This window comes from Streptomyces sp. NPDC056296 (assembly GCF_042268605.1).
GTDB lineage: Bacteria > Actinomycetota > Actinomycetes > Streptomycetales > Streptomycetaceae > Streptomyces.
Genome location: NZ_JBHJRX010000042.1, coordinates 1 through 56156 on the forward strand (window position 1 = coordinate 1; position 56156 = coordinate 56156).

The following is a 56156-nucleotide window of genomic DNA, read 5'->3' on the forward strand; positions in this document are numbered from 1 at the left end:
GTCGGCCAGCCGGCGGTGAGTACGGCGGTGCGGGCGATGTCGTAGGTCTGCTCGCCGACCTGGCTCACGCATCCCCAGACAACGTCGTCGACGAGGCCCGGGTCCACGCCGGCCCGGCGCACCAGGCTGTCGAGGACGTGCGCCGACAGGACCGCCGGGTGCACCCCCGACAGCCCCCCGCCGCGCCTGCCGACCGGTGTGCGCACGGCCTCGACGATCACTGCGTCCCGCATGTCCTGCTCCCTCGGTGTGTGTTCCGTACGCGCCGGCCCGGGCCCGGCACGTCGGTGTGTGTGGTGGCCCCGTATCGGCTCCTCGTTCAGCGGGGTGCCATGCGGATGGCCCCGTCGAGGCGGATCACCTCGCCGTTGAGCATGGGGTTGGCGACGATGTGCGCGACGAGCGCGCCGTATTCGTCCGGGTCGCCGAGCCGGCTCGGGTGCGGGACCTGGGCGCCCAGAGACGCCCTCGCGGCCTCGGGGAGACCGGCCAGCATCGGCGTGTCGAACAGGCCCGGGGCGATCGACATCACGCGGATGCGGTGCTGGGCGAGGTCTCTGGCGAGGGGCAGTGTCATGGCGGCGATGCCTCCCTTGCCCGCCGCGTAGGCGGCCTGGCCGATCTGGCCGTCGTAGGCCGCCGCGCTGGCCGTGTTGATGACGACACCCCGTTCCTCTCCCTGCGGGTCGGCTCGGAGCATGCGTTCGGCGCCGAGCCGCAGGACGTTGAAGGAGCCGACGAGGTTCACGTCGACGGCCCGTCGGAAGTCCGCGAGGGGCGTGGCCTCGCCGCGTTTCGTCAGCACGCGGGCGGCAGGGGCGATGCCCGCACAGTTGACCACGACCCGCACGGGACCGAGTCTGTCCGCCGCGTCGAGGGCGGCACCGACGGCCGCCTCGTCGGTGACGTCGGCGGCGGCGAACACCGCCGATCCGCCGAGACCGGCGGCGGCCTCCTCACCCAGGCCCCCGGGCAGGTCGAGCACCACCACCCGGGCACCCAGCCCGGCCAGGCGGCGAGCCGCGGCCAGCCCGAGTCCACTCGCTCCCCCCGCGACGACCGCTGACGCACCGTCCATGTCCATCGTGTACCTCCTTATCTGTCGGTTACTGACTTCGGCTCTTCAAGGTGACGTGGGTTCGTCGAGGGTCAGGCCGGTACCGGCTATGAAACCGTCGAGGTTGTCGGACCGGTACTGAAGGCGCTTGAGCCGGTTGCGGACGGGGTTTCGAGCCGGTCCAGGGCGACGACGGCGAGGTTGGCCAGGCTGCGCTTGACGTGCGCCCAAACCCACTCAACGGGGTGGAGATCGGGCAAGTAGGCGGGCAGGAGGAACACCGTCAGCCATCGGCGACCGAGTCCCAGTCGGCCCCTTCGAGCAGCGGCGCGATAGCGCGACGAGTCGCGGCGATCGGCCGCCAGTCGGGCGTGGCGTCCGGCCGGGCGAGCTCCATTACACCGGTGACCCGCATGCGGTCGCTGCGGGGCGCGAGCGCTGATCGGGCGGCAGGAAGGCACAGCGGTCGGTGCAGCGGCACGGTGAAGCTGTAGCCCCGCCCGCCAAACTGCGGAATCCGCACCCCGTGCGCGGTCGCCAGCTCTGGCAGCCAGGCCCCGGCGGCGAGGATCACTGCGTCCGCGTCACGCTGGTCGTCTGCGCACTCCACGCGAAGGTGTCCGGCACGCCGGTCGACCCCGGTCACGGTGACGTGTTCGCTGGTCTTGCCGCCACGAGCCCGGACCCGCTCCGCCAGCGCGCCGGTATAGGCGACCGGGTCGAGACACCGCTGCCCCCGCACCCGCACTGCCGAGACCACCCTGCCGGACAGGTTGGGTTCGGCGGTGCGTGCCTGGTCACCGGTCAGCAACTCGACCTCGACCGGCTGTCCGGCGGCCGCGACCCCGTCGAGCTCGTGCAGCAGTCCCGCCGACTGCCCCGCCTGGGCGAATGCGGCCAGCACCGCCGTGTCATGGGTGGCGGCATCCACTCCCGCCGCGCGCTGCGCGTCGAACGCTTCGAAGATCCGACCGTTGAGCTGCCGGAACCCGGCCATCGCTCGTTCCCAGTCACGGCCCGTGCAGTGGCGCACCGAGAAAACAAGAACCGGGCCAGTTGAGCGTCCGCGCGCATCGGCAGCCGCACCGGTGAGCGCCGATTCAGCACCGCGCTCAGGATGTAGCGCAGGATCGATGGCTCCAACAACGGCACCGTGAACGAGGGCGCGACGTATCCCGCGTTATCCCACGACGCTCCGTTCCCGACCGATCCCCGGTCGAGCACTGCCACCTCGACGCCACACTCCTGCAACGACAAGGCACACGACAGTCCCACCATGCCCGCACCCACCACCACGACCCGTTCAGGTGCCATCACGCTGCTACGTTCCACCGCTTGCCCATGGCCGAGAACTCTAGGCGCGACATGACCTTTAGCGTTTGTCGGTGAGCGAGAACACCAGAGCAAGACTTCGTGCCGCAGTACAAACCTGTCATCGCTCCAGACAGCGCCGGGTTCGGGTGACCTCATTGGCCACGCCCAGCGCAACCCGGACCAGCATGCGCAGCTCATCACGTCTGCACTCCTCACGAACTCTCGTGACGAGTCCGACGAGCTCGTTGACGATGATCGAGATGCGATGCGTGGTGCCACGCAGTAGCCAGCATAGGAACGGGAGACGGCGTGCAACCGTGCGAGCACAGTCATCTCGTTCTCCAGCGCGCGGGCGAGCTCTTCGTTGAGCCATCCGGCTCCCGAGGTCCGGCCCTCTCGATCAGCAGCGCCGCTGCGTCGGCGAAGTGCGCGTACACCGTGGGAACGGTCACGCCGGCCATCTCGGCGATGTCGTCCATGCTGACGTCGTAGTAGCCGAACTCCCGGAAGAGCCTGGTCGCGGTGTTCATGATCGCGATGCTGGGTGGGGGCGGGTGGCCAGTGCAGGCAGGGGATGCCGAAGACCGACAGGACCAGCGGCGCCCCCCGCCTGGTGCTTCGTCAGTCCGGCGTGCGTGCGGGTCGGTGTCCGGCTCGGCGGCGGCACGCGCATCCGAGTTCTGCTCGACCGCAGATACGCTCTCCGGCCCGACCTGATCGTCTGTCGCGTCGCACGGGCGTGCCGGCCAGGTCGCTACGACAAACGATCTCCGGCAGCGCTCGCGTCAGCCGGCGAGGACTCCGGCCTCGACGAACCGGCTGAGCTCCTCCACGTACTCGCTCCACCGGTGATCGGCGCCGTCGGCAAACCGGGGCTGTTCGAGCCGGGAGACGGCGGCGTCGATGAACTCCACGACAGCACCCGGGTCGACCTGCCGGAAACGCCCCTGACACATCCCCTCGACCAGGATCTGGTGGATCATGGACGCGCCGTAGTGCCTGTGCGCGAGGATGAGCTCGATCATCTCCGGCAGGGCCCGTGCGTCGTGCCGGAACTGTGCGCTGGTGGCCTGCAGCGCGGTCGCCTCCAATGTCAGCACGAGGTGCAGGCGGACCAGCGGGTCCTCATGTTCGGCCAGCTCCTCGCGCACGCGCCTCCCCAGCCGCCGCATGCGCCGGTCGACGACGACCAGCAGCAAGTCGTGCCGGGTGGGGGCGATCGTGTAGAACGCGCGCAGCGAACACCTCAACCGTCGCGCCAGGTCGGCGAGGGTGAAGGCCGCGAAGCCCTCGGTGACGATCAACGTCTCGAGATTGTCGAGCAACGTGCGGGAACGGGTGGTCAGCGCCTCGGCGGGTGGTCCCAGCCGTGGGGGTGGGCTGGGCGGCAGTTGCGTTACTGCCCCGGTCGGTGCCGCTTTGGTCATGTCCTTCTCCTGTGGTGGCTGCGGCCCCGTGCGCTGGGGTCCTCGGCTCCGCGCGTTTCCCTGTAGGGCCCGGGACGGCTTGACAGTGGTACGCAACGGCGATATATCTTACCGCACTGTGGTGGTAAGCAATGATTTTAAATATTACCGCTACGGGATGTTGCACCTACAGGTCGGAGGGCCGATGTCGAGTCGAGAGACGAGTACCGATTACGAGCGTATTCGGTGCGAGACGGCCGCTACTGGGGTGGCGCGGGTGACGCTGGCCCGTGCGGGAAAGCGCAACGCGCAGGACTACCAGATGCTGTACGAGCTCGATGCCGCGCTCAAGGCGGCCATGCTGGACGACGACGTCAAGGTCGTCATCGTGGCGGCGGACGGGCCGGACTTCTCGTCCGGGCACGATCTCGCGAGCTGCGCGTCGATCACGGATTACGATAGCGTCACGGCGACGGGGGGATTCGAGCAACCCGGCGCGCACGGTCACATGGCGACTGAGGAAGACGCCTATCTCGGTCTGTGCTGGCGGTGGCGCAACCTCCCGAAGCCGACAATCGTCCAGGTACAGGGCCGCGTCATCGCAGGCGGCCTGATGCTGGTCTGGCCGTTCGACCTGATCGTCGCCAGCGAGGACGCGTCGTTCACCGACCCGACCGTCGCCTTCGGGGTCAACGGACACGAGTTCTTCGTCCACGCATGGGAGCTCGGAGCGCGCAAGGCAAAGGAAATGCTGTTCCGGAGCAGCTACATCACCGCCCAGGAAGCAGCTGACGTCGGCATGGTGAATCACGTCGTGCCGCGCGACGACCTGGAAAGTTTCACGCTCGGCATCGCCGAGGAGATCGCCCAGCGCCCTGCAATGGGGTTGAAGCTCGCCAAACAGGCGGTGAACAACAGCCTGGACGCCCAGGGCCAGTGGAACGCGCTGCAGTCGGCGTTCGCGCTGCACCAGATCGGACATTCCCACGCGCGGCTGGTCCACGACGGGAGCCTGCTCGACCCGAACGGCGCGGCGGTGATCCGGGACGTGGCGAAGCGGATGCCGTCGCAGTGATGACGGCGACGGTCTCCAGCTCGGCACGACCGTCCGGGCGTACGTCGAGAAGGGCGAGCAGCTCCTCGTCATCGAGGCGATGAAGATGCTGGTACCGATTCCCGCACCGGCGGCCGGACAGGTCCGGGAGCTGAAGGTGACCGAAGGGTCCGCCGTCCGGTTCACCGAGCCCGTGCTCGTCATCGACGTCGCGGCCCCGCCGGCGCCCGACGCGGCAGACATCTGATCAGGAGGACAACGTGGATTCGGATTCACTCGCAGGCCGCACCGCATTTATCACCGGAGGTGCGCACGGTATCGGGCGGGCGATCGCGGCATCTTTGGCCCGCCGCGGGGTGTCCGTAGCGGTGGCCGACGTCGACGAGACCGCGGCGTGCCAGGCCGCCGACGAGTTGTCGACGACGACGAGCGCTCGCCCGTTCGCGCTCGACGTCCGTGACCGGGCCGCCTACGCGACCGTGGCCGACGCCGTCGAGGAGTCGCTCGGTCCCGTGTCGATCCTGGTCAACAACGCCGGGATCATCGATTCGGTCTCACCCTCGCGGATGGACCACACCATGTGGGACCACGTCATGGGGATCAACGCGGGCGGGGTGTACAACGGCATTCAGGCGTTCGTGCCCCGGATGATCCGACGCCGCACCGGTGGTCACGTGGTGAACACCGCCTCGGCGGCAGGCCTGTTCGTCGGCAGCTCGGCGCTGTACATGTCCGGCTTCCTCTACCACGCCTCGAAGTACGCCGTTGTCGGACTGAGCGAATCGTTGCGGGTCGAGCTCGCGCACCACGGCATCGGTGTGAGTGTGCTCTGCCCCGGTCCGGTGGCCACCGACATAGTGAAGAACGCGCAACGGGCGCACCCCGCGGAGGCACCGCAGCACTCGACGAAGATCGCGTCCATACTCGACGCGGCCCACGACTCGCTCCGCGAGCGGGGCGTCGACCCTGGCGTCGTCGGCGAACTGGTCGTGGACGCGATCGTCCACGACCGCCCCTACATCTTGACCGGCGCTGAGATGGACCAACAGATCCGCGAACGCACCGAGTCCCTGCTGGAGGCCGTTCCGTCCGATCCGCTCGTCGAGGGACCGGCCGGTGTGTCCGGCGCGGGCGGAGTGCGCCGATGACCACCAACCGCCCTGGTTCCGGGGCCGCGAAGAGCACCGGCATCGCTTTCGAGGGCATCGACGGCGTCGCGGTCGTGACGCTCGACCGCCCGGAGCGGCGCAACGCCGTGGACCGCGCCATGGTGCATGAGCTGATCGCCGCCATCGACCGGGCCGAAGCCGACGCGGAGCTCGGCGCGATCGTCATCACCGGAGCCGGCACGAGCTTCTGCGCCGGTGCCGACCTCTCGGCCGGTGTCCGGACCTTCGCCGACGACCTGCCCGACGCCACCGCGGAGGACTTCCGGGACTTCGCCGGCCAGGCCACCCTGCGCCTGTTCGAGTGCACCAAACCCGTGATCGGGGCCGTCAACGGTGCCGCCGTCGGATTCGGGGCGAGCCTGGTCTGCGCGATGGACATCCGCCTCGCCGCCGACACCGCGACGTTCGGGTTCGCCTACGCCCGCCGCGGCATGGTCCCCGAGGGCGCCTCGGGATGGTTCCTGCCCCGCCTGGTCGGGGCCGGTCGAGCCCTGGAGTGGACGCTGACCGGCCGGCTCGTCGGCGCCGCCGAGGCGCGCGACGCCGGCTTGGTCAACGCCGTCCACCCGGCCGCCGACGTTGTCACGGCCGCGATCGACCTGGCTGGAGAGATCATCCGCAACAGCGCACCGGTCTCCCTGGCGATCTCTCGCGAGCTGCTCTGGAAAGGCCTCGTCGCCGATCACCCCCGCCAAGTCCACGAGGCCGACTCCCGCGCCACGTTCGAACGCGGCCGCAGCCCCGACGTTGCCGAGGGCATCGATTCCTTCTTGCAGAAGCGAGTTCCGCACTTCCCGCAGACCCTCGAAGAGCTACCGCCACTGCACTGGCCCGACGACTGCGCGGTCCACGACCCCGCGCTTCGGACGGGGCCGCACCGTAGAGAGATAGATGCCACGTGACCGAGATGCTTTCCCTCAACGAAACGGTGCGTCTGCGCGCACAGTACGAGCCGGAGCGGACCTTCGTCCGGGAGGTGGCCGTCCGGTCGCTCGGTCCCGGACCTGCGACGCGGAGGCGAGTGACTGGGCCGAGCTGTTCGCCGGACCGCGACGAGCCGCTGCGTGACGACGCCGGTAAGGTCCGTCGCTCGGCGATACGTGCCGAGGTCCTCGACCGGATCCGCACCGGTGCCGTTCCCGCGACCGAGGCGTCATGACCCGCGCAGCCACCCGGCCGGCCTGGTCGGACGACGAAGGCGAACTGCTACGCGAGGTCGCTGCCGAGTTCTTGCGCCGAGAAGCCGTCCCACAGCTGGAGAAGTGGGCCGGGCAGGGGCATGTCGACCCGGAGTTCTGGGCGCGAGCCGGTGAGCTGGGCCTGCTGTGCGCCTCCATCCCGCAGGAGTACGGCGGGGGAGGGGGATCGATCACTCACGACATCGTCGTGCTGGAGGAGATCAGCCGTGCCGGGGCTCAGTGCTTCGGCAACATCGTGCACAGCGGGATCGTGGCCCACTATCTGCTCTCGTTGGGCACCGAGCAGCAGAAGCGGCAGTGGCTGCCCCGTCTAGCCGCCGGCACCACCATCGGTTCGTTGGCGATGTCGGAGCCCGGCGCCGGGTCGGACGTGGCCGCCCTGCAGGCGCGGGCGGTTCGCGACGGCGACGAGTTCGTCCTTTCCGGGTCGAAGACTTTCATCACCAACGGCGGAACCTGCGGCCTGGTCATTGTCGCCGCGAAGACCGATCCGTCAGCCGGATCGAAGGGAGTGTCGCTGCTGCTGGTCGATGCCGACTCGCCCGGGTTCCGGCGCGGCCGTGTCCTCGACAAGATCGGCCTGAAGGGGCAGGACACCGCGGAGCTGTTCTTCGACGAGGTCCGCGTTCCGGCCGATCAGCTGCTCGGCCGAGAGAACCAGGGGTTCGCGCACCTGATGGCCAACCTGCGCCAGGAGCGGCTGCTCATGGCGGTCGAAGCGACCGTCCAGACCGAACGTGCCGTGGCTCTGGGAATCGACTACACGAAACAACGCCACGCGTTCGGTGCACCGCTCAGCGCGCTGCAACACGTCCGATTCGAACTCGCCGAGTGCTCCACCCAGGCGACCGTGAACCGCACGTTCGTCGACGACTGCATCGTGCGACTCCAGCGCGGTGAGCTCGACGACAGCCGCGCGGCGATGGCGAAGTACTGGAGCACCGACACCCAAGGGCGGGTCATCGACCGGGTGCTGCAGCTGTTCGGCGGCTACGGCTACATGCGGGAATACCCGATCGCGCAGCTGTTCACCGATTCCCGTGTCACCCGAATCGCCGGCGGCACCAACGAGATCATGCGAGAGATCATCGCTCGGTCGTTGTGATCGCGACAACAGACAAAGGAGTCCTGCAGCTGCCATCCCCGCGATTTACTGCGCGTTCTACGCCAGTGTGGACGCACCTGAGCACATCGCGCTCGCTGCGAGCCTCGGTTTCCACCGAGCGTGGGTCGAGGACTCACCCGCCTTGTGCCTCGACCCGTGGTGGATCGCGCACTTGGACACGCTCCAAGTGAATCACACAGATATACGTACCCAGTTCAGTGAGTTGAAGCGTCGATCTAGGAGGCACACTTTGCAGAGATCACATGGAGTCTCGCTCGAAGTCGGCGGCCCGGGCGGTTGTTCTCCGTTCCGTGCTTCGGGCCGTTCGGCGGTGGTCCCGCTGGACGCCACATGGACGGAGGCGTGAGCATGGGTTCGCGAGAAATCTGCCTGCCGCCGTTCCATCCGTTCCTGGGCTTCGATATGTGGCGCCTGCTCTCCGATCGAGCCACCGCGCATCCCGATCGCACCTTCCTTACCTGGCATCCCTTCGAAGGCGAGCCGGAGTCGTGGACCTACGCGGAGTTCCATGACGAGTCCCTGATGGTCGCGGCCGGCCTCGTGCAGGCCGGAGTGCAGCCAGGAGACCGCGTCCTGATCCACCTGGAGAACTGCCCACAGTTCCTTCTGGCCTGGTTCGGTTGCGCCGCGCTGCATGCCGTTGCGGTCACCACGAACGCCCGGTCGTCACAGGACGAGTTGGCGTACTACATCGCAGACAGCGATGCGGTGGGCGCGATCACGCAGCCATCCTTCGAGCAGCTCGTCACCGCGGCTGGGCCCAACCTCGGCTGGGTAGCCGTCACCAAGCCCGACTTGCCGCGCGCGCCCATTTTCGCCGGATCCGCCGATCCCCAGGGGGTGCACCTGCCGCCCGCGGATCCCGCAGCGGCTTTGAGTATCCAGTACACCTCCGGCACGACGTCCCGGCCCAAAGGCGTGCTCTGGACACATGCGAATGGACTGTGGGCCGCCCGGACCAACGCCGCCCATGAGGGACTTCGATCCGACGACGTCCACCTGGCGTATATGCCGTTGTTCCACGTCAATGCCTTGGGCTACTCAGTCCTGCCGAGCCTGTGGGTCGGCGCTCGGTTCGTCCTCGCACCCAAGTGGTCCACCTCCCGGTTCTGGGACATCGCGGTGCAACACGGGTGCACCTGGCTGTCCCTGATGCCGCTGTCCACGCGTGCCGTCCTGGCGAGCCGGCCGCCCGATGAACACTCCCTGCGGATGATGGCGGGACCCACCGGCTCTGTCTTCAAGGACAGGTTCGGGGTCGAGTCGATCGGATGGTGGGGGATGACCGAGACCGTCAGCCACGGCATCGTCTCCGACGGGCATGACGACGTGCCGGGCAGCATCGGCCGGGTAGCCCCGGAATACGACATCAAGGTCGTGAGCGCGGACGGAACGCCGATCAGCGCCGGTCAAACCGGTGCCTTGTTCATCCGAGGTGTTCGTGGGCTGTCGATATTCGCCGAGTACTGGAACAACCCCACAGCCACGAGCGAGAGTTTCGACGACGAGGGCTGGTTCGCGACCGGAGACCTGGTCAGGCTCAATCTCGACGGCACGTTTTCCTTTATGGACCGGGCCAAGGACATGCTGCGGGTCGGTGGCGAGAACGTGGCAGCCTCCGAGATCGAGCGAGTCATCCTCGACGTCCTGGGGCTCGGCGAGGCCGCGGTCGTCGGCAGGCCTGACGAGAAGCTCGACGAGGTGCCGGTGGCCTTCGTCTGTGTCGAGAATCCAGACCCAGGCCTGGCCGATCGGGTCATGGATGCCTGCCGGGACAGGCTGGCCGACTTCAAGGTCCCACGCGAGGTCCACGTTGTCGGCGCCTTGCCACACGCGACGCTCGACAAGATCCACAAGGTCGAGTTGCGTGCTGCGGTCGTCGCCGACCACGAAGCACTCCTTGACGCAGAGAGAGGCTGGGTCGCCGCTGCAGCCGCCGACTCGTCGGCTGCGGCCGGGTAGGCAGTGGTAGACCGCGCTGGGCGGATGACCGTGATGGGATCGCTGCTCTCCTCGTCCGGTCGGGTCAAAGGCGTTCATCTCCAACGGGCATAGCCGTCCTTCGAGGTGTCCGTGTGCCCCGCGGCAACGTCCTCGCGGTCACAACGATGGCCGCCATGGAGACGGCAGTGCGCGAGACGGTGGGCTCCACCAAGGCGCGCACGGCGTTTGGGCAGCCGGTTCTCGATTTCCAGAACAGCAAGTTCGTGCTCGCCGAGGCAGCCGTCACTGCGCACACTCCAGGGTGCTCATCGACTCCTGCGTCGAGCGACATCTGGCGGAGGAGCCTGACCCGCTGCGGTGACACGACCCATTTGACAGGAGAGCTAGGGCAGTCATGAGTAATGGAGAACAGAGCGTCACCAGCGGTTCAACCCAGATCAAGTGGGGAATCCTAGCGGTCGCCTTCTTGGCGGTGTTGAGCGATGGCTTCGATACCGCAGCGCTTGCAGCGTCAGTGCCCGCGATGGCGGACGACTGGGGTGTTCCGGTGGGCGATTTCACCCTCCCGTTGGCGCTGACCAACTTGGGCGTCGTCGTGGGGTATATGACGGCCGGCTGGCTGGGAGCCGCACTCGGACGAAAACAACTGCTGATCGGCAGTGTGGCCGCCTGCTCGATCCTGACGATCCTCAGCGCCGTCGTCCTGCCGCTCGAGTCAATGGCGCTGTTCTCGGGGGTCCGTCTAGCGACTGGAGCCGCGATCGGCATCTTGCTGCCGGTTGCGGTGTCGGTCACTACTGACATGGTTCCGGAACGTTACCGGCAACGTGTCTCGGTGGGTGTCACCCTCGGCTTGCCCGTCGGTCTGATCGTCGGGGGCCTTGTCGGCAGTCCACTGCTGGACCTGTTCGGCAGCGGCGGCATATTCTGGGCCGGGGGCATTGCTGGCATTATTCTCCTCGTCGCAATGGCCGCAGTTTTGGAGGAACCTCCCGCTGTCGGCACAAAGACCGAGGCGAAAAAGGCGGCCGGCGTTGCCCGGCTCTTCGACCCCGCATTTCGAGCGAACACCGGTCTGCTGTGGGCGTTCGCGTTCCTGCTGTTCATCGGCGCCTATACGCTGTCGTCGTGGGTGCCAGTGCTGCTGCTGGACTACGGCTTCAGTGCCAATGACGCACCGATCGGATTGGCGGTTGTCAGCTTCGGCGGCGTATTGGGGTGCCTGCTGGTGATTCCGCTGACTGCACGGATAGGGATCTCCGCTGTTATGGCGGTGATGACCGCCCTGGGAATCGGCTGCATGGGCCTCTTCGGCCTGACCTCGTTCGGGTCTTGGGGTGTCCTGCTCCTGCTGGCCGGTGCAGGCGCCGGAACCATGGCCGGCCAAATGGGCGTGCTCACCATGGCGGTAGCGGTCTATCCCGCCGGCGCGCGCACCACAGGCGTGGGTATGGCCACGGCGCTCGGCCGGATCGGCACGATCGTCGGTCCTGCCGTCGCAGGGGCGCTCATCGCCCAGGGGATGGGAGCCAGCAACGTCATCGTGCTTGCTGCCGTCCCGGTGGCCTTGGCGTGCGCGGCGGCGATCGCGCTGGCATTGCGCGACCGTAGCAAGGCCGACGACGACCGAACACAACCGGCGCTCGGTCCTGACGACCGGAGCCGAGTGCTGTGATCACTCAGGAGACGAACATGCGACACGGCCCCCTGGCCGGCCTTCGTGTCCTCGAGCTCGCAAGCATCGGCCCTGGCCCGCTGGCCTGCATGATCCTGGCCGACCTGGGCGCGGACGTGATCCGTGTCGAGCGGCACGCCACCGCCGGTGTCGCGGGCGACCACACGCTGCGCAACCGCCGCATCATCACAGCTGACCTGAAAGACCCGCCCGCCGTCACGCGGATCCTTGACCTCGTGGCGGATGCCGATGTGTTGGTGGAGGGCTTTCGTCCCGGCGTCACGGAGCGCTTGGGCCTGGGGCCAGAGGATTGCCTGGCCCGCAACCCCCGCCTGGTGTACGGCCGGATGACCGGTTGGGGACAGGATGGTGCGCTGGCGGCGTCTGCCGGGCACGACATCAACTACATCTCGCTGACCGGCATCCTGGAGAACATCGGCCGTCCGGACGAGCGCCCGGTGCCGCCGCTGAACCTGGTGGGCGACTACGGCGGCGGCTCGATGTTCCTGATCGCCGGTGTTCTGGCCGCCCTGTTCGAGCGACAGACCTCGGGGCGGGGTCAAGTCGTCGACGCCGCCATGTGTGACGGAGCCAGCGTCCTATCGCAGGCGATGTGGTCACTGCGGGGTGCCGGCCAATGGTCGGAGCACCGCGGGCATAACCTTCTCGACGGCTCGAGGCCGTACTACGACACCTACGAATGCAGCGACGGGCGCAGTATGGCAGTTGGCTGCGTCGAGCCCCAGTTCTTCGCAGAGGCCGTGCGGTTGCTCGGGCTCGACGCCGCCGAGCTGCCCGACCAGCACGATCAGGCCCGTGCCGAGGAGTTGCGCGAGACGTTCGCCACGGCGTTCAAAACGCGGACCATGCCGGAGTGGGCGGAGATCTTCGACGGCAGTGACGCCTGCGTGACACCGGTGCTGACCTACTCCGAGGCCCTCGAGCACCCACATATGCGCGATCGAGGAGTGCACACGCGAATCAACGGCGTCGACCAGCCAAGGCCCGCCCCGCGGTTCTCCCGCACCTCCTGGAGCGAACCCACCGCGGCTGTCCAGGTCGCGGACGCCGGTTGGCTCCCTAGTCCGAGCCCAAGCGGTGACCCGAATCTACCCACTGAATCAACCCACTGAATTAACTCACCGAGAAAGGTATGGAAGACGATGACTAATAACGCCGTGGTGGCGGGGGTCGGCATGATCCCGTTCACCAAACCCGGCCGGAGCGAGAACTACGACGTGATGGGGGCCGAGGCCGTCCGTCGCGCACTGTCGGATGCCGGGGTCGGGTACGACGCCGTGCAGCAGGCCTACGTCGGATATGTGTACGGCGACTCCACGTCCGGGCAGAAGGCGCTCTACCACGTGGGCCAGACCGGCATCCCCGTGACGAACGTCAACAACAACTGCTCGACCGGCTCCTCGGCACTGTTCCTGGCCCGCCAGGCCGTTGAGTCGGGCGTGGCGGACGTGGTGTTGGCGCTTGGGTTCGAGCAGATGATCCCCGGGGCCATCCAGCACCAGTTCACGGACCGACCCGGTGCCCTGGAGACGTTCGAAAAGGTCCGCGACCAGGTCCGGGGAGCCCCGGATGAAGGTGTGCCGAATGCCGCGACGTTCTTCGGCGCGGCCGGCCAGCAGTACGTCGAGAAAACCGGCATGGATCCCTCGGTCTTCGCTCACATCACGGTCAAGTCCCGGCGGCACGCCGCCAACAACCCCTACGCGGTGTTCCGCGATCCGCTCTCGGTGGAGGAGGTCCTGGCCTCGAGGAACATCTACGACCCGCTGACCCTGTTCCAGTGCTGCCCGCCCACGTGTGGGGCCGCAGCAGCAGTGGTCGTGTCCCCGCAGTACGCCACACGCCACGGCCTGCGGGACGACGTCGTCATCGCCGCTCAGGCCATGACGACCGACTACGCGAGCACCTTCGAAGGAGACATGACGCGGCTCATCGGCTACGACATGTCGAAAGAGGCGGCTGCCCGGGTCTACGAGACGAGCGGGATCGGCCCCGAGGACGTGCGGGTCGTCGAGCTGCATGACTGCTTCACGACCAACGAGCTGCTCACCTACGAGGCGCTCGGGCTGACCCCAGAGGGTTCTGCGGAGAAGTTCATCCTCGATGGCGAGAACACCTACGGCGGCCGAGTGGTGACGAACCCGTCCGGCGGGCTGATCTCCAAGGGACACCCGCTGGGGGCGACAGGGCTGGCGCAGTGCGCCGAGCTGGTCTGGCAGCTGCGTGGCCAGGCCGAGGGCCGCCAGGTCGAGGGCCGGATCAATGCGGCCCTGCAGCACAACCTTGGGCTCGGCGGCGCCTGCGTCGTTACGATGTACCAGAAGGTCGGGGCCTGACCTGGGCCGAATCCGGACCTCGTAGGGTACTCGCCTACCGGTGGTTCGCTGCTGGTCACCCGCAGTCGACTGCGGGTGTTCGCCAAGGCTACCGGTGGGGCCGACCCGGTGTTCATCGACCTGGACGGCAGCCGAGCACAGGACCTGCCTGGTCGCCGATTGGACTGACGAGGAGAGGGTGGTGATCGTGATCAGTGGGCCGCTGCCGAGCCTCGGCCGGGTCGTGGACGACCTCGGGAGCACGCTGGTGGCCGCGGTCGCCGGGCCATCCGCTGCGGATCTACGGGCGGGTTCGGTGTCGATCTACGACCCCGCGGACGGCGTCAACGTCTCTCCCGAGGGAATGCTACTGGGCATCGGCGTCACGGAGGCCGCGACGGTCAAGGCGCTGCTCATCGAGATCGAGCGATGTGGCGGTACGGCCTTGCTGTTGAAGACACCGGTTCCGCTCGACGACGCCATTCGCAGGGACGCGATGAGCCGCAACGTCTGCGTCCTCGAGGTCAGCAGGGCCGCATCATGGGTGCAGCTGATCATATTGCTGCGCGCCATGCTCGATCCTCCCGAGTTCGACGAGCCCGGCCAGGAGATCGCAGGATACCCGAGCGGGGATTTGTTCCAATTGGCCAACGCCATCAGTTCGTTGCTGGACGCACCGATCACGATCGAAGACCGTTCGTCCCGGGTACTCGCGTTCTCCGGCGGGCAGGCGGACACCGACGAAGGCCGGATCCAGACCGTGCTGGGCCGGCAGGTCCCCGACCGATACGAGCGCAAGCTGACTGAGCTCGGGATTTTCCGGGAATTGTATTGGAGCACGGACCCGGTGTATGTCCCGTCGCTCTGTGACGACATCCAGCCGCGTACGGCGATCGCCGTACGCGCTGGCGATGAGGTGCTCGGTTTCGTCTGGGCGGTGGTATCCGAACCCCTGCCCGAACACCGCAGGCAGGCATTGGTCGACGCCGCCAAGATCGTGGCGCTCCACCTGCTGCGAGAACGCGCGGGTGCGTCCGTAGATACCCGGTTGCGCGCGGAACTCCTGGCCCGGCTGCTCCGCGGATCCGGTGACCCGCACGAGACGGCCAGGCAGCTCGGCTTGGAGAAGGAACCGGTGTCCGTCTTGGCCGTCGAGCTCGCCGGCAGCGCCGACGAGAACGACGCCGTGAAGCGGACCGCGGAAATCCGCCGAGTCGCCGGTGCGCTCGCTGTCTACTTGAGCGCACTGTACCGATCTGCTGCCGTGACAACCCTCGGTGATGCCGTTTACGCCTTGTTCCCGGCATCGGGCGAGCAGGCTGCGCTGCGGGTAGCGGAGGATTTCGTGGAGCGCATGGGATCACCGGTGACGTTGAGAGCCGGGGTCGGCCGCGTCGTGGACACGGCCGACCGGATCGTGAGATCTCGCGCCGACGCCGACGCCGTGCTCAGGGTCCTGCGCGAGTCGACGCGATCCGAACGCTGCGCCACGGTCGGGTCCGTACGCTTGGAGCTGATGCTTGTGCGGCTGGCCGACATTCTCGACCAGGACGAACTTGACCACTTGCGCCCGGTCGACCTTCTGCTGGCATACGACTTTGAGCATCGCTCGGACCTCACCGGTACGCTCGCCGCCTACCTCGAGGCATTCGGGGACGTCGCGAAAGCTTCCGCTGCGGTGCGGATCCACCCGAACACCTTCCGCTATCGGCTCAAACGGCTGTGCGAGATCGGCGGACTGGAGCTCGCCGATCCCGACGCCCGCGTCGAGGCGTTGATCGACCTGCGGCTCCGCCGACTGCGAACGAGGCCGTCGTAGTGTCTGGGCGAGCATCGGGGTGGGCTCGGTGAAATCAACGAGCCAGGCAACCTGATTTCGTACGCCCGCACGAAGTGATGGGGCGCACAATCCGCCTACTTTCTCTCGCAACATCTTATTGAGCCAGGCAAGGGAGACTCGTCGATGACCATTGACACAACAGTGCTCACGTCAGTGGCGGAAACGGCCGCTGCTGAGCTGGGCATCGTCGGCGCCCAGGTCGCGCTCGTCATCGACGGCGAATTCGTCGAATGCCCGGTGGGCATCGAGAACGTCACCACTGGCCGCGCGGTCACCGCGGACACGTTGTTCCAGATCGGGTCGACCAGCAAGGTCTTCACGGCCGCGCTGGTCATGCAGCTGGCCGATGCCGGCATGCTGGACATCGACAAGCCAGTGGCCCGGTTCCTGCCGGGATTCAGGCTCGGCGACGAGGATGCGACCGCCACCGTGACGCCCCGGCACCTCATGTCGATGACCAGCGGAATCGACAACGGGCCCTACGTCGACACCGGTCGGGGCGACGACGCCGTGCGCACGCTCGTGCAGCTGGTGGCGGATCTCCCGGTGATCGCCCAACCCGGTGAGATCTTCGGATACAACAACGCCTCCGCTGGTATCTCGGGGCTCCTGGTGGAAACGCTGACCGGCATGACCTGGGATGAGGCGCTCCGGGACCGGCTGCTCGTGCCCGCCGGGCTGCGGCACTCGGCGAGCCTGCCCGAGGAGCAGGTCTACCATCCGGTAGCCGTCGGCCATATCGCCACCGAGGGCGGTTTCGACCACGTGAAGCCGTGGACTGTCGGTCGCGGACACGGCCCGGCCGGTGCGACGCTGACGTGCAGCGCCGGCGATCTCGTCCGCTTCGGGCAGCTGTTCCTGCGCGACGGGCTCGCGGCCGACGGCACGAGGGTGCTCTCGGAGCGCTCCGTCGCCGAGATGCAGACCCGCCAGGTGGACCTGCCCACCCAGGGGATGGCGGACGGCTGGTGCGTCGGCCCGTACACCAAGACGTGGGGCGGCGTGCGCATCTTCGGCCATTTCGGCTATAGCCCATGCGGTTCGTCGACTCTGCTCTGGGTTCCTGAGCTGCACGCCGCCGTCGCGGTGACCGTCAACGTCGCCAATCACGGCTCCCACTTCGCCGACCGGGTCTTCGACCATGTGTTTGCGGAGCTGCTCGGCGTCCAGCGGCCGATTCGTCCGGCCAAGCGTCCCGGCAGCACGATTGACACCGAGCCCTACATCGGCGCCTACGAGACCGCTGACCGCACGTATCGCGTGACCGCCAAGGACGGAGCACTCTTCGTGAGCCTGATGGCTAAGGATCCGCAAGGTTCGCTCGGGGTGGGCTCGGAGCCGGTCACGACGGAACTGTATCCGCTGGACGGTCACCGGTTCATTCTCGCCGATGACGTGCTCGGCGGGGATCCGCTGTGGGATGCCGCCTTCATCGTCGGTGACGGCCAGAAGGCCACCCACTTCGTCGGCGGCGTGTTCGCCGCACGGCGCGTCGCGTGAGCACCGAGAGCGGTACGACGCCGTGCGACGTCGTCTTCGCCGGGGCCCGAGTGATCGATCCGGAGACCGGTCTGGACGGCATCCGCAATGTTGCAGTCACCGGCGACCGCATCACCGACGTGTCCGAGGCTCCCCTGACAGGCCGGCGGACCTTGGACGTCAGCGGGCTGGTGCTCGCCCCGGGCTTCATCGACCTGCACAGTCATGCGCAGTCCCGGACCGGCCTGCTCCTGCAGGCGCTCGACGGGGTGACCACCGCGCTCGAGCTGGAAACGGGAGCCGCGTCGGTGACCGCAGCTCTCGCCGCCGCCGAGCTGGAGGGGCGACCGGTGAACTACGGGTATTCGGCGTCCTGGCTGCTGTCTCGGATGATGCTGTTCGACGGCGCGCCGCCCGATGATCCGATGTTGATGGTCACGGCGAACTGGGGAGGTTCCAAATGGAGCGCGCCGGCGAGCGACCGGGACGTGGATCGTCTGCTCGATCATGTGGAAGGTGAGGTCCTCGCCGGCGGGATCGGCATCGGCGTCCCCGTCGGTTACGCCCCCGAAACCGGGATCACCGAATACTTCGCACTCGCGCGGCGCGCCGCCGAACTGGGCGTGCCGACCTTCACTCACGCCCGCTACACCTCCGCGCTGGAACCGCACAGCTCCCTGGAAGCGGTGCTAGAGGTCCTCGCGGCCGCGGCGGGCACGGGGGCGCACATGCACCTGTGCCACCTCAACAGCACATCCAACCGGATGATCGACGAGATCGCCGATGCGTTCGCCACCGCCCAGACGACCGGCCTTCGCGTCACCACCGAGGCGTATCCCTACGGCTCCGGAATGACCGCAATCAGTGCCGACTTCGTGGCACCGGAGAAGCTGCCACGCATGGGCATCTCGCCGAACCGGCTGCGCTACCTGCCGACGGGGGAGTTCGTCGCTGACACGGAGCGGCTGACCGAGCTGCGCTCCAACGATCCCGCCGGCCTCGCCTTCGTCCACTGGGCCGATGAGGCGCAGGAAGCAGACCGGAAGATGCTGCTGAGGTCGTTGCTGTTCACGGACTCCGCCATCGCGTCGGACGCCTCGCCGGTCGTCGGGCCAGGCGGCGCGATGGTGCTGCACGACTGGCCGGTGCCGCCCCACGCCCTGACTCATCCGCGCAGCAGCGGATGCTATGCGCGGACATTCGGCTGGCTGGTCCGCGAGCTCGGCGTGCTCTCTCTGCCCGAAGCGGTCAAGCGGTGCACCTTGGTGCCGGCGCGGATCATCGAGGAGGCCGTTCCCGCGATGCGCCGGAAGGCGCGAGTCCAACCGGGTGCGGATGCAGACCTTATCGTCTTCGACCCGCAGACATTCTCCGAGCAGGGCGGCTACAACTTCGTCGCACCCTCGACCGGTGTCCGACACCTGTTGGTCGGCGGACAATTCGTGGTGACGGACGGCGAGCTCGACACCGAATCCCGCGCGGGAAAGCCGATTCGAGGCGGGCGCTAAGGTTATTGCAGGTCAGAGCACCTCTTCGTCAATTTCGGCAAGTAATGCCGGAATGGGCGCGAATGAGGGGGCTATCTGCAGCGATGACAGGTTTGTACTGCTGCACGAAGTCTTGCTCCAGTGTTCTCGCTCTCCGACAAACACTGAGGGCCATGTCGCGCCTAGAGTTCTCGGCCAAGGGCAAGCGGTGGAACGGAGCAGCGTGATGGCACCTGAACGGGTCGTGGTGGTGGGTGCGGGCACGGTGGGACTGTCGTGCGCCTTGTTATTGCAGGAATATGGCGTCGAGGTGGAAGTGCTCGACCGGGGATCGGTCGGGAACGGAGCGTCGTGAGGTAACGCGGGATACGTCGCGCCTTCGTTCACGGTGCCGTTGTTCGAGCCATCGATCCTGCACTACATCCTGAGCGCGGTGCTGAATCGGCGCTCACCGGTGCGGCTGCCGATGCGTGCGGACGCTGAACTGGCCCGGTGCTTGTTTTCTCGGTGCGCCACTGCACGGGCCGTGGCTGGGAACGAGCGATGGCCGGGTTCCGGCAGCTCAACGGTCGGATCTTCGAAGCGTTCGACGCGCAGCGCGCGGCGGGAGTGGATGCCGCCACCTATGACACGGCGGTGCTGGCCGCATTCGCCCAGGCGGGGCAGTCGGCGGGACTGCTGCACGAGCTCGACGGGGTCGCGGCCGCCAGACAGCCGGTCGAGGTCGAGTTGCTGACCGGTGACCAGGCACGCACGGCAGAACCCAACCTGTCCGGCAGGGTGGTCTCGGCGGTGCGGGTGCGGGGGCAGCGGTGTCTCGACCCGGTCGCCTATACCGGCGCGCTGGCGGAGCGGGTCCGGGCTCGTGGCGGGAAGACCAGCGAACACGTCACCGTGACCGGGGTCGACCGGCGTGCCGGACGCCTTCGCGTGGAGTGCGCAGAACGATGAGTGGTGCGTTAGATCCATCCAGCACCGAAAGGTCCGTCCGGTCGGCTCTGGTTAGAACTCAGATGAGGAGAACCTGCACATGTCCAGTACTGTCTCGCCGCGTAGCGCAGTCGTGGTCGGAGCCGGGGTAGCCGGCCTGTCGACCGCGTGGTTCTTGCTGCAGGAGGGTGTGAAGGTCACGGTCGTGGACCGTCGTCATGTCGCCGCCGGCGCCTCGTGGGGGAATGCTGGGTGGCTCTCTCCGGCCCTCGCGGTGCCGCTGCCCGAGCCGTCGGCTTTGCGCGTCGGCCTGAAAGCCTTCTCCTCGACCTCTCCTGTCCGAGTGCCTCTTTCAGCCGATCCAGCTCTTGCTCGGTTTCTCGGACGTTTCATCAGGAACTGCACTCACCGCCGATGGCAGGTAGCCCTGCAGGCGTTGACGGTCCTCAATCAGCAGGCTCTCGACGCGTATGACCTATTGGCGCACGGCGGGGTGGCTGATACGACGTGGCAGGACGATCCGTTCCTCATCGCATTCGCCGGTGAAAGCCAGCGTGAGTCGATGCTCTCCGAGATCGACCACATCCGCAGCGGCGGAATGACAGTCGACTTCGACCTGCTCGACGGTGAGGCAACACGTACTCGGGAGCCGGCGCTGAGCGGGCGTGTCCGCGCGGGCATTCTTCTTCGCGGGCAGCGTTCGATCGATCCCCCACGCTTCCTGGCCTCTCTGCACAAGGCTGTTGTGCAGGCCGGCGGGAGGGTACTCGAAGGCGACGCCGTGACCGGCGTCGACGACACCGGTGACGGCGTGCGGGTCGACCTCGTCGACGGCACCACCGAGACCGCCGACGTCGCGGTCCTTGCTGCCGGCGGTTGGATCTCCCCGCTGGCCCGCAAGTTCGGTGTCCGGACCCCGGTACAGGCCGGGCGCGGGTACAGCTTCAGCATGCCCACCGAGGGGTTGCCCTCCGCCCCGACCTACCTGCCGGGTCAGAGAGTAGTGTTCACGCCACTCGACGGCCGAGTGCGGGTCTCCGGGATCATGGAGTTCGCCGCACCGGATCGGCCGTTGAACCGCCGGAGTATTGACACGATCGTCGCCGCGGCCACTCCGATGCTCGGTGAGGTCGACTGGTCGCGCCGCAGCGACGAGTGGGTCGGCCCCCGGCCGTGCACAGTGGACGGGTTGCCGCTGGTAGGACGAACCGAATCCGAGCGGGTGTTCGTCTGCGGCGGACACGGGATGTGGGGGATCGCGCACGGGCCTCTGACCGGCAAGCTGCTGACCCAGCAGATCCTTTCGGGCCGTGCGCCTGCCGAGCTCGCGGCACTGAGTCCGCTTCGTTGAAGATGGGAAACCAGGCAATGACGACCAATCACTTCACGACCATCACTACACCGACCGCTCCGCAGATGGCGTCGTTTTCCCAGGCCACGATGGTGGCAGAAATGATCTACACCTCTGGTCAGGTAGGCATGAACGTCGAGACCTCCGAGCGGGAGGAGTCGTTTCGGGACGAGGTCAATCGGGCGATCGACAACCTCGAAGCCGTACTGAGCGCAGGCGGCTCCGCGCTGTCCGCGGTAGTCAAAACCACCTGCTACCTCTCCAGCATGGATCTGTACCCCGAGTTCGACGCCCTCTACCGGGAGCGTTTCGCCGCGCCGCTGCCAAGTCGCAGCACGGTGCGATCCGGGCTCGCGCGTAACTTCCGGTTCGAGATCGAGGCGATCGCCCGCGTGATCGAGGCATAACCGCTGACCTCACCTGCACGGTGCCCCGTCGCGGGGTGGCGGTTGCGAGGACACCCTCTCGCCACCGCCGCCACACCGGGCTGATCGTGAACGACTGTCGAGCGGGGTGTCCAGGCCTGACCGTCAACTTACCGTGACGGTGAGCGCTCCGCCCCGCTTGTACGTCTCGAGGATGATGGCCGTAGCGACCGAGTGAGCATTGCCCAGCCATGCACTGCGCGTGACGAACTCGTATTGCCCTCCCTGGCAGAATCGGATGAGACCACGAGGCACTGCCCTTAAGCCGGCGGTCGCCGACCGCGGCTGTGATGGCGTCCGCGTCGTGTGCCGCGTCGATGACGAGGGCCTCGTCGTCGTTGCCGACGACCCAGACGTTGTTGTCCACCTCCCAGGTTCCGCCGTCCAGGGAAAACGTGCCTGAAGTGATCAACCGCTCCACCCGCGGGCCGGCGGTCACAGGACGACCACCGAGTGGAGTACTTCGCCGTGGTGCATCTTCTCGAAGGTGGTCTCGACGTCGGCGAGGCCGATCTCCTCGGACACGAACCTGTCCAGGGGTAGCCGGCCCTGTAGGTACAGGTCGACCAGCAGGGGGAAGTCCCGTTCCGGCAGGCAGTCTCCGTACCAGGAGGACTTGAGCTGACCTCCGCGGCCGAAGTATGTCGACGACGGCTCAAATCCCCACTTTCTGACTGAAGCTGTCGCCGTAATTCCCCACCCTGATGCCGGCCGATTCCCCAGGGGGACGCCCGTCACGGATGGGGATGCCGGTCGTGGACTTGGCTTGTAGATCTTCGCCGTGTCGGGTGGTCTGTTCGACCGATAGATCCTTTTTGTGTCTTGGTGGAGATCCCCCGGGGCATGCCGGTGCCGGGTGAGGGTCCGGGCTACTCGGAGTCACTGGCGTCCCTCGACCAGCGAGCCGGGAGCCCGGCGGACGATCCGGATGGCGAGAAGAACCTTCAGCGTGACGCACATCGTGGAGATCTACGTTCACTGGTACGCGGGCCGCTCGAAGACGCAGTTGTCGGCGTCGCTCGGGCTGGACCGCAAGACGATCAGGAAGTACCTGGCGCCGGCCGAGGCCGCAGGGATGGCCCCGGGCGGGCCGCCCATGAGCGAGACCGACTGGCAGAAGCTGATCAGGAACTGGTTCCCGGATCAGGCCAACAGGCGGTTGAATCAGCTGACTTGGCCCGAGATCGAACAGCACCGTGACCACGTCCTGGAACTGCTGAACACTTGCACAGTGACGACGATTCATCAGCGGCTGCGGGACGAGCACAAGCTGAAGGCGTCGTTGACGGCGTTTCGCCGGTGGGTTCACGAGAATCTGCCCGACGAGGCGGCCCGCTCGAAGGTCACGGTGCTGCGGGAGAACGTGGAGCCGGGCTCGGAGGCCCAGATCGACTACGGTTTCCTGGGGCAGTGGGTGAATCCAAACACCGGAAAGCGGCACCGGATCTGGGCGTTCGTGATGGTGCTGCCCGCCTCGCGGCGCATGTTCGTCCGTCCGGTCGCTCACATGGACCAGCACGCCTGGACGCAAGCACACGTCGAGGCATTCCGGTTCTTCGGAGGTTATGTGGGTGACAACTCTTCCGCGATCCCACATTGCCGGTCAGGATGGTCGCTTCCGTCGAGGAGCCCGGATGGCCTGGCAGCCGCAGTTGGTACGACGCGTCGACGCCGCGGGGAACACCGCGCCATCGCTGGGGCACGCCCTGGTCGACGACTATCTGGAGTTCGTTGCGGCACGCTGCCGGCCGAACACCCTGCTGGCGACCGCCTACGACCTGAAGGTCTTCTTCTCGGTGGTGCCCAAGGAGCCGGCTGACGTCGTCACCGCTGACGTCTTCGCGTTCATCACCGCGCAGAAGAAGCCGAGGCGGGCACCGAAGGTCGTCCGGCTCGAAGACGGTGAAGCAGGACTCTCGGCTCGGACCATCAAGCGCCGACTCGCCAGCGTCTCCGGGCTGTTCGGCTACCTCATGACCCGCGACGACCTGGCCATTGATCGCAACCCGGTGCCGACGGGGCTGGCCAACCGCCGCCGCAGCGGCAACCGCGGGGCACCGCTCCTGCGTACGCCCCGGACTCTCCCGCGCGTCCTCGGACCGGCTGAGGTCGAGACGGTGCTCGGCGCGGTGAACACCGCACGGGATAGGGCCATGGTCCTGGCGATGCTGCTCGGCGGGCTGCGCCGCTGCGAGGTACTCGGCCTGCGGCTGGGCGACCTCTCACCAGGCGAACGTCGGGTCTTCATCAGCGAGGGCAAGGGCGGCCACCAGCGCTTGATACCCGTCTCCGCGCAGTTCTTCAGCGCGGTCGGCGGCTATCTGGACCGCGAGCGTCCACCCGTCGACCACGATCGGCTGTTCGTGGTGCTGCGCGGGCCCACACGCGGCTGACCGCTCTCCGCCGATGGTCTGGATGAGATTCTCGATGGTGTCCGGAAGCGAACCGGACTATCGAGGCTGACCTGTCATCAGCTCCGCCACACCTGCCTGACCCGGCTGCGGGAGGCGGGCATGGCCCTGGAAGCGGTACAGGCCCAGGCCGGACACCGCTCCATCGAGTCGACCCGGATCTACATCCACCTGGCGAACAGCTGGCTGGTCGAGCAGTACCTTCAGGCCAGTGCCGCCATCGACGCCGACCGGGCGGAGTCCTGATGCGCCGGGCCCGCGCCGCCGCCCTGTCGATCGTGCGCCCGGACCTTGTCGAGTGCTACCTCGCCCACCGGGCCGCGCAGGGCATGAACACCGACCACAAGGTCCGCTGGGGCGCCCGAGTCCTACTCGCCGCAGTGCCCGACCTCGACGACTTCCGCAAGCTGCCGCTGGAACGCCAGCTTGCTTTCAACCACGAGACGCACCGGTTCATCAGCTGGCTGGCGGTCACCGGACGCATGCAGCCGGGCGCCGACTACCTGGTCGCCCGGCGTCCGAGGCTGGGCATCGTGCTCGCACGCACCGAGCCAGAACTGCACCTGCGGTTCATGGAGACCGCCCGCACACTGGGCTTCCGCGACACGGTGGCCATGACCCAGTTCAACCTGCTGGCCCACTTCATCGCCCTGTTCGGACAGCAGCCGGACCAGCTGCAACAGAGCGACTGGGACCAGGGACGCCGCCTGCTGCTGGAGGCGGCCCGCCGCATCCCCAATCGCGGCGTCAAGGCCCTCTCGACCGCCCTGTTCAACCTGGAAGCGACGCTCTTCCACTGCGAGTTGACCGACCAGCTCCCACGCCGTCGCTCCCCGGACCACGCCGACATGCGCGCCCGCGAGTGGGCCCGCGTCCCTGCCGGGCTGGCGGACACGATGCAGCCTTATCTGCAGCAGATCGCCGGGACGCTGCGGCCGGGAACTGTGAAGAACACTGAGCTGACACTGCGGGAGTTCGCCCTCCTGGTGGCCGCCGAGGACACGGCCGTGACCTGCGTCGCGGAGCTCAAGCGGCGGCACGTCGAACGCTACCGGCAGTGGCTGCTTGAGCGGCCGGCCGCCCGCGGAGGACCGTTGCACCGGCACACCGTCCGCGACCGGCTCAGCAAACTCCGCGGCTTCTTCGGCCGCCTGGATGAGTGGGATGCCGCCGACCGGCCGCCCCGCCAGCTGGTCTTCGACAGCGACTTCCCGATCGCGGACGAACCACTGCCTCGCTTCCTCGATGACGCCGCGGCCGCCAAACTGCTGGCCGCTGCCCGCCAGGACTCTGACCCGTTCACCCGGCTGGCAATCGAGATCCTCGCCCGCACCGGGATGCGCCGCAGCGAGATGCTCGGCCTCACCGTCGACGCGGTCGTGCAGATCGGCTCCGCCTACTGGCTCCGCGTCCCGGTCGGCAAGATGCACACCGACCGCTACGTCCCCCTGCACCCGCAGTTGAAGACGCTGCTGGACGACTGGCTGCTGCACCGCCCCGAGGGCCTGCGCTCGAACCTGCTGTTCACCGATCACGGCCGCCCGGTCAATGCCTCCCGCATTGAGGCCGCGGTCCGCAAGGCAGCCGAGCGGGCTGGCCTCGGCCGGGTCACCCCACACCAGCTCCGGCATACTCTGGCCACCCAGGCGATCAACCGGGGCATGTCGCTGGAGGCCATCGCCGCATTGCTTGGACATAAGTCGCTGTCCATGACCCGTGTTTACGCCCGGATCGCCGACCGCACCGGCGCCGACGAATACTTCGCCGTCTCGGAGAAGGTTGAGGCACTCTACGACGCACCGCGTCAGCTGCCGGCCAATGCCGAGGGAACGGAGATGGCCAAGCTCCGCCGGGAGATGCATCGCCGGATGCTCGGCAACGGCTACTGCGCTCGCCCCATCGAGATGGACTGCCACTTCGAGTCGATCTGTGAATCGTGCACATTCTTCGTCACCACGATCGAGTTCCGGCCCACCCTCGAACGCCAGCGAGACGACGCGGCAGCGAAGGGACAAGTCACACGCGAGCAGATCTTCGACGGACTCCTCAGCAGACTCGATGGAGAAGCGTCCTGACAGCCCCTTTCAAGCTGAACGATCCGGCCAGCTGTGATGTAACGCCGATATCAACAAAGGGGCGCCCGATGGGATCGCAAGGCTTCCGCACTGCGATCCCATCGGGCATGGAGCTATCCACGCTGCATCACTCCACGGCGTCAGGCGCTTCGACCGTAAACGTCACAAATTCGACTTCGGCATCAGAAGGCAGGCCGGGATAGTGGACCTGGAGGCCCTTCTTGAGCTGGTCGATGCTCGTGAAGCCATCGAGCCGAGCCTGTTCGGCGGTTAGGCGATCGAGCCGGTAGCGTTCGACGCTGGTGACGGTGCCCTCCAACGTGCGGGGGGCTTCGTCTTCCTCGAAGAGGAAGATCGCGGGACCTGGCGCGATCGGATCTTCATAGCGGACGGTGGAGGTCTTCCGTGCGGTGGCGATGTCTTCGTAGTAGCGCTTGTTGAACCGAACAATTCGACGCGCATCCGCATCGGGATAGAAGTAGGTATCCGGCAGAAGCCTCCGGATCGGGCGCAGTGCCGGTCCGTCGTCTGTCGGTACGGCGACGAAGACGTCGGGATGGAGGTCGAGAAGCGCTTGCCGGCAGCGGCCGCACGGCGGGATCAGGCCGCGACCCCGATCTCCCGCGGCGGCGATTGTGACGAGCGGGCCGGCTCCCGCTGCTGCGGCGGCACCGAGCACGACGAGCTCGGCGCACGGTCCGCCGGTGAAGTGGTAGACGTTGACCGCCTCATGGATCCTGCCGGCCGTGTCCATCGCCGCTGCGGCCACGGTGTGGTTCGGGTCGCTTCCGAGGGAAACTGCGAGCCGTTCCGCAGCCTCGATGACGCGGCGCTCGGAGTCGAAGAGCTTGATGGAGACCATGGCGCCGACCCTAGATCGACCCAGCCGGACTCCTCGACACAATTGTTCTCATGAAGCTTGCCCTCAGCGTGGTCGGCGGCTTGACATCGAGACCCGCATATCGGAGGTGTCCCGCGGCGGCTGGTCCCGGACAATCTCAAGACCGGCGTCGACAAGCCTGACCTCTATGACCCGAAGACTAACAAGTCGTATGCCGAACTCGCGTTCTACTACGGGGCGTTGGTGGATCCAGCTCGCGCTCTGAAGCCGAAGGACAAGCCCAGAGTCGAGCGGCCCATGCCCTACGTCCGAGACTCCTACTGGCGCGGGCGGACGTTCACCTCACTGGAGCACATGCAGGCCGAGGCTCTGCTCTGGTCCAAGAACGTCGCAGGTCAGCGACAGTGTCGCCCGCTGGGCGGCGCCGCTCCGCTGTCGGTGTTCGATTTGGTCGAGGCGCCGGTGCTGCTGCCGCTGCCCGATGCGCCGTTCGTGCTGGCCCGCTGGTCGACGGCGACGGTCGGCCCGGACATCCACGTCAAGGTCGGCCGCACTCTCTACTCGGTGCCCTGGAAGCTGATCGGCCGCAAGGTCGACGTCCGCTCCACCGCCACGATGGTGCAGGTGTTCCACGAGAGAGAGCTGGTCAAGACTCATGCGGCGCTCCAGCAGGTAAAACGCACCGACAAGAGCGACTATCCGCCCGAGAAGATCGCTTTTCAGATGCGGACGCCGATCTGGTGCCGCGGCCAGGCATCGCAGGTCGGAGACGCCTGCCGTCAGGTGATCGACCAACTCCTGGAGGTCAACGCCCTCTACCGGCTCCGGGCTGCCCAGGGGGTTCTCGGACTGCGCAAGAAGTACGGCGACACCAGACTCGAAGCCGCCTGCCGCAAGGCGATCACCGTCGGCGATCCGTCCTACCGGACCGTCAAGGGCATCCTGGTCGCCGGCACCGAGACCGACCCGGAACCAGAGACCGGCGACGCCGGAGCCTCAGCCTTCCTGCACGGGCCCGAGGGCCTGTTCGCCACCGCCGTCCCCACCCAGATCTCCGACGGCCTCCGCGACGACCAGGGACACGCCGACGCCGGCACCGAGGAGGCCGACCGGTGAGCGTGATGACCACCGCCCTGCGCGACTCGCTCAAGATCCTGCAGCTGTCCGGCATGCTCGAGACCCTCGATGCCCGCCTCACCCAGGCCCAGGGCGGCGAGCTCGGACACCTCGACTTCCTCCAGGTCCTCTGCCAGGACGAGATCACCCGCCGCGAGTCCGTCGCGCTGGAGCCGATCGCGCTCATGGACTAGGTGACGCCCGCTTCGCGGCAGGCGTCGGCGAAGGCCCGGCTGCAGTACTGGGCCCCGTGATCGCTGTGGAAGACGGCGCCGGCGAGGCTGCCGCGGGTCCGTTCGGCCGCATGCAGGGCGTCGATGACGAGGTCGGCCCGCATGTGGTCGGCGACCGCCCACCCCGTCAGGCGCCGCGAGGCGAGGTTGATCACGGTCGCGAGATAGCGGGCCTTCCCGCCGGCCAGGGGAAGGTAGGTGATGTCGCCGACGTACTTCGTGTTCGCCTGGCCCGCAGTGAAGTCGCGGCCGATCAGGTCCGGGACCTTCGCCGCGACCGGGTCGGGGACGGTGGTGCGGTGCCTGCGCCGCAGGCGGAGCCCGACCAGCCCGATCGTCTGCATGATCCGGGCGACGCGCTTGTGATTCACCACCTCGCCGTTCTCCCGGAGTTCGGCGGTGATCCTGGGAACGCCCCAGGTGTCGTCCGAGGCCCGATGAACCGTGCGTATCCGGGCAGCGAGCTTCGCGTCGGCGGCCTGGCGGGCCGCTCGCACGGCCGCTGTCCTGCGCCAGTAGTAGAAGCTCGAGCGGGCGATGCCGAGGATGGTGCATAGCCGCTTAACGCCGTAGCGGCGCTGGTGGTCAGCGACGAACTGGAAGCGGTTCACCAGCGCGTCTCCCCGGCGAAATACTTCGCAGCCTTCCGCAGGATCTCGCGTTCTTCCTCCAGCTCACGGACCTTCTTGCGCAGCGCGGCGTTCTCCGCCTCCAGCGGTGTGGGCGGCTCGGCGGGTGTCTCCGCACGGCGTCCCCGCGGCCGGCTCGCACCGGCCGCCCGAACCCAGTTCCGCAGGGTTTCCGGGTTGATGCCCAGATCGGCAGCGACCTGCCGGATCGTCGCCTCGGGTCGCGACTGGTACAGCGCGACCGCGTCCGCCTTGAACTGCGGCGGGTAATGCTTCATGACCACGAGATGTCCGTTCTGAGATCCTCAGGATCCAGTGTCTCGTGTGTCCAAGATCAGGGGTCAAGGCCCGGCGTCCCCACCGCGTACGGCCGTGCGTTGTGCGAGCACGCCAGGACCATCGACCGTGAACTGGCCCGGGCCGAACGCCGGATCCGGGACCTGGCCACCGGCCACGACGAGGCGCTGGCCGTGGGTACGACGACGGGCGGCGCCGCCTCGCTCGCCGCTTCTGCCGTGTGCCGGCTGATGGAGAGCCGTCCCGGGCTCGGCATCCGCCTGCACGAGGACGTCTCGGCCATGGCAAGCCCGGTTCGAACGGCTCGTCACCTCGGAACGTTCCCGCTGGACGGCGGCATCTGGGACATCGGCCGCCGACCGAAGGACCTCGCCGTGACGCGTGCGCTCGAATCGCTCTCCGGCGTCGTCCAGGACGGTGGTCTCGGCGACAAAGGCGTGCAGGTCCAGACGGCCCTGCAGATAGAGGCCGACGAGCATCGGGAAGCCGCGGGATGATAGGCAGTGGCCGTACCAGGACGAGTTCAATGCCCGGCCCGGCCGAAGACGCCCAGCAGGGGCAGTTGCGGCCTGCGTGGCAGACATGCAGGGACGTCGGCCACGCGGGGATGTCGTGTGGCTGCAGAGGTCAGGTCACTCGGCGGCAGCCATCACTTCCCCGCCGATGGAGAGGTGCGAATGGACGACCTTCCAAAAATCCCCGAACCGCTGCAGGACAACGGAGAATCGTGCGCTGACGACGCGGCCGTCCGGAACCGTGAACTTGGGGAAGTCCACCAGCCAGGCGAAGTCGTTATGCATGATCCCTGTGGGCTGCGACTCGATGCGCTGAGCGGTCTGCGGGACCTCGCGCATGCGGGCGAGGAAGTCCCTCAGCGAGTCGTGGACCCCAGGCGGGATGGCTATCGAGAACGCAAGGACCCCGTTCTCGGCGAAGGAAAGCCGCTCGACGGTGTCGGCGTCCCGGTTGGTGAACGCAATCAGATAGTCCCGTGCCACCTCGACGAGCTCGTCAGACGCGACGGCCATGGTCAGACTCCTCTTGATTCTCTTCGAGATTTCTTCGATGTACCAACACGGAGCATGTCCGTCACCAGCTGACCAAGAGCTTGTCGACGCCGTAGATTGTCGAGTCCGGACGCGCCCGCAACTCGTCGACATCCGTCGCCAACGTGAGGTTCGGGAACCGCTGCGCCAGCCTTGACAGCGCGACCCGCAGCTCCAACCGGGCCAGTTGCTGCCCCAGGCACTGAAAGGCACCGTAGCCGAAGCCGAGGTGCCGGACGGAGCCGCGATTCAGGTCCAAGGTGTCCGGCGACTCGAAGTGCGCCGGGTCCCGGTCCGCAGAGGCCAGCGACACAATGATCTTCTCCCCTGCGGCCACCGGCTGTCCGCCGACCTTGGTGTCCTCCGCTGCGACGCGCAGCAGGCCGAACTCAACGATCGACACGTAGCGCAACAGCTCTTCGACCGTACGGTCGATTGACTCCGGGTGGTCCCGGACCGAAGCCCACTGGTCGGGATGCGTCAGCAGCGCCAGCGTGCCGAGACCGATCATGTTGGCCGTGGTCTCGTGGCCGGCGATCAGCAGCAGGTTCCCGAGTCCCAGGATCTCCTCGACCTTCAGCGGCACGCCGTCCTCGGGGACGGCCTGGATGAGACCGCTGATCAGGGCATCGTCCGGGTTACGGCGCTTCTCCTCGACGAGCCCCCGCATGTACATCCCGAGGAACCTGATCGCGCCGAGCTTCTCGCTTTTCGGGATGTCGAGGTTCAGGGTCTCGATACGGGACTTGAACTCTGCCCGGTCCGCCGGGGGAATGCCCAGGAGGTCACAGATCACGATGGCGGGGATGGCGAAGGCGAACTCCTCCATCAGGTCAACCGGCGGCCCCTGCGACTCCATTGCATCAAGGCACTCCTCCACGAGCGCTTCAATCTGCGGCAGCAGCGACCTCATACGCCGCACGGTGAACTGTCCCTGGAGCATGCCCCGGTAGCGCGTGTGGTCTGGCGGGTCCATGGCCATCGAGGTGGGGGCGATCCCGGCATCCCACAACTCCTCGTCGGTGATCCGCTCAGTGCTGACGGCGTTGTTGAAGCCCCGTCGCTCCACGGTGAAGGCGGGGTTGGTCAGCACGGCGGCAACATCGTCGTACCGGCTGACCAGCCACCCCTCATCTCCGTCTGGCAATGCCAGGCGGCTCACCGGCGCCTCTTCACGAAGGCGTGAGTAGTCGCTGGGGGGATCGAGCAGGGACAGCCGCGTGCGCGGCAGCGGCTGTGAGGGGATGTGAGTCAACGCAATTCTCCTTGGCTGGGATCATGAGATTGACAGCGATGCACAAAGTCTTTGACTGCTTGATGAGCCGGCCCACCGTGTCGGCCGCGGCCTGCGGGGCCCATTGCGCGATGACGTCGGCCTTCTGTTGGATCATCAACCGGGTGTTGCTCATCGCGGTGGCCGCGTCGAACTTGTTGTCGAAGGTGTCCACCGTCGAGTCGTCACGCTGCGCCACCTTGGTCAGTCCGGTACCCACCTGCGCGAGGATGGGCGCGGAGTTGATGAGCGCACCGAAGCCGGTCGTGATGCTTTGGGACCCGCGGCGGAGTCGTTAGCTCCGCCTGAAGGACAGGCTGTACACAACGCGGGCGTCGCGCCGATGGCGACGGCCATCGAATGTCTGGGCTTGTTCGTGGTTCGCTCCTTGGGGTCTGGGTGGTGGAGAGCTCTGCGACTCGTGACGCGGGAACCCGTTCGGAGATCAAGGCGACCCTCGGCGCAGCGGCCGGCCGGGCAGGACGTCGAGCTGGAGCTCTCCGCCCCTGACAAGCGGCGTACCGGCTACCAGCAGATGACGGACACCGGTGGACGGCCGGATGGGGTCGAGGTATGTCGCGTTGTCAGTCACAGCCACTGGGTCGAGGATGACCAGATCGGCGTCGGCCCCGGGGGCCAGCCTGCCCTTGCGCTCCGCACCCGGGACGAAGTCCGCGAGAAGCTGCGCAGGCAGCCACGAGCAGCGCCGGAACGCCTCGTGCCAGCTCCAGGCGCCTGTCTCACGCACCATTGTTCGTAGCGTCTTGGCGAACGTGCCTGCCGTCCGCGGATGGGTCATGGTCCCTGATGGCGGCGGCCAGGCGTACGGGTCGTCAGCGCCCGCCGGCGTAGCGAGCGGGATGGCGTCGCTGGCGACGATCGAATCGTCAAAGGCGAGGGCGCGGTCAAGAATGTGCCGGTCTCCGGGATCGCGTTCGTCGAGGAACTCCACGATGCAGGGCGCGGCAGGATCCACCTCGCGGAGCTCTGCCAGGCGCCGGGCGTCGGCCACCCGCTCGCCCGAACTCAGCATCACCACACGCGTGGGCTGCAGCCCCCAGGCGGTCAGCCGGTCGGGTGCGAGGAATGCGGCTCCGACAGCGGTGCTGCCCGAGCCGTAGGGGTAGGACTCCACGGTGACCCGGGCCCCGGCGGCCGTTGCCGCGTCCAGTGTGGCCAGCACCCGGTCGACGTGCCGGCGTGAGGTCGCGTTGACGTGGCAGTGGTGCAGAGCGGCACCGGTCTCCAAGGCGGCCCGGACGAGCTCCGTTGGGCCGTCCACCGGGGTCGCCGGGTCGATCTCGACGAGTTCACGGACGTGGCTGAACACGGGGACCCCGCTGCGGCTGGCCAGCGCCGCCACCTGGATGAACTCCTCGGGTGGTGTGGCCGGTGCGTAGCCCTGGAGGACGCCGATGCCGAGGGCCCCTGAGGCGAGCTCGCGCTCGAGGAGACGCAACCATGCATTGAGCTCGCCCGGCGACGATGCGCGCTGCCAGCGGGGGTCTCCGATCAGAGCGAAGGTGCTCCCGATCGTTGCGTCCGGTTTACGCGCTGTCAGCGCCCAGCCACGGGCCGCCGACCAGGACGCGGAGAATCCGTAGTGCAGGGGGCGCCCCTCCGCCGCCGCCTTGGCGTATGCCCGGTCGACCGGCGACAGGCCTGCCTCCAGGTCAAGCGAAGTGGTGACTCCATCCATCGCTTGCAACCGCTGGCCCTGGATGGATTGGGCGTGACTGTGCAGGTCGATCAGGCCCGGGCCGACGACAAGGCCGCGCGCGTCGATCTCCCGCTCCGTGTCGTCGGCGGGATGCTCATCGATGACCGCCGTGATCACATCATTGTCGATGACGACATCGGCGATCTGGTCGGTCCCTGTGGCCGGGTCGACCACCCGACCACCGCGGATGACTGTTCGCACGGTTCCTCCGGGCTACTGGATGGATCAGGGTAGGGGTGGCGGCTACATCCGCGATGGGTATGACTTGCCGTCCGGGACAGGACAGCGGTGGGTTCATCAAGCAGCAGTACCCGCGCTTCGCGCGCAAGCGGCTTCACTATCTCGACCAGCTGTGCCTCGGCCGGGGACAGACTGCTCACCGGCGCGGAGAGCAGCTCGCCGATGCCCAGTTCTTCCGCGAAGGGGCGTTCGTGTTCGCGCGGGGCACGCTGCGTCACCATCCCGGCGGGACGAGATGGGCCGTCCGAGCAGGATGTTCTCGGCCACCGAGCGCTGCAGGACATATGCGAACTCTTGCGGGATCAGGACCAAGCCGGCCCGCAGGGCGTGGCGACCGTAGCCTGAGCTGTTCCCCGTCCCGCTCGAGCGCGCCCCGGTCGGGATGGACCGCACCGGTCAGGCTCTTCAGCAGGGTCGACTTGCCGGCGCCGTTCTCCCCCAGCACGGCGAGCGCCTCGCCCGACTCCGAGGCTGACAACGCGCGGGGCGCGGGTGTCGCCGTACGCCTTCGATATATGTATGACACGCAGCATCGTGACCACCTCCCAGCTCACGGCCCGTCTTCGACTGCGACGCACATCCCGCACGGGGCGTGATGTAGACCACGTGGACGATTTGACCAGCAGGGCGATCGCCCAACAAGAGGCAGTCTGCACAGTCGAGCCTTGGCCGCCGTGCAGAATGACTGTCGAGAGACGGCATGCCGCGTCCGTATCGGATCGATCGCGAGCCACGTCGCTTCGGGTCGGCAATGCGGGAACAAATCGCCCTGGGACCGCCCGTTCGACCTACGCCGATACTCAATGGGCACTTCGCCCGTCACCTGAGCCTAGATGGGGCGCATTGCCCACTGACTCGAGCAGAGACCCGTGCTTCCCTTCCCGTTGGGAAGCAAACAAGACCCTGCGCTTTCGCGACATCAAGACGTCGATGAGGCGGCGAGGGGGGTTGGATCCATCATCCGACTGGCCGCCCAAGTCCGACGCCTTCGGGGCGTACGCGTCGGTGAACGGTGAGATCGTCCGCGGACTTCGCGGCCCACGAACGGAGTTCTATCGTGCCCAGCACTCACGACGAGGTCGATCTGCGGCTACGAGTCGCCCGGCGAGCCGTCGGCTCGGAGGGCGTTGTCATCCTCGAGTTGCGTGACCCGGTGGGCGCCGACCTGCCAGGCTGGTCTCCGGGCGCCCACATCGATCTCCGGCTGCCGGACGGCTCGGCCCGTCAGTACTCGCTGTGTGGGGACCCGGCCGACCGGACGGCGTGGCGCATCGGCGTTCTGCGTGAACCCGAGAGCCGCGGCGGGTCCCAGCACATCCATGAGATGTTGCACGAAGGCGCCGATGTCGACATCCGAGGTTTGCGGAACCACTTCCCTTTCGTGGCCTCGCCTCGTTACCTCTTCATCGCCGGAGGTATCGGCATCACCCCGGTCCTCCCTATGATCAACGCCGCCGAGGCGGCCGGGGCGGAATGGGAACTGCACTACGGCGGCCGCAGTCGGCGTTCCATGGCCTTTCTCGAATCGCTCGAGGAGCTCGCTGGCAATCGGGTCACGGTGTATTCACAAGACGAGGTCGGTCACATCGAGCTCGACCGCATACTCCAGGAGCCACGGCCAGATACGTCCGTCTACTGCTGCGGTCCCGAGCCCTTGCTCGCGGCGGTGGAGAGGCACTGCGCGACATGGCCCGAGGGGTCGCTGCACGTCGAGAGGTTCGCCCCGAAGGACATCGGCGAGCCCGTGTTGAATGGCTCGTTCGAGGTTGAACTGAGCCAGAGCGGCTTGTCCCTCACCGTGCCGCCCGACAAGTCCGTTCTGCAGGTCATCGAGGAGGCCGGTGTCTTCGTGACCGCCTCCTGCCTGGAAGGAACGTGCGGCACGTGCGAGACACCTGTCTTGGAGGGCGTGGTGGACCATCGGGACTCGCTGTTGACGCCAGCAGAGCAAGCGGCCAACGACACCATGTTCATCTGCGTCTCCCGGGCCGGATGCTCCCGACTGCTCCTCGAGCTGTAGCCGGCACTGCAAGAGTGAGCCGCTCGCGGACGCGCAAGCCTCGTCCTTGGGCAGATCCAGCTCCGCCCGGACCTCGGTGACGCTCGGAACTGACTGCGACGGAGACCCGTTTCTCCTCGTCCGGGGCAAGCGACTGGGCACTCTGCAAGACCGCACACCGCAGACGGTGCATGATGTCCACCGACGGTGTTTTTTGCGCCCCCCGGGCCTCGGCCCGTCGGCCGATGACGAGGAGCGTCTCATGTCTGTGCGGGGCAGTGGGCTCGACCTGACGCAGGTCCTCGCGCTCGACTTCTTCCCTCCGCACGTCCTGCTCGGAGGGGCGGCGGGGCTCGGCGATGTGGTCGCCACCGTCGTCGGCGCGACCGATGTCCATCAACTCGAGAACACCCCGCCTGGTGCGCTGGTGGTGTTTCCGCGGGAGCACCTGCCTCTGGAAGAGCCCCAAGCGGACATCGCCCTCCGGTTGGCCAGGAGCAGCGATGCCGCCGGGATCGTTGCCGAGCAGCCGCCCGGGCGGCTGCCGATGGCTACGGTGCGCCTCGCCGACAAGTTCCGCGTTCCGTTGATCGCGGTGCCCGAACTGGATCCGCACCGTCTCACCACCGATCTCGATGCCTTCATCCGGGCACCCGAGATGGAGGCGATGAGATCGCTGCGGAATCTCATCGATCGGATCGGCGCCTCCCACAACGACGAGGCGGAGCTTCTACGGGGGTTGCGCGCGGCGCTGGGTGGGCCAGTCGCTGTGATCAACGCCGCGGGTCGGGTGCTCGGCGGGGAGGATAACGCGCTCAGGGGGGCAGACCCGGGCGAGATCGAGCGCGTGTGTTCGCGTGACCAGCCGATCACGCGTGACGTATCAGCGGCCGACGGGGACACCGTCCATCTGCAGCCGGCCCTGCCACCGTGGCGGACAGCGGCGGACCTCTGGCTCGCCGCGCGGGTACCGATCTCCTCCACCATGGACACGCGGGTCGTCCGGCAGGTCCTGACGGTCGCGTCGCTCGCATTCGGCGCGCAGTTCTCGAGGACGGCACTGGCAGCCGAACGAGAGAACCGAGAGCGGGCACTGCTCCTCAGCAAGATCATTGAGGAGTCCGACTCGCCTCGGCGCGACACCATCGAGCGAGCAGCCACCCTGAACTGGCGCCTCTCAGGTTGGCACATGGCGGTGCAGGTGTCGGTGGCACATCACCGCAACGCCCGACTGTCCCCGCAGGTGATCCCGGACGTCGAGAGCGCACTCGCCCGGCAAGGGATCCCGACGACCATGGTGGAGAAACCTGACGGATGGGTGTTCTGGGTGACGCAGGAGGCCGAGCCCCATGCGACAGAGACGCTCGACCTCACCCGCCGGGTCCGCCGAGCGCTGCTGGAAGCCGGTCGGGGTCACCCGAACGTTCGGTTGAGCGCGGGCGTGGGCCGGCCGCATTCGGGCACCGCGGGTATCGACCTTTCCCTCAGGGAGGCACGCAACGGATGCCTGCTGGCCAGGACCTCCGAGACCCCGGCAGCGGTCGAGCACGTCGATGCGATGAATGTCCGCCGGCTGATGACGAGTTGGTACAACTCCGAGCCTGTGCGCGAGACGGCGGAGCAGTTCCTCGCCCCCTTGCTGGAAGCCGATCCGTCTGGCGAACTGGTGCACACGCTGCGGTGCTACCTCGACCACGAGTCCTCGGCGACTACGAGCGCGGTCGTGCTGGGCATCCACCGCAACACGGTGATCCAACGCCTGACCCGCATTCGGGCGCTCCTGCCGCTGGATCTCAGCCGGCCCGACGAGCGGCTCGTGGCCCACCTGGCGACCCGCGGCACAGGGCTTGGTCAGGATTCCGGCACCTGAGCGCCCAGCAAGGTGGGCACTTCGCCCGGCGGCCCCCGGCTCTCAGGGCAGGCTGACCACTGACGTGAGCCAGCGCACGTGATTGCCTGATCTCCGGACAGCCGAGGAGGAACACGTGTTTCACATCGATCACGACGACGTCGATGACCTGGCACTCGGGTCCTACGTCGTCGGCACCGGCGGCGGCGGCGACGCGTCGCTGGCCAAGATCATGCTCCACGAGGCGATCGATCAGAACGGCCCGGTTCGGGTCGTGGACGCTGCTGATCTCGATCCCGAGGGGCTGCTTCTGCCCATCGCGGTCATCGGCGCCGGTGTCGGCTTCGCCGAGAAGCTGCTCAACGGGGCCGAGGCCGAGCGCGCGCTGACCCTTCTGGAGCGGCATCTCGACCGGCGAGGGGTCGCCATCCTGCCGATGGAGGTCGGCGGCGTGAACACGCTGTTTCCGCTCGTAGTCGCCGCGCGGCTGGGCCTGCCGTGCGTGGATGCGGACTCCATGCGCCGCGCGTTCCCGCGCCTGGAGATGACCGTGTTCACCCTCGCCGGCATCCCTGCCTCTCCATGCATCCTCGTCGACGCCAAGGGCAACACGGTCCTCGCGGAGACGGTCGACAATACGGCGGCCGAGAGCTTCGCCCGCTCCACCGTGGTCGCGATGGGCATGTTCGGCGTGATGAGCGCCTACGCCGTGACCGCGAAGCAATGCCTTGAGTACGGGATCCAGCACTCGCTCTCCTACGCGCTCGAGCTAGGCCGGCACGTCAGCGCGATCCAACGGGGCGAGCCGGATGCCTATGACCAGCTTCTGCGGTTCGCCGACGCGCAGATCCTGTTCACCGGCAAGGTCGCCGACATCGAGCGCCGCGTGTCCGGAGGGTGGACCAAGGGGACCGTCACACTCGAGCACCTCGGCGATCCCAAGCGGACGATGCGCGTCGACATCCAGAACGAGAACCTGATCGCCTTTGAGGACGGTGAGGCGATCATCACCACCCCCGACCTGATCACCTTCCTCGACGTCGAGACCGGCATCCCCATGACGACCGAATCGCTGGCCTACGGCCAGCGCCTGCACGTCATCGGCATGCCGGCACACGACCTGTGGCGCACACCGGCCGGCATCGAACTGTCCGGGCCGCGGACCTTCGGCTACGACATCGACTACGTGCCCTTCGGAGGCAACGCATGACCACCATCCGGATCGGCCTCGATGTCGGCGGCACCCACACCGATGCCGCCGCCATCGATGATCACGGAACCGTGCTGGCGTGGCACAAGACCGCCACCACCGCTGAGGTCCATCTCGGCATCGGCCAGGCCGTCCGCGGCGTACTGGACGGCCTGGATCGATCCGCCGTGCGCCAGGTCATGCTGGGTACGACGCATGCGCTGAACGCGCTGATCCGTCGACGCGGACTCGGCCGAGTCGGCATCCTCCGCATCGGGGCACCGGCCACGTTGGCGATCTCGCCGCTGTCGGGCTGGCCGAAAGAGCTCGCCGACGCCGTGCGTGGTCCGGTCGCGGTGGTGCGCGGCGGCCACGAGTACGACGGCACCGAATTCATGCCGCTCGACGAGGACGCCGTCCGGGATTTCGCATACGCCTGCCGCACCGGCGTGGACGCCATCGCGCTGACCGCCGTAGGTGCGCCCGTGCGACCGCAGCACGAAGAATGGGCTGCGCAGATCGTGGCGGAGGCCGTCGGCCAAGCCGTCCCCATCACCCTCGGCAGCGAGGTCGCCGGCACCGGCATCATCGAACGCGAGAACACCGCCGTCCTCAACGCCGCCCTGCACTCCATCGGCCGGGAGATCGTCGAAGGTCTCGTCCGCATCCTGAGCGAGCTCGATCTGACCGCGGAGATCTACCTCACCCAGAACGACGGCACCCTGCTCGGCGCCGAGGAGGCGGTGCGGCGGCCGATCCTGACGGTGGGCTCGGGGCCGACCAACTCCATGCGCGGAGCGGCCTACCTCTCGCGCCTGTCCGACGCGATCGTCATGGACGTCGGCGGGACGTCGACCGACGTCGGCCTGCTCGTCGACGGCTTCCCGCGGACGTCTGCCCACAACGTGGAGATCGGGGGCGTCCGGACCAACTTCCGCATGCCCGACCTCATCTCGATCGGCCTCGGCGGTGGCAGCCTCGTCCGCACGGACCCCGAGCTCACTATCGGTCCCGACAGTGTCGGGTATCTCCTGACGGAACGAGGGCTGGCGTTCGGCGGCGACACGCTGACTCTGACGGACGTGTCGGTGGCCGAGGGCCGGATCAAGCTCGGCGACCACGCGGTTGACGAGCTGGTACCGGCCAACGTCCGAAAGGCGGCCGTGGCCTGGGTCGACAAGAGCATGCACGTTCTCACCGACCGCATCAAGGCATCCCGGGCCGACATTCCGCTCGTCGCCGTGGGCGGCGGCGCCCACCTGGTCCCCGACAGCATCGAAGGCGTCAGCGAGGTGGTGCGGCTCGAGCACGCCGGCGTGGCCAACGCCATCGGTGCCGCCATCGCCGAGGCGTCCGGAACCGTCGACCGCAACTTCGTCTACAGCCAGTCCAGCCGTGAGCAGTGCCTCGAGCAGGCCAAGGAGTTCGCCCGCGAGGCGGCGATCCGGGCCGGCGCCGATCCGAAGAAGCTGCGCATCACCACGGTGACCGAGGTCCCGATGACCTACATGCCGGGCGACTGTGCCCGCGTCATCGTCAGGGCCGTCGGCCCCCTGGTCATCGTCACCGACTGATCCCTTGCACCAGCGCGCACCCACGAGGAGAGACCACCATGGAGAAGGCACCAGCCGAACTCGTCGACCTGGCGAGGGCCTGGATCGCTGCTGGGCACGCCCGGGATGTCGACCTGATGGAGCGCCTCTCGGCGACTCCCGAGGGGGGCGCGGTCTTCTGCGTCGCCTCCTCCCCCGACTCCAACCTGACTCTGCGCGGACTTCTGGACCACCTCAAGGAATACCCGCCGTGCGAGCCCGTGGGCTCGAACCCGAGCGGCTTCGTGGAGGGCGACGTTGCCTGGCTGTTCGACAACCCGAAGATCCTGATCCCCGGCGAGGAAGGCGCGTCCATCCGCATCACCGTCGTCCTCCGCCGCACCATCGACGGCTGGCGCGTGGTCCACGGTCACCTTTCCGAAGGCGTCGCCCACCTCGAGTGACGGCCACGACCTGTTGAGCGACGCTGCAGGTGTGCATGAAGGCGACGTTCTGGTTGTCGAGGGGATGGGCTGAAACGACCCCGGCGGCCGTCAGGCCGCCGGGGTCATGGTGAACGTGGTGTCGCTTTCGTCGTAACTCTGTCGCGTGTGTCTCGGTGATGGCGGTGCGGGTGGAGGACTCGTCGACGATGCCCTTCTCCTCGGGTGAAGGCGGCGATGAGGGACTGCCAGGCGATGTTGCTGATCCAGCGGGGCAGGCCGCGGCTGGTGAGGTGGATCAGCTCGACGGCGTCGTCGGAGAACAGGGTGTCCCCGCGTCCGGCGATCGTGATGTGGTGCTTGATGTAGCTGGCGGTCTCCTCCTTCGTCATGGTCGGCATCTGGTAGCTGATCGCCATCCGCTGGTCCAGGTGTCGGCGTACACGTGAACGTGGCCCTGGCAAGATATCCGTGATGCGGGGGTGTGCCACCGTGCGCCGATGACGCTCCGTCACGGGTAGCGGCCGTCATAGCAGGGCCACGAGGATGACACGGTGGCGGAGCAACGGGACACCTGCGCGGCCGGACATGATCCGGTTCTGGAGCTTCAGGTCGGTGATGCGGCCTTCGTTGACGCCAGAGTTGAACGGGGTGGTAATGCCCTGTACGACTGCGGGCTGGTCCTCGCGGATGACGTTGGCCAGGCTGGCCAGGGCCGGGAGGCGGGAGCGGGATAGTTGCTCGAGCCAGTGCGCCAGCGGGCGGGCGTCGCGGATGTCGAGCATGGCAGCGAACTGACGCACCAGGTCGTGGGTTCGTGCCAGTTCCGGGCAGTGGTCGAGCAGCCGCCGGAGGGCCTCGGCGGTGTGGAGGTCGCGTCGGGATGGTGCGGTGATGATCCAGCGGGTGACCTGACGAGGTGAGGGCGGTCGCTCGCGTGGGGTGTCGATCGGCAGGCCGCGGCGTAATGGTGCGATGGCCATCTTGACCCGTTGGTAGTGGCCGGCGTAGCCCTTGGCGGAGATCTCTTGGTGCAGCACCGTCGCGGTGTGCTCGCCCTCCTCCCAGCGCTGCCGCAGGTACTGCAGGTATGGATCAAGACTCCGTCACCACCGAATGTGGGGCAGGGCCGTTCGCTACACCGACCCGTGCCACGTCGCGTGTGGTCTTCACCACCCTTGCCGCCCGACCGAACGTTCGGTTAGGTTCGGAGCGGCCAAGTAACTCAGCATCCGAGGTACCTGTCAAGAGGTGGAGTTCATGCCGAATCACCGCTCGGAACGACCTGATTTCTTCGTCCGTCACCAGGAGTTGCTGGCCCGGGCCGTCACCGCCGTGGGCGAGCGCGGCTACTGGTCGCCCTACCCGGAGTCACCCAGCACCTTGGTGTATGGAGTGGGGGCGCCGGAGGAGGGGAAGGCGGCGTTCAAGGCACACCTGGGGCAGGCGTTTCTCCTGCCCGGCCATGCCGGCAGCACTTCGCCGGTTGCCTGTGAGGAGGTCTCGCCCTACGGCTTCGCCCTGGGAATCTCCTACCCGCACCTTACGCCGGCGGAAGCGGTCGCCGTGGCCAAGGCAGCCGCCCCCGCCTGGCGTGATGCGGACCCCGATGATCGTGCCGGAGTGGCGGCGGAGATCCTGTCACGCCTGAACGCCGCGAGCTTCGAGATTGCCCACGCCGTGCAGCACACCACCGGTCAGCCCTTCGTGATGGCCTTTCAGGCCGGTGGGCCCCACGCCCAGGACCGTGGGCTGGAGGCGGTGGCGTACGCCTGGGCGGAGCAGAAACGCCACCCGGCGACCGCGCGCTGGAGCAAGCCCCAGCGCAAGGGGGAGCCGATCGTGATGGAGAAGACCTTCACGCCGGTGGGCCGCGGTGTCGCCCTGCTCATCGCGTGTAACACATTCCCCACGTGGAACGGCTATCCGGGCCTCTTCGCAAGTCTGGTCACCGGCAACCCGGTGATCGTCAAGCCTCACCCACGGGCTGTTCTGCCGCTCGCGCTCACGGTACGCATCGCCCGGGAGGTCCTGGCCGAGGCAGGCTACGACCCCAACGTGGTGCTGCTGGCCGCAGAGGACTCGTTCGGGCGCGTCGCCGCCGAACTGGCCGTCCACCCGGATGTGAAGATCGTGGACTTCACCGGGTCGAGCGAGTTCGGCAACTGGCTGGAGGACAACGCTCGCCAAGCCGCCGTCTACACCGAGAAGGCCGGACTGAACACGGTCGTGGTGGACTCCACCGACGACTACCAAGGTCTGCTGCGCAACCTGGCGTTCTCCCTGTCCCTGTACAGCGGCCAGATGTGCACCACGCCGCAGAACCTGCTGGTGCCGCGCGACGGGATCGCCACCGACCAGGGGCCGCGCACGGCAGCGGAATTCGCCGCCGACCTGGGGACGGCACTGGACAAGCTGCTCGGCGACCCGCAGCGCGCGGCCGGCGCCCTGGGAGCGATCGTCAGCGACGCGGTGAGCAAGCGTCTTGAGGAGGCAGCCACGGTGGGCAAGACCGTGCACGCCCCTCGGACGCTGGCCCATCCCGAGTACGCGGACGCGTGCGTCCGCACTCCGCTGGTGGCGCTGCTGGACGCGGACGGTGACGCCGAGACCTACACCCGTGAGTGGTTCGGACCCGTCTCGTTCGTCATCGCCACCGACTCCACCAGCCACAGTCTGCGGCTGCTGCACGACACCATCCGCCGGCACGGCGCGCTGACCGCGACGGTTCACTCGCGCGAGGAGTACGTGCTGCAAGCGGCGCGGGCCGCCGCCCTGGACGCGGGCGTGCACCTGTCGGAGAACCTCACCGGCCCCGTCTTCGCCAACCAGTCCGCCGCGTTCAGCGACTTCCACGGCACCAGCGCCAACCCGGCCGCCTCGGCCGCTCTGACCGACCCGGCGTTCGTCACCGGCCGTTTCACCGTCCTGCAGTCCCGCCGCCACCTGCCTGCTCAGGAGAAGACCCATGTCTGACGAAGCCGTGTACCTGGTCGACGGAGCACGTACCCCCCAGGGACGCTACGGCGGTGCTCTGGCCTCCGTGCGACCGGACGACCTTGCCGCCCTGGTGATCGGCGAGGCGGTGCGGCGGGCCAATATTCCCGCCGACGCGGTCGACGAGGTCATCCTCGGCGCGGCGAACCAGGCCGGTGAGGACAACCGTGACGTGGCCCGGATGGCCGTCCTGCTGGCCGGGCTGCCGTACACGGTGCCCGGCTACACGGTCAACCGGCTGTGCGCCTCGGGCCTGACTGCTGTCGCCTCCGCTGCCCAGGCGGTCCGCTCCGGGGAGGCCGACCTGGTCGTCGCGGGCGGGGTGGAGTCGATGACTCGGGCGCCCTGGGTGATGGCCAAGCCGGGTACCCCCTGGGCCAAGCCCGGAGAGGTGCACGACACCTCACTGGGCTGGCGCTTCACCAATGCGCGCTTTACCGCCGCCGACCGGGAGCACCCCGACGCACCGGTCACCCTGTCCATGGGCGAGACCGCTGAAGAGGTCGCCGCCCTGGACGGCATCACCCGGGCCGAATCCGACGCCTTCGCGCTGCGCAGCCATCAGCGGGCCGTCGCCGCGCAAGAAGCCGGGCGCTTCGACCGGGAGATCGTCGCGGCGCCCGTCAAGGACGGTGAGGTCATCCGCGACGAGGGACCGCGTCCCTCCACCACCCTGGACAAGCTCGCTGGGCTGCGGACCATCTTCCGTGCCGACGGCATCGTCACCGCCGGCTCCGCCTCTCCGCTGTCCGACGGGGCCTGTGCTCTGGTCGTGGCAAGCAGCTCGGCCGTCAAAAGGCACGGCCTCACCCCGAGAGCGCGGATCGTCACCTCGGCCTCAGCCGGCGTGCAGCCCCATCTGATGGGGCTGGGCCCGGTCCCCGCCACGGCGAAGGCCCTGGCCCGCGCCGGCTGGGACAGCGGTGGTCTGGATGCCATCGAGATCAACGAGGCGTTCGCCGCCCAGGCCCTGGCCGTCACGCGCAGGCTGAAGCTCGACGAGGACAAGGTCAACGCCGACGGCGGCGCGATCGCGCTCGGCCACCCGCTCGGCTGCTCCGGTGCCCGCATCCTGCTGACCCTCCTGGGCCGCCTGGAGCGCGAAGACGCCCGCCGGGGGCTGGCCACCCTGTGCGTGGGAGTCGGCCAGGGCGTCGCCATGCTGGTGGAGCGGGTGTGAACACGCTCTTCGCAACACTCCGGGTGGACGAGCGCGACGACCGCGTGGTCGTGACACTGAACCGTCCCGAGGCCCGCAACGCGATCAGCGGTCGGATGATCAGCGAACTGCACCGGGTGTGCGACCTGCTCGAAGACCAGCCCCGGCTGCTCCTGCTCACCGGAGAGGGCGGTGTCTTCGCCGGCGGCGCCGACATCGCCGAACTCCTTCGGCGCGGCCGCGACGAAGCGCTGCAAGGCATCAACAGCCGACTGTTCGAGCGGGTCCGCAGACTGCCGATGCCCACACTGGCCGCGGTCGACGGCTGGGCGCTGGGCGGCGGCGCCGAACTCGCGTACGCCTGCGACCTGCGCATGGCGAGCCCCCAGGCGGTCTTCGGCAATCCCGAGCCCGGCCTGGGAATCCTCGCCGCGGCCGGCGCATGCTGGCGGCTGAGCGAACTGGTCGGCGAGTCGGTGGCCAAGCAGGTCCTGCTCGCCGGACGAAACCTGGAAGCTGCGGACGCGCTCGCGGTCGGACTGGTCATCGACGTCGTACCGGCAGCCGAACTGCTCACCCAGGCGCACGCCCTCCTGGACCGGATGGCCCGCTCCTCCGCCACCGCACTGCGGCTGACCAAACTCGTCGTCGACTCACCCGGCGCGCACCCGGTCGCCGACGACCTCGCCCAGGCCGTGCTGTTCGAGGGAACCGACAAGAAGGAGCGCATGACGCGTTTCCTTGAGCGCAAGAGGAGTCAGACATGAGCACCGCGCCCCAGACGGTCGCAGTGATCGGAGGCGGCAGAATGGGCGCCGGCATCGCCCAGACCTTCGCCGCCGCCGGATCGGCCCTGACCGTCATCGAGAGCAACGAGCAGGCTGCCACCGAGGCGCGGGAACGGATCGCCGCCAGCCTCGCACGCGCCGCTGAGAAGGGCCGGCTCAACGAGCCCGCCGAGGACATACTGGGCCGGATCGTTCTGATCGGATCGGTGGAAGAACTGCCCGCCGGCGTGGACCTGCTGATCGAGGCCGTGCCCGAGGACGCGGCACTCAAGGCCCGTCTGCTCGCGTCCGCCGAGAAGGCAGTGGGAGAAAGGACCGTCCTCGCCACCAACACCAGCTCCCTGTCCGTCACCGAACTCGGAGCCGCGCTCAGTCGGCCGGGCCGTTTCCTGGGCATGCACTTCTTCAACCCCGTGCCCGCCTCCGAGCTCATCGAGCTGGTCGTCGCACCGACCACCACCGACGAGACCCTGCAGGCAGCACTGGCCTGGACACGGGCACTGGACAAGAAGGACGTCGTCGTCAAGGACTCACCCGGATTCGCCAGCAGCAGGCTCGGAGTCGCGCTCGGCCTGGAGGCGATCTGGATGGTCCAGGAAGGCGTCGCCGAACCCGAAGCCATCGACACCGCGATGCAGCTGGGCTACAAGCACCCCATGGGGCCGCTGCGACTGACCGACCTGGTCGGCCTGGACGTGCGCCTGGCCATCGCCGATCACCTGCATGCCATCCTCGGCGAGCGCTTCGCGCCTCCTCCACTCCTCCGTGAGAAGGTCGCCCGCGGCGAGCTGGGCCGCAAGAGCGGACAGGGGTTCTACACATGGCACTGAACACCCCGGACGCCGTCGCTCATCACGTGAGCTACAGAGCCGACGAGGGCGTAGCCGTGATCGGACTGCACCGCCCCGGCGCCGGCAACGCACTGGACACCACGATGCGGCGCGGGCTCCTCGACGCCGTCCAGCGGCTGCACGGGGACGGGGACGCCGTGCGGGCGGTCCTCCTCACCGCTGAGGGAAAGTCCTTCTGCGTCGGCCAGGACCTCAAGGAGCACGCGCAGGCGCTGGGGGACCGGCCCGACTCGGCCTTCGACAGCCTGCCCCACGAGTACAACCCCCTGGTGCGGGCGCTGCACGAGATACCGCAGCCCGTCGTCGTCGCGATCGAGGGCGCCTGCGTGGGAGCGGGTCTCGCCCTGGCGCTGTGCGCCGATCTGCGGGTCGCCGCGGAAGGAGCCCGCTTCGCCACCGCGTTCACCGGCATCGCGCTGGCCGCGGACAGCGGCTTGAGCGCCACCCTCACCCAAGCGGTGGGGCCCTCCCGCGCGGCCGGCCTGTTCCTGCTGGGCGACCGCTTTACAGCCTCCGACGCCCTGGACTGGGGCCTGGTGCACCGCGTCGTCGCCGACGGCAGGGCCGACGAGGAAGCGATGACGCTGGCCCGCCGTCTCGCACACGGGCCCACACGCGCGTACCACCAGGTCAAGCAACTGCTGCGCGGCAACCCCGGCCATGACCTGGAACGTGCACTCGCCTCCGAGACCGTGGCACAGGACCTGCTGGGCGCCACAGAGGATCACCGCCACGCCGTCACCGCGTTCCTCGAGCGCCGCACGCCCGACTTCCAGGGACGCTGATCACCCCCTTTCCCCTGTGCCGCATGGCGCGGGGACACACTTCTGACCATCAACGAACGAACGGTCGGTAGGGAAAGTTCGATGACAACACCACAGGCCGCCGCCTCGCCCCCGGACTCCACCGAGCGGCTGCAGAAACAGTTCGACCACACCATCGCCAAGGACCAGCGCATCGAGCCACGGGACTGGATGCCCGAGGGCTACCGCAAGACCCTCATCAGGCAGATTGCCCAGCACGCGCACTCCGAAATCATCGGCATGCAGCCGGAAGGCGACTGGATCACCCGCGCTCCCTCCCTGCGCCGAAAGGCCATTCTCTTCGCCAAGGTCCAGGACGAGGCAGGACACGGCCTGTACCTCTACAGTGCTGCCGAAACGCTGGGCGCCGACCGGCAGGACCTGACCGACCAGCTGATCGAGGGTCGCCAGAAGTACTCCTCCATCTTCAATTACCCCACCCCGACCTTCGCCGACGTCGGCGTCATCGGGTGGTTCGTGGACGGTGCGGCGATCTGCAACCAGGTGCCGCTGTGCCGCACGTCCTACGGACCGTACGCACGGGCGATGGTGCGGGTGTGCAAGGAGGAATCCTTTCACCAGCGGCAGGGCTACGAGCTGCTGATGACGATGATGCGCGGCACCGACGCCCAGCGGGCGATGGTGCAGGACGCAGTGGACCGCTGGTGGTGGCCCTCCCTGATGATGTTCGGCCCGCCGGACGACAATTCCCCCAACTCCGAGCGCTCTATGGCCTGGAAGATCAAGCGCCACAGCAACGACGAGTTGAGGCAGCGGTTCGTCGACATGACCGTGCCGCAGGCCGAGAAGCTCGGAGTGACCCTGCCCGACCCGGCACTGCGCTGGAACCCGGAGCTGGGCCGGCACGACTTCGGTACGCCGGACTTCGCCGAGCTCCAGCGGGTGATCAGCGGCGACGGACCGTGCAACACCGAGCGCGTCAGCAGGCGTCGCGCAGCGCACCAGGACGGCGCGTGGGTGCGAGAAGCAGCATCGGCCCATTCCGAGAAGCAGGCCGACCGTGAACGGAAGGACGGCAGGGCAGCGTGAGCGAGACCAGGAACGAATGGCCTCTGTACGAGATCTTCGTGCGCGGCAAGCGCGGCCTCAACCACGTGCACGTCGGATCGCTGCGCGCGGCCGACGACCGCATGGCCCTCCAGCACGCCCGGGACCTCTACACCCGGCGCAACGAGGGCGTGAGCGTGTGGGCGGTGTGCAGCGAGAACATCGCGGCAACCGCCCCGGACGAGAAGGAACCCTTCTTCGATCCCAGTGGCGACAAGGTCTACCGGCATCCGACGTTCTACGACATCCCCGAAGACGTCCCCCACATCTAGGAGCTCGGCCATGAGTGACGACCACCTGAACCTCGCCCTGGGCGAGGACGCCGGCGGGGACTCCCGGTGGGCCTTCGGCACCGGATTCGAGGACCCGCTGCACGGTGTGGACACCGCCGTCCCCAACGGCGTGAACGCTGGGCAGCTCGCCGCGTACTGCCTGGCCCTCGGCGATGACGCTCTCGTCAGCGCCCAGCGGCTGGCCCAGTGGTGCACCCGTGCTCCGGAGCTGGAAGTGGAGCTGGCGCTGGCCAACATCGGTCTGGACCTGCTGGGACAGGCCCGCCTGCTGTACTCGCGAGCCGGTCAGGCTGACGGGACCGGCCGCGGTGAGGACCATTTCGCGTACTTCCGTGATGCGTCGCAGTTCCGCAATGTCCGGCTGGCCGAACTGCCGACGGGCGACTTCGCGTTCTCCATGGTCCGGCTCCTGGTGCTGTCCGCGTGGCGGCTGGCGGTGTTCCGCGCGCTGACGGAAGCCGAGGACAAGGTCTTGGCGGCGGTGGCCGCCAAGGGAGTCAAGGAACTGACGTACCACCGCCAGTTCGCCGCCGAGTGGGTCGTGCGCCTGGGGGACGGCACGCAGGAATCGCACCGTCGGGCCCAGGCGGCCCTGACAGAGGTGGCGCCGTGGATCAGCGAGCTGTTCAACGACTGCAGCGGTGAGAACTTCGGCGTGTCCAGCGAAGCCGTCGAAGACGACACCCGGCAGGTCCTGGCCGAAGTGGCCGAGGCCGCCGTGCTGGCACTCCCCGAGCTGGCAACGGCGACGCACGGCGGACGCGGTGGGCGACACACCGAGTATCTGGAACCGTTGCTCAACGAACTGCAGTACGTGGCACGCGCCCACCCGGAGGGAACATGGTGACCGCACCCGGCTCAGCACTCGCCCGTGCCCGCAAGGCGGCCGAAGAGGTCACCGACCCCGAACTGCCCATGCTGACCCTGGCCGACCTGGGAGTGCTGCGCGGCATCGAGATCGACCCGCACGGCACGGTGATCGCCAGCTTGACCCCCACCTACTCCGGCTGCCCGGCCATGGCGGAAATGCGGGCGGGCGTATCGCAGCGCCTTCAGACGGCAGGCTTCGACCGGGTGGAGATCCGTACCGTACTCGACCCTCCGTGGACCACGGACTGGATCACCCCGGACGGCCGGCGCAAGCTCGCCGAGCACCACATCGCCCCGCCCAAAGCCGCCCCCCGCGCGCCCGGCCCGGTCCTTGTCGACGTCAGCCCCAGCCGTCGGGCCGTCCCTTGCCCCCGCTGCTCCTCAGAGGACACCGAGCAGCTCTCGCAGTTCTCCGCCACATCCTGCCGGGCCCTGCTGCGCTGCCGCAGCTGCCTGGAGCCTTTCGAGCACTTCAAGGAGATCTGATGGTCCCGCCCACCTCCGCTCCCGCCCCCGCGGCATCAGGCCGGCAGCCACGCCGGGCCGCCTTCCACCCGCTGCGCGTCCTCCAGGTGGAGCGGCTGTGCCAGGACGCGGCAGCCATCACCTTCCACGTGCCGGAAGACCTTGCAGAAGAATTCGCTTTCGCTCCCGGCCAGTCACTGACCCTGCGCCGGCAGAAGAACGACCGTGATGAGCGTCGCTCCTACTCCATCTGCTCCCCGGCCGGCGCTGCGCCCCGCATCGGCGTGCGGGTCGTGCCGGGCGGCATGTTCTCCACCTGGCTGGTCAACGATGTGCACCCCGGGGACACCGTCGAGGTCATGGGCCCAGCCGGCGCCTTCACCCCCGACCTCACCCACGCAGCGCATCACGTCCTGATCGCAGCGGGGTCGGGCATCACCCCCATGCTTTCCATCGCCGCGTCCGTCCTCGCCGCAGACACCGACTCCCAGGTCACACTCCTCTACGGCAACCGGCGCAGCAACAGCGTGATGTTCGCCGACGAACTGGCGGATCTCAAGGACCAGCACCCTACCCGCCTCCAGATGGCCCACGTCCTGTCCCGCGAGCCACGCGAAGCCGACATCCTCTCCGGGCGCCTGGACGCCGACCGCCTCACCGATCTCATCCACGCGCTGATCGATATCCGCGAACCTCAGCACTGGTGGCTGTGCGGACCGCACGGCATGGTGCGCGACGCGCAGCACGTGCTCGGCGGCCTCGGCATCCCCGCAGAGCGCATCCACCAGGAACTGTTCTACGCCGACGACCAGGAACCGGCACCGCTCACCCGCGAGGACGGCCCTGCCCACGACGGCCCCGCCAGCCAGGTCACCCTTGTCCTGGACGGCCGCACCACCACGTTCACCCAAAGCCGCAACCAGAGCATCCTCGACAGCGCCCAGCGTGTCCGCCCCGACCTGCCCTTCGCCTGCAAGGGAGGGGTCTGCGGCACCTGCCGCGCCCGCGTCACCGACGGCGAAGGCGACATGCGCCGCAACTTCGCCCTCGAACGCTCCGAAGTCGATGCCGGCTACGTCCTGACCTGCCAGACCTATCCCCTCTCCGACGCCCTCACCGTCGACTTCGACAGCTGAGGACTGCGTCATCTTGCCTCGAGACAAAGACGAAGGTGCCAACGCATATGACCGTTCGCCTTGAAGTAGACGCAGGTGTGGGCACGATCCGTCTCGACCGCCCGCCGACGAACGCCCTGGACACCACGGCCCAGGACACGCTGCGGTTGGTCGCCGAAGAGGCGAGCCGTCGTGACGACGTGCGCGCGGTGATCCTCTGGGGCGGCGAGAAGGTGTTCGCCGCCGGCGCGGACATCAAAGAAATGCAGATCATGGATTACGAGGCGATGGCCGTCCGGGGACGGGTCCTGCAGGAATGCTTCACCGCGGTGGCCCGCATTCCCAAACCCGTGGTTGCGGCCGTGACCGGCTATGCACTGGGCGGTGGCTGCGAACTGGCGCTCTGCGCCGACATCCGCATCGCGGCGCACAATGCCAAACTGGGCCAGCCGGAGATCCTGCTCGGTCTCATTCCAGGAGCCGGCGGCACGCAACGCCTCGCGCGGCTCATCGGCCCGGCCAAGGCCAAGGACCTGATCTTCACCGGCCGTGCCGTGCGCGCTGACGAAGCGCTCACCATGGGACTGGTCGACAAGGTGACGCCGGCCGACCAGGTCTACACCGAGGCGCAGGCATGGGCCGCACGGCTCGCCCGCGGTCCCGCGCTCGCACTGCGCGCTGCGAAGGAGGCCATCGACACCGGACTGGAAGGCGACCTGAACACCGGACTCGCCATCGAACGGTCCCTGTTCGCAGGGCTGTTCGCGACCCGGGACAAACAGATCGGGATGCGCAGCTTCGTCGAGGAAGGACTCGGCAAGGCGGACTTCCGCTGACGGCTTCGTACCGATCCTCGCGCTGGCAGTGCGGTCGGCTCCGTTGCGGTAGAGGTGTTCCAGGAGCCGGACGGCATCGTGTCCGGTGGCGAGGATCCTGGTCTTGGGCTTGGTGGGGTTCCTACCCAGCCTGACCGGTCGGCCATAGCGGAGCCCCCAGTCCTCATCGACCCGCTTGTCCAGCAGTGCGGGGACGTGTCGACGACTTCTTCGAGGCCGGCACGGACCGCTTCGGCGAGCAGCTCCAGGCGGGTCAGGTCACGTACCGCGGCCGGGAGATGGGTGGAGTCGGTGCGCTGCGTGGTGCGCTCGCGCACCAGGCCAGCCTCCTTGAGGCGGGCCAGCGCGAGGCCGAGGAGCCGGTCGGCACGGCCGACTTCGGCGAGCCGGTCGCGGAAGTCGGCCAGCACGCTGTGACGGAAACCGGGATCGTCCAGCGACCCGGACCCCCGTCCCGCGGGGACGGCGAAATCCTCGTCGCACCACAGCCTTTCGAGGTGGTCACGTACCCATATCGCCGTCGTGCCAACCGGGATGCTCGCCCGTGCGACCTGCGCGGTCAGAGGCGGGACATGCTCACCGGAACGGGAGTGGAGGGACAACGGGCACCTCGACAGCTGCATCGATCGGAGGAGCCCGAGCATGCCCGTTGATCACGCCGTCACACCTGGAAATTTCGAATCCCCGACAGAGTCAAGCCTAGATCATGTCCGTGATCTGCTCCTCGACTCCCAGAGAGGCGCGGCCGTAGACCTCGTATCCGATCATGGGATTGACGGCGGCGTGCCGTCCGGCGGTCTCCAGGTCGCGCCAGACCCGCTGCAGGGGGTTCGCCTCGGCGAAGCTTCCGGCGCCCTGAATGTTGAGGAGCAGGTCGACGGCCTCGCGGCACCGCAGCACGATGGTGCTGATGTCGGCGCGGACCCGCGTGCGGGTCTCGTAGTCGAGCTCCACTCCGGCGTTCGCCGCCTCGTCGATGACGGTCGCGGACCTCATCATGTGCAGCTCGGCGGTGTCGATCAGCTGGGCGGCCTTGGCGATCTCAAGATGCGTGCCGGGAGCCAGCTTCGCCTGCTCGTAGAAGGTGTAGGCGATGCCACGACCTTTGGCGAGCGAGCCCTTCACCAGCTCCAGCGCGTGCTTGGCCATACCGACCTGGGCGCAGGTGAGTACCAGCAGCAGGACGGGGGTGAACGCGGACCGGTACAGCGGCTCGTCGGAGTGCTCGGTCAAATACTGTCCCTGCGTCGCCTTCGTGACCGACATGATGCGGTAGTCCGGGATAAAGATCTCGTCCGCGACCAGCGTGTTGCTGCCGGTGCCCTTCATGCCGACGACGTTCCACGTCTTGTCGATGGACAGGTCGCTCATGGGGGCCAGGCCCAGACCGACGTCGACCTGCTCGCCCTCGGCGTTCAAGATCGGCACGGCCAGTCCGGCCCATTCTGCGAGTTCGCAGCCCGAAGCGAACGCCCACCTGCCGGAGACGATCTGGCCGCCCTCGGTGCGGGTGGCGGTGGAGTTCGGCGTGAATACTCCGCAGAACCGCGCGTCCGGCTTGCGGCCCCAGACCTCCTCGCGCACCCGGTCCGAGAAGAGGCTGATCCCCCAGGAGCCGAAGTACATCAAGCTCGCACACCAGGCGGTGGACCCGTCCCCGCGGCCGAGTTCGACACCTACGCGCATGGCGGTGCGGATGTTGCTCTGGTAGCCGCCGACGCGCGAGGGAACCAGCAGGCGCAGCAGGCCGGCCTCCTCGATCGCCGCCAGGTTCTCCTCCATGAGGTGGCCCTGGGCCTCGGTTGCTTCCGCGTTCTTGCGGAGCAGGGGGATGAGTCCTGTGGCCCGGGCCACCAGTTCCTCATCGGTGGGTCGGTTCTCCGTCGAGCTGCGCACTTCGGGGGTGACGCTCATCGAGTACTCCTGGACTGATCGAGAGATCGGGATGATCGCCGGCACGGCATTGGCCCTCTGCCGGCTGATTGCTGCGGGTGTGACAGGTGGGGAGCGCGGTCAGTGGAACGCGGCGAAGGCCTTCGAGGAGTTGAAGGCGTGCGTCGTGACCAGTTCGCTCCACTTCACGCTCAAATTGAGCTCACGCACCGCGCCGAGCAGACAGAACCAATTGAGCATCTCCTGCTGTCCGGAGGCGATGAGCTGGTCGGTGGTGGTCTGCTCCCATGTCGCGTAGTCGCCCTCGACCATGGCGCGGTAGTAGCGCTCGTCGCTCTCTATGTCGGGGTAGAGCCGCATGGTCTTGTCGTGAAGGAACGCGTGCGACCAGCTCGAAGAGCCGATGACCGCGATCCGGTACGGGGATTCGCGTACGGCGCGGGCGAACGCGCCGCCCACCTCCATGACCCGCTTCGGAGTCGGACCGGGCGGATCGATGTCGGCCGGGTCCTGACCGACGCCGAAGCGTGCGGGCATCCCCTGACGGCAGATGACGTAGCTCCCATAGCAGTTGACCTGGAAGGGAATCACCGGGTACGGGAAGCCGGTGCGGTGGTAGTCCAGGAAGAGGGCGGAGTTCAGGAACGCGTGGGGGAGTGCCCCGGGCTCGCGCAGTTCGTAGGCGTAAGACAGGTCGACGCCCTGGCCGAGGACCGATGCGGCGAGTTCCTTGGCGATCTTCCGCGCGCCGATCAGGGTGACGGAGCTGTCCGCGTCCTCGTTCCACACGTTGGTGCCCTTGGCGTGCGCCCAGGGCTTGAGCTCCTGGTCGTCCAGTGCGAAGAGGCAGAACGGCGGGATGATCTGCTCGCGGAAGTTCTCGTACTGGTCGTCGCCCCAGATCACCACCGCGTCGGGGCGGAAGGCGTCGAGTTCGGCGCGCAGCCGGTCGAAGTTCCGTACGCAGGCGGCCCGGTGGACGGCTGCGGACGCGGTGCCTCCGTCGTCACCGTATTCCGCCCGCATCTCGGCCGGCCAGCTCGCCGGGTCCTTCGCCGACGCGGGGATGGCGTCGTCCTCCAGCGTCCAGCGGAGCATGTCGGCCATGTGCTCGTCGGAGTTGACGAGAGCGGGGTAGTGCGTCATACCCAGTGCGAGTAGCTGTCCCATGGTGAGACCCTCCAAGTCGGTGATGTCACGCGCCGCGTGCTTTCGCGGCGACGCGGGCGTGGTGGGAACGGGTCGCGGCCGGGTCCGGCCGTGAGACCCGGCAGCGTTAAAGGAGTGGCACGACGGCGTCGTCGATCCCGAGCAGGACCTTGCCGTACGTTTCGAAGCGCGTGTCGGGCGTGACCAGCGCGTGCAGGCCGGCGGTGGCCGAGTAGCGCCAGATGTCTTCCAGCGACTGCGAGGCGGTCAGGCCGCCGGTGCCGTGCGCGGTGCGGAGCATGTCGATCGCTCCACGGAGGTTCTCGACGACCCAGCCTGCGTCCGCGTGCACACGGGCGCGGACCTGCTGGTCCATGTTCTCTCCGCTCCGGGCGAGGGTGTCGATCTCGCCCGCGGCGCGATGAGCATGCAGATGCCCTGTGTCGATCATCACCGCAGCCCTGGCCAGTCTCATCTGGAAGGCGACGGACTCGCTCTGACGCTCGTAGACGGTGCCGCTCACGACGCGTTCCGGAGCCTGTGACCGTACAATCCGCAACGCTTCGCGTGCCAGGCCGAGTTGCGGTCCGATCAGCATGAGCATGAGCACTGGCATGAGTGCCGAGCGGTAGAGGGGCTCGCGTGCGGCCAGTTCGTTGCGCACCGCGCCGTTGTTCGCCTCGGTCGCCGAGAGGATGCGGTGCTCGGGTACGAACACCTCCTCGGCGATGAGACAGTCGGCCTGCGCCGCACCCTTTGCCGGCACACCCTTTTGGACGGGACCCGCGTGCGCGACGCGCAGGTCGCTCATCGGAACCAGAGCGAAGCAGTAGTCCACGACCTTGCCGTCGCCGTCCGACCTCGGGAAGCCGACGATCGCCCACTCCGCGGGCCAGGAAGCCCAGTTGTAGTACCAGCGGCCGCTGATCACGCAGCCGCCCTCGACCTCGGCGGACTCGCCGGACGGAGCGAAGACTCCGGTGACCCGTGCGTCCGGGTTGTTCGCCCACACCTCGTCCTGGGCCTGCAGACCGAACAGGCCGGTGATCCAGCAGGACACGTTGACGAGGCCGACCGCCCACGCGGCCGACGCGTCGGACTCGGCGACGGTGCTGGTCACGTCCAGCATGGTGTTGACCGAGGATTCGTGGCCGCCGTAGCGCCGCGGCACCGCGAGCTTGAAC

The 56156-nt window shown here is 67.9% G+C and carries 52 protein-coding genes and 9 pseudogenes (1 of these 61 running past the window's edge); 38 read left to right on the plus strand and 23 right to left on the minus strand.

Annotated features, from left to right (window positions below; all coding sequences use genetic code 11):
• The 7 genes and pseudogenes from ACFCZF_RS27645 to ACFCZF_RS27675 all read right to left on the minus strand — a co-directional run.
• Positions 1–233: pseudogene (locus ACFCZF_RS27645) on the minus strand (acetyl-CoA C-acetyltransferase); the annotation flags it as partial.
• Between the two features lie 86 nt (positions 234–319).
• A complete protein-coding gene (locus tag ACFCZF_RS27650; protein WP_376673917.1) occupies positions 320–1084 on the minus strand; it encodes an SDR family NAD(P)-dependent oxidoreductase in 765 nt (254 codons plus the stop codon).
• Between the two features lie 39 nt (positions 1085–1123).
• Positions 1124–1353 (minus strand): annotated as a pseudogene (locus ACFCZF_RS27655) (IS630 family transposase); the annotation flags it as partial.
• Entirely contained in the window at positions 1341–2090 is a 750-nt protein-coding gene (locus ACFCZF_RS27660) for an NAD(P)/FAD-dependent oxidoreductase (RefSeq protein WP_376673918.1), read from the minus strand. The gene ACFCZF_RS27660 and the pseudogene ACFCZF_RS27655, both read right to left, overlap by 13 nt.
• 104 nt (positions 2091–2194) lie before the next feature.
• Positions 2195–2704 (minus strand): annotated as a pseudogene (locus tag ACFCZF_RS27665) (FAD-dependent oxidoreductase); the annotation flags it as partial.
• A complete protein-coding gene (locus ACFCZF_RS27670) occupies positions 2701–2901 on the minus strand; it encodes a helix-turn-helix domain-containing protein (RefSeq protein ID WP_376673919.1) in 201 nt (66 codons plus the stop codon). The gene ACFCZF_RS27670 and the pseudogene ACFCZF_RS27665, both read right to left, overlap by 4 nt.
• A gap of 255 nt (positions 2902–3156) precedes the next feature.
• Entirely contained in the window at positions 3157–3798 is a 642-nt protein-coding gene (locus tag ACFCZF_RS27675; protein WP_376673920.1) for a TetR/AcrR family transcriptional regulator, read from the minus strand.
• A gap of 184 nt (positions 3799–3982) precedes the next feature.
• Here ACFCZF_RS27675 and ACFCZF_RS27680 point away from each other — a divergent pair, with 184 nt between their 5' ends.
• The 17 genes and pseudogenes from ACFCZF_RS27680 (at position 3983) to ACFCZF_RS27760 (ending at position 21774) form a co-directional block, all read left to right on the plus strand.
• The gene (locus tag ACFCZF_RS27680) at positions 3983–4852 is read left to right on the plus strand and encodes an enoyl-CoA hydratase (RefSeq protein ID WP_376673921.1); all 870 of its coding nucleotides are present in this window, start codon (positions 3983–3985) and stop codon (positions 4850–4852) included.
• A 52-nt stretch (positions 4853–4904) separates the two neighbouring features.
• A pseudogene (locus ACFCZF_RS27685) lies at positions 4905–5078 on the plus strand (biotin/lipoyl-containing protein); the annotation flags it as partial.
• 13 nt (positions 5079–5091) lie between these two features.
• Positions 5092–5979: an SDR family oxidoreductase gene (locus ACFCZF_RS27690; protein WP_376673922.1), complete on the plus strand. Its 888-nt coding sequence runs from the start codon at positions 5092–5094 to the stop codon at positions 5977–5979.
• A complete protein-coding gene (locus ACFCZF_RS27695) occupies positions 5976–6902 on the plus strand; it encodes an enoyl-CoA hydratase-related protein (RefSeq protein ID WP_376673923.1) in 927 nt (308 codons plus the stop codon). Before ACFCZF_RS27690 ends, ACFCZF_RS27695 begins: the two co-directional genes overlap by 4 nt.
• A gap of 253 nt (positions 6903–7155) precedes the next feature.
• The gene (locus tag ACFCZF_RS27700; protein WP_376673924.1) at positions 7156–8304 is read left to right on the plus strand and encodes an acyl-CoA dehydrogenase family protein; all 1149 of its coding nucleotides are present in this window, start codon (positions 7156–7158) and stop codon (positions 8302–8304) included.
• 369 nt (positions 8305–8673) lie between these two features.
• Entirely contained in the window at positions 8674–10287 is a 1614-nt protein-coding gene (locus tag ACFCZF_RS27705; protein ID WP_376673925.1) for an AMP-binding protein, read from the plus strand.
• Between the two features lie 113 nt (positions 10288–10400).
• On the plus strand, positions 10401–10667 hold the full coding sequence (locus ACFCZF_RS27710) for an acyl-CoA dehydrogenase family protein (RefSeq protein ID WP_376673926.1): 267 nt from the start codon (positions 10401–10403) through the stop codon (positions 10665–10667).
• Complete coding sequence (locus ACFCZF_RS27715) at positions 10664–11944, plus strand: MFS transporter (protein ID WP_376673927.1); 1281 nt, start codon at positions 10664–10666, stop codon at positions 11942–11944. The genes ACFCZF_RS27710 and ACFCZF_RS27715 overlap by 4 nt, the downstream gene beginning before the upstream one ends.
• The gene (locus tag ACFCZF_RS27720) at positions 11941–13077 is read left to right on the plus strand and encodes a CaiB/BaiF CoA transferase family protein (RefSeq protein ID WP_376673928.1); all 1137 of its coding nucleotides are present in this window, start codon (positions 11941–11943) and stop codon (positions 13075–13077) included. The genes ACFCZF_RS27715 and ACFCZF_RS27720 overlap by 4 nt, the downstream gene beginning before the upstream one ends.
• A gap of 30 nt (positions 13078–13107) precedes the next feature.
• The gene (locus tag ACFCZF_RS27725) at positions 13108–14301 is read left to right on the plus strand and encodes a lipid-transfer protein (protein ID WP_376673929.1); all 1194 of its coding nucleotides are present in this window, start codon (positions 13108–13110) and stop codon (positions 14299–14301) included.
• A gap of 181 nt (positions 14302–14482) precedes the next feature.
• Complete coding sequence (locus ACFCZF_RS27730) at positions 14483–16099, plus strand: PucR family transcriptional regulator (RefSeq protein WP_376673930.1); 1617 nt, start codon at positions 14483–14485, stop codon at positions 16097–16099.
• 144 nt (positions 16100–16243) lie between these two features.
• A complete protein-coding gene (locus ACFCZF_RS27735) occupies positions 16244–17620 on the plus strand; it encodes a serine hydrolase domain-containing protein (protein ID WP_376673931.1) in 1377 nt (458 codons plus the stop codon).
• On the plus strand, positions 17617–19107 hold the full coding sequence (locus tag ACFCZF_RS27740) for an amidohydrolase family protein (protein WP_376673932.1): 1491 nt from the start codon (positions 17617–17619) through the stop codon (positions 19105–19107). Before ACFCZF_RS27735 ends, ACFCZF_RS27740 begins: the two co-directional genes overlap by 4 nt.
• A 52-nt stretch (positions 19108–19159) precedes the next feature.
• Positions 19160–19441: an FAD-dependent oxidoreductase gene (locus ACFCZF_RS27745; RefSeq protein WP_376673933.1), complete on the plus strand. Its 282-nt coding sequence runs from the start codon at positions 19160–19162 to the stop codon at positions 19439–19441.
• 188 nt (positions 19442–19629) lie between these two features.
• On the plus strand, positions 19630–20037 hold the full coding sequence (locus ACFCZF_RS27750) for an FAD-dependent oxidoreductase (RefSeq protein ID WP_376673934.1): 408 nt from the start codon (positions 19630–19632) through the stop codon (positions 20035–20037).
• Positions 20038–20116: 79 nt separating this feature from the next.
• On the plus strand, positions 20117–21367 hold the full coding sequence (locus ACFCZF_RS27755) for an NAD(P)/FAD-dependent oxidoreductase (RefSeq protein WP_376673935.1): 1251 nt from the start codon (positions 20117–20119) through the stop codon (positions 21365–21367).
• Positions 21368–21384: 17 nt separating this feature from the next.
• Positions 21385–21774, plus strand: coding sequence for a RidA family protein (locus ACFCZF_RS27760; protein ID WP_376673936.1), 390 nt, complete (start codon positions 21385–21387; stop codon positions 21772–21774).
• A 280-nt stretch (positions 21775–22054) separates the two neighbouring features.
• On the opposite strand, the pseudogene ACFCZF_RS27765 reads toward ACFCZF_RS27760, so the two are convergent.
• Positions 22055–22231, minus strand: a pseudogene (locus tag ACFCZF_RS27765) (MBL fold metallo-hydrolase); the annotation flags it as partial.
• Positions 22228–22446, minus strand: a pseudogene (locus ACFCZF_RS27770) (S-(hydroxymethyl)mycothiol dehydrogenase); the annotation flags it as partial. The pseudogenes ACFCZF_RS27765 and ACFCZF_RS27770, both read right to left, overlap by 4 nt.
• A 295-nt stretch (positions 22447–22741) precedes the next feature.
• Here ACFCZF_RS27770 and ACFCZF_RS27775 point away from each other — a divergent pair.
• The 3 genes and pseudogenes from ACFCZF_RS27775 to ACFCZF_RS27785 all read left to right on the plus strand — a co-directional run bounded on the left by ACFCZF_RS27775 (position 22742) and on the right by ACFCZF_RS27785 (position 26278).
• On the plus strand, positions 22742–23611 hold the full coding sequence (locus tag ACFCZF_RS27775; protein WP_376673937.1) for a hypothetical protein: 870 nt from the start codon (positions 22742–22744) through the stop codon (positions 23609–23611).
• Between the two features lie 154 nt (positions 23612–23765).
• Positions 23766–24449, plus strand: a pseudogene (locus ACFCZF_RS27780) (tyrosine-type recombinase/integrase).
• The gene (locus tag ACFCZF_RS27785) at positions 24449–26278 is read left to right on the plus strand and encodes a tyrosine-type recombinase/integrase (protein WP_376673938.1); all 1830 of its coding nucleotides are present in this window, start codon (positions 24449–24451) and stop codon (positions 26276–26278) included. The pseudogene ACFCZF_RS27780 and the gene ACFCZF_RS27785 overlap by 1 nt, the downstream one beginning before the upstream one ends.
• 127 nt (positions 26279–26405) lie before the next feature.
• Here the strand turns inward: ACFCZF_RS27785 and ACFCZF_RS27790 are convergent, their stop codons facing one another.
• Positions 26406–27140, minus strand: coding sequence for an ASCH domain-containing protein (locus ACFCZF_RS27790; RefSeq protein ID WP_376673939.1), 735 nt, complete (start codon positions 27138–27140; stop codon positions 26406–26408).
• A 333-nt stretch (positions 27141–27473) separates the two neighbouring features.
• On the opposite strand from ACFCZF_RS27790, the gene ACFCZF_RS27795 reads away from it, so the two are divergent.
• Positions 27474–28235: a hypothetical protein gene (locus ACFCZF_RS27795; RefSeq protein WP_376673992.1), complete on the plus strand. Its 762-nt coding sequence runs from the start codon at positions 27474–27476 to the stop codon at positions 28233–28235.
• Here ACFCZF_RS27795 and ACFCZF_RS27800 read toward each other — a convergent pair.
• From ACFCZF_RS27800 to ACFCZF_RS27835, 8 genes and pseudogenes are all read right to left on the minus strand, one after another.
• Positions 28231–29381 (minus strand): annotated as a pseudogene (locus ACFCZF_RS27800) (IS3 family transposase); the annotation flags it as partial. The gene ACFCZF_RS27795 and the pseudogene ACFCZF_RS27800 sit on opposite strands and share 5 nt — an antisense overlap.
• Before the next feature lie 369 nt (positions 29382–29750).
• Positions 29751–29959, minus strand: a pseudogene (locus tag ACFCZF_RS27805) (S-(hydroxymethyl)mycothiol dehydrogenase); the annotation flags it as partial.
• A 67-nt stretch (positions 29960–30026) separates the two neighbouring features.
• Positions 30027–30422, minus strand: a complete 396-nt coding sequence (locus tag ACFCZF_RS27810; protein WP_376673940.1) for a nuclear transport factor 2 family protein — start codon at positions 30420–30422, stop codon at positions 30027–30029.
• 61 nt (positions 30423–30483) lie between these two features.
• The gene (locus ACFCZF_RS27815) at positions 30484–31602 is read right to left on the minus strand and encodes a cytochrome P450 (protein ID WP_376673941.1); all 1119 of its coding nucleotides are present in this window, start codon (positions 31600–31602) and stop codon (positions 30484–30486) included.
• A 10-nt stretch (positions 31603–31612) separates the two neighbouring features.
• The gene (locus ACFCZF_RS27820) at positions 31613–31933 is read right to left on the minus strand and encodes a hypothetical protein (protein WP_376673942.1); all 321 of its coding nucleotides are present in this window, start codon (positions 31931–31933) and stop codon (positions 31613–31615) included.
• A gap of 225 nt (positions 31934–32158) precedes the next feature.
• On the minus strand, positions 32159–33634 hold the full coding sequence (locus tag ACFCZF_RS27825) for an amidohydrolase family protein (protein ID WP_376673943.1): 1476 nt from the start codon (positions 33632–33634) through the stop codon (positions 32159–32161).
• Complete coding sequence (locus tag ACFCZF_RS27830) at positions 33547–33957, minus strand: ATP-binding cassette domain-containing protein (protein ID WP_376673944.1); 411 nt, start codon at positions 33955–33957, stop codon at positions 33547–33549. The genes ACFCZF_RS27825 and ACFCZF_RS27830 overlap by 88 nt, the downstream gene beginning before the upstream one ends.
• Positions 33888–34199 carry an ATP-binding cassette domain-containing protein gene (locus ACFCZF_RS27835; protein ID WP_376673945.1) on the minus strand — a complete coding sequence of 104 codons (312 nt, stop codon included), beginning with the start codon at positions 34197–34199 and terminating at the stop codon, positions 33888–33890. Before ACFCZF_RS27835 ends, ACFCZF_RS27830 begins: the two co-directional genes overlap by 70 nt.
• Before the next feature lie 531 nt (positions 34200–34730).
• Here ACFCZF_RS27835 and ACFCZF_RS27840 point away from each other — a divergent pair.
• The 5 genes from ACFCZF_RS27840 to ACFCZF_RS27860 all read left to right on the plus strand — a co-directional run bounded on the left by ACFCZF_RS27840 (position 34731) and on the right by ACFCZF_RS27860 (position 40706).
• Complete coding sequence (locus ACFCZF_RS27840; protein ID WP_376673946.1) at positions 34731–35693, plus strand: PDR/VanB family oxidoreductase; 963 nt, start codon at positions 34731–34733, stop codon at positions 35691–35693.
• 241 nt (positions 35694–35934) lie between these two features.
• The gene (locus ACFCZF_RS27845) at positions 35935–37542 is read left to right on the plus strand and encodes a helix-turn-helix domain-containing protein (protein WP_376673947.1); all 1608 of its coding nucleotides are present in this window, start codon (positions 35935–35937) and stop codon (positions 37540–37542) included.
• A 115-nt stretch (positions 37543–37657) separates the two neighbouring features.
• Entirely contained in the window at positions 37658–38731 is a 1074-nt protein-coding gene (locus tag ACFCZF_RS27850; protein ID WP_376673948.1) for a DUF917 domain-containing protein, read from the plus strand.
• The gene (locus tag ACFCZF_RS27855; RefSeq protein ID WP_376673949.1) at positions 38728–40284 is read left to right on the plus strand and encodes a hydantoinase/oxoprolinase family protein; all 1557 of its coding nucleotides are present in this window, start codon (positions 38728–38730) and stop codon (positions 40282–40284) included. Before ACFCZF_RS27850 ends, ACFCZF_RS27855 begins: the two co-directional genes overlap by 4 nt.
• Before the next feature lie 38 nt (positions 40285–40322).
• Positions 40323–40706: a nuclear transport factor 2 family protein gene (locus ACFCZF_RS27860; protein ID WP_376673950.1), complete on the plus strand. Its 384-nt coding sequence runs from the start codon at positions 40323–40325 to the stop codon at positions 40704–40706.
• Positions 40707–40810: 104 nt separating this feature from the next.
• Here the strand turns inward: ACFCZF_RS27860 and ACFCZF_RS27865 are convergent, their stop codons facing one another.
• Together ACFCZF_RS27865 and ACFCZF_RS27870 are read right to left on the minus strand one after the other, a co-directional pair.
• Positions 40811–41104 (minus strand): hypothetical protein, encoded by a 294-nt coding sequence (locus ACFCZF_RS27865; protein WP_376673951.1) that lies wholly within the window; start codon positions 41102–41104, stop codon positions 40811–40813.
• A 108-nt stretch (positions 41105–41212) separates the two neighbouring features.
• Positions 41213–41725, minus strand: a complete 513-nt coding sequence (locus ACFCZF_RS27870) for a transposase (RefSeq protein ID WP_376673952.1) — start codon at positions 41723–41725, stop codon at positions 41213–41215.
• Positions 41726–41945: 220 nt separating this feature from the next.
• Here ACFCZF_RS27870 and paaN point away from each other — a divergent pair, with 220 nt between their 5' ends.
• The 12 genes from paaN to ACFCZF_RS27930 all read left to right on the plus strand — a co-directional run bounded on the left by paaN (position 41946) and on the right by ACFCZF_RS27930 (position 52583).
• The gene (paaN, locus tag ACFCZF_RS27875) at positions 41946–43661 is read left to right on the plus strand and encodes a phenylacetic acid degradation protein PaaN (protein ID WP_376673953.1); all 1716 of its coding nucleotides are present in this window, start codon (positions 41946–41948) and stop codon (positions 43659–43661) included.
• Positions 43654–44862, plus strand: a complete 1209-nt coding sequence (locus tag ACFCZF_RS27880) for a thiolase family protein (RefSeq protein ID WP_376673954.1) — start codon at positions 43654–43656, stop codon at positions 44860–44862. Before paaN ends, ACFCZF_RS27880 begins: the two co-directional genes overlap by 8 nt.
• Positions 44859–45608 carry an enoyl-CoA hydratase/isomerase family protein gene (locus tag ACFCZF_RS27885; protein ID WP_376673955.1) on the plus strand — a complete coding sequence of 250 codons (750 nt, stop codon included), beginning with the start codon at positions 44859–44861 and terminating at the stop codon, positions 45606–45608. The genes ACFCZF_RS27880 and ACFCZF_RS27885 overlap by 4 nt, the downstream gene beginning before the upstream one ends.
• Positions 45605–46459 carry a 3-hydroxyacyl-CoA dehydrogenase family protein gene (locus ACFCZF_RS27890; RefSeq protein ID WP_376673956.1) on the plus strand — a complete coding sequence of 285 codons (855 nt, stop codon included), beginning with the start codon at positions 45605–45607 and terminating at the stop codon, positions 46457–46459. The genes ACFCZF_RS27885 and ACFCZF_RS27890 overlap by 4 nt, the downstream gene beginning before the upstream one ends.
• Positions 46450–47265, plus strand: coding sequence for an enoyl-CoA hydratase/isomerase family protein (locus tag ACFCZF_RS27895; RefSeq protein WP_376673957.1), 816 nt, complete (start codon positions 46450–46452; stop codon positions 47263–47265). Before ACFCZF_RS27890 ends, ACFCZF_RS27895 begins: the two co-directional genes overlap by 10 nt.
• A gap of 81 nt (positions 47266–47346) precedes the next feature.
• Positions 47347–48333 carry a 1,2-phenylacetyl-CoA epoxidase subunit PaaA gene (gene paaA / locus ACFCZF_RS27900; protein ID WP_376673958.1) on the plus strand — a complete coding sequence of 329 codons (987 nt, stop codon included), beginning with the start codon at positions 47347–47349 and terminating at the stop codon, positions 48331–48333.
• Complete coding sequence (gene paaB / locus ACFCZF_RS27905; RefSeq protein ID WP_376673959.1) at positions 48330–48623, plus strand: 1,2-phenylacetyl-CoA epoxidase subunit PaaB; 294 nt, start codon at positions 48330–48332, stop codon at positions 48621–48623. The genes paaA and paaB overlap by 4 nt, the downstream gene beginning before the upstream one ends.
• Positions 48624–48633: 10 nt before the next feature.
• Positions 48634–49491: a 1,2-phenylacetyl-CoA epoxidase subunit PaaC gene (paaC, locus tag ACFCZF_RS27910; protein ID WP_376673960.1), complete on the plus strand. Its 858-nt coding sequence runs from the start codon at positions 48634–48636 to the stop codon at positions 49489–49491.
• Positions 49485–50000 carry a 1,2-phenylacetyl-CoA epoxidase subunit PaaD gene (paaD, locus tag ACFCZF_RS27915; protein ID WP_376673961.1) on the plus strand — a complete coding sequence of 172 codons (516 nt, stop codon included), beginning with the start codon at positions 49485–49487 and terminating at the stop codon, positions 49998–50000. Before paaC ends, paaD begins: the two co-directional genes overlap by 7 nt.
• Positions 50000–51115: a 1,2-phenylacetyl-CoA epoxidase subunit PaaE gene (paaE, locus tag ACFCZF_RS27920; RefSeq protein ID WP_376673962.1), complete on the plus strand. Its 1116-nt coding sequence runs from the start codon at positions 50000–50002 to the stop codon at positions 51113–51115. Before paaD ends, paaE begins: the two co-directional genes overlap by 1 nt.
• 47 nt (positions 51116–51162) lie before the next feature.
• Positions 51163–51930 (plus strand): enoyl-CoA hydratase/isomerase family protein, encoded by a 768-nt coding sequence (locus ACFCZF_RS27925; protein ID WP_376673963.1) that lies wholly within the window; start codon positions 51163–51165, stop codon positions 51928–51930.
• 185 nt (positions 51931–52115) lie between these two features.
• On the plus strand, positions 52116–52583 hold the full coding sequence (locus tag ACFCZF_RS27930; RefSeq protein ID WP_376673964.1) for a hypothetical protein: 468 nt from the start codon (positions 52116–52118) through the stop codon (positions 52581–52583).
• Between the two features lie 46 nt (positions 52584–52629).
• On the opposite strand, the gene ACFCZF_RS27935 is transcribed toward ACFCZF_RS27930, so the two are convergent.
• The 3 genes from ACFCZF_RS27935 to ACFCZF_RS27945 all read right to left on the minus strand — a co-directional run.
• Positions 52630–53844 (minus strand): acyl-CoA dehydrogenase family protein, encoded by a 1215-nt coding sequence (locus tag ACFCZF_RS27935; RefSeq protein ID WP_376673965.1) that lies wholly within the window; start codon positions 53842–53844, stop codon positions 52630–52632.
• 99 nt (positions 53845–53943) lie between these two features.
• Positions 53944–54993, minus strand: coding sequence for an extradiol ring-cleavage dioxygenase (locus ACFCZF_RS27940; protein ID WP_376673966.1), 1050 nt, complete (start codon positions 54991–54993; stop codon positions 53944–53946).
• A 106-nt stretch (positions 54994–55099) separates the two neighbouring features.
• A protein-coding gene (locus ACFCZF_RS27945; RefSeq protein ID WP_376673967.1) for an acyl-CoA dehydrogenase family protein crosses the window boundary here: on the minus strand, positions 55100–56156 show its 3' portion. The gene runs 164 nt beyond the window's last position; 1057 of the gene's 1221 nt are visible here — the last part of the coding sequence; the start codon falls outside the window, past its right edge; it ends in the stop codon at positions 55100–55102.

Coding starts and splice junctions, on each gene's coding strand:
- ACFCZF_RS27715 (WP_376673927.1), top strand. CDS start 10,664: ATGAGTAATGGAGAACAGAGCGTCACCAGCGGTTCAACCCAGATCAAG.
- ACFCZF_RS27830 (WP_376673944.1), bottom strand. CDS start 33,957: ATGTCCTGCAGCGCTCGGTGGCCGAGAACATCCTGCTCGGACGGCCCA.
- paaD (WP_376673961.1), top strand. CDS start 49,485: ATGGTGACCGCACCCGGCTCAGCACTCGCCCGTGCCCGCAAGGCGGCC.
- ACFCZF_RS27865 (WP_376673951.1), bottom strand. CDS start 41,104: ATGGCGATCAGCTACCAGATGCCGACCATGACGAAGGAGGAGACCGCC.
- ACFCZF_RS27880 (WP_376673954.1), top strand. CDS start 43,654: ATGTCTGACGAAGCCGTGTACCTGGTCGACGGAGCACGTACCCCCCAG.
- ACFCZF_RS27785 (WP_376673938.1), top strand. CDS start 24,449: ATGCGCCGGGCCCGCGCCGCCGCCCTGTCGATCGTGCGCCCGGACCTT.
- ACFCZF_RS27670 (WP_376673919.1), bottom strand. CDS start 2,901: ATGAACACCGCGACCAGGCTCTTCCGGGAGTTCGGCTACTACGACGTC.
- paaE (WP_376673962.1), top strand. CDS start 50,000: ATGGTCCCGCCCACCTCCGCTCCCGCCCCCGCGGCATCAGGCCGGCAG.
- ACFCZF_RS27695 (WP_376673923.1), top strand. CDS start 5,976: ATGACCACCAACCGCCCTGGTTCCGGGGCCGCGAAGAGCACCGGCATC.
- ACFCZF_RS27890 (WP_376673956.1), top strand. CDS start 45,605: ATGAGCACCGCGCCCCAGACGGTCGCAGTGATCGGAGGCGGCAGAATG.
- ACFCZF_RS27735 (WP_376673931.1), top strand. CDS start 16,244: ATGACCATTGACACAACAGTGCTCACGTCAGTGGCGGAAACGGCCGCT.
- ACFCZF_RS27725 (WP_376673929.1), top strand. CDS start 13,108: ATGACTAATAACGCCGTGGTGGCGGGGGTCGGCATGATCCCGTTCACC.
- ACFCZF_RS27745 (WP_376673933.1), top strand. CDS start 19,160: ATGGGCGCGAATGAGGGGGCTATCTGCAGCGATGACAGGTTTGTACTG.
- paaN (WP_376673953.1), top strand. CDS start 41,946: ATGCCGAATCACCGCTCGGAACGACCTGATTTCTTCGTCCGTCACCAG.
- ACFCZF_RS27925 (WP_376673963.1), top strand. CDS start 51,163: ATGACCGTTCGCCTTGAAGTAGACGCAGGTGTGGGCACGATCCGTCTC.
- ACFCZF_RS27795 (WP_376673992.1), top strand. CDS start 27,474: ATGCAGGCCGAGGCTCTGCTCTGGTCCAAGAACGTCGCAGGTCAGCGA.
- ACFCZF_RS27940 (WP_376673966.1), bottom strand. CDS start 54,993: ATGGGACAGCTACTCGCACTGGGTATGACGCACTACCCCGCTCTCGTC.
- ACFCZF_RS27855 (WP_376673949.1), top strand. CDS start 38,728: ATGACCACCATCCGGATCGGCCTCGATGTCGGCGGCACCCACACCGAT.
- paaA (WP_376673958.1), top strand. CDS start 47,347: ATGACAACACCACAGGCCGCCGCCTCGCCCCCGGACTCCACCGAGCGG.
- ACFCZF_RS27935 (WP_376673965.1), bottom strand. CDS start 53,844: ATGAGCGTCACCCCCGAAGTGCGCAGCTCGACGGAGAACCGACCCACC.
- ACFCZF_RS27760 (WP_376673936.1), top strand. CDS start 21,385: ATGACGACCAATCACTTCACGACCATCACTACACCGACCGCTCCGCAG.
- ACFCZF_RS27755 (WP_376673935.1), top strand. CDS start 20,117: ATGTCCAGTACTGTCTCGCCGCGTAGCGCAGTCGTGGTCGGAGCCGGG.
- ACFCZF_RS27705 (WP_376673925.1), top strand. CDS start 8,674: ATGGGTTCGCGAGAAATCTGCCTGCCGCCGTTCCATCCGTTCCTGGGC.
- ACFCZF_RS27895 (WP_376673957.1), top strand. CDS start 46,450: ATGGCACTGAACACCCCGGACGCCGTCGCTCATCACGTGAGCTACAGA.
- ACFCZF_RS27750 (WP_376673934.1), top strand. CDS start 19,630: ATGGCCGGGTTCCGGCAGCTCAACGGTCGGATCTTCGAAGCGTTCGAC.
- ACFCZF_RS27700 (WP_376673924.1), top strand. CDS start 7,156: ATGACCCGCGCAGCCACCCGGCCGGCCTGGTCGGACGACGAAGGCGAA.
- ACFCZF_RS27860 (WP_376673950.1), top strand. CDS start 40,323: ATGGAGAAGGCACCAGCCGAACTCGTCGACCTGGCGAGGGCCTGGATC.
- ACFCZF_RS27680 (WP_376673921.1), top strand. CDS start 3,983: ATGTCGAGTCGAGAGACGAGTACCGATTACGAGCGTATTCGGTGCGAG.
- ACFCZF_RS27790 (WP_376673939.1), bottom strand. CDS start 27,140: ATGGTCTCCATCAAGCTCTTCGACTCCGAGCGCCGCGTCATCGAGGCT.
- ACFCZF_RS27650 (WP_376673917.1), bottom strand. CDS start 1,084: ATGGACATGGACGGTGCGTCAGCGGTCGTCGCGGGGGGAGCGAGTGGA.
- paaC (WP_376673960.1), top strand. CDS start 48,634: ATGAGTGACGACCACCTGAACCTCGCCCTGGGCGAGGACGCCGGCGGG.
- ACFCZF_RS27845 (WP_376673947.1), top strand. CDS start 35,935: ATGTCTGTGCGGGGCAGTGGGCTCGACCTGACGCAGGTCCTCGCGCTC.
- ACFCZF_RS27675 (WP_376673920.1), bottom strand. CDS start 3,798: ATGACCAAAGCGGCACCGACCGGGGCAGTAACGCAACTGCCGCCCAGC.
- ACFCZF_RS27810 (WP_376673940.1), bottom strand. CDS start 30,422: ATGGCCGTCGCGTCTGACGAGCTCGTCGAGGTGGCACGGGACTATCTG.